This is a genomic window from Amycolatopsis panacis, from assembly GCF_003600245.1.
GTDB lineage: Bacteria > Actinomycetota > Actinomycetes > Mycobacteriales > Pseudonocardiaceae > Amycolatopsis > Amycolatopsis sulphurea.
On the sequence record NZ_QZFV01000067.1, the window covers coordinates 1 to 57,001 of the forward strand.

Here is a 57,001-nt window from a genome sequence, read left to right on the forward strand (position 1 = left end):
AAGTCGGAACTCGTTGCTGCGGTTGACAATTGGGTGAAGTTCTACAACAGTGTGCGGCGGCACTCCTCGATCGGGATGCTCAGTCCCGACACCTTCGAGCAGTCACTCCGCATGGCTGCCTGAAACCCCATAAGCCCCTGTCCACCGTTCGGGGTGAACCTCACTCGTGTGTCTCGCCAAGCGACTGGGCACCTTCGCCGGTGGTGAGTTGCTGATAGATGTCGGCAGCACTCAAGACCTCGCCGGCCATCACTGTCCCCCACGAATATTTCCGATGACCATCACAGCCACCTCTTGAGCGGACACACACGGCTCTTTCGAGCCGATTCGAGACTTCTGCTGCCGGACCGCAATGTCGATCACCTGCGTGTCGCTGATGCCCACAGCCATGTTGCACTCGCCCGGGCTTCGCTCTGCCGACACGTCGTACGCGACGGCCGGGTATCCGCCGACCGGTGCGAGCGGCTGGAAATACTTGTACGACGTTCCCTTCGACGCGTAGACCGACGTCAACCCCTGCGGGGCGACGTTGGTGACGATCACGCCGACCCGCGCGTAGCCGTGCGCCGATCCGCCATCCCAGTTGCAGGCTGGCCCCGCGGGCGAATGGAGATCGGGGTCGCCCGGCAAAGGGCCGCCGAACAATCCGTTCGCCTGATCGTCGGTCAGAGAGGAGCAGGGGTTCTTCGCGACCTGGGCGGTGTCGATCGGGTTTTGCACCTTCGGGACACCTGGCCCAGGAACCTGACCGGCGTCGCTGCTGACGCTGGTCGCCGGCACGCTGTCAGCCGGTGCGGATGTGCTCGGGGTTGCATTCCCGGGCGTGGGGGACGAGCAGCCAGCCAGTGCGAACAGTGCGAACAGTGCGACACCGGCCAGCGCGACGACGCGCTTCACAGACTTCCCCCGGTGTTCTTTACCTCGGTCGCGTGGGTGTCTTCCGCGGTCGCGTACTTGCCGAGTGCTGTACGAAACTTGTCCGATTGGTTCCGGCAGTAGTCCGCGCGGGCCTTGAGCGACTTAACCAGTGCATCGCCGGAGTTGCGGAACACGCCCGCGTTGTCGCGGCTGGCGATGTCCTGACCCGGTGGCCGGGTACGAGCGATGACCTGTGCGTATTCGACGTCGCGGTCGAACTCGACAGCCAGCTCCTCGAACTCTTTCGCGATGTGCTTCAGAGTCTGCTTGTCGAACGAGTAGCCGCCGCCGGTCACGGCTTGTCCGAAGCTCGTCACCCAGTCGGTGCCGTATGTCCCGCCGTGTTTCGTGTCAGCCATGCAGTACGCCTCCCCGCGTAAGCCAGTGCCGGGATATCCCGTGTCAGGCACGCCGAGTGCCCGGGTAGTCACTCTAGCCAGGACGGATTCCGGCTATTCACGGTTCCGTCCCATCCCCGGGGAAGATCACACTCACCAGGGCCTCCATCCTGCGGGATCGAGTTCCAGGCAAAGGCCGCGCCAGTGCTTGGAGGGGAGCTGCTCGGCCTCGGGGAGTCGGGGGAGGGGTTTCTTGGCTGGCTTCTTGGGGATCGCCGTCGTCATCGCGCGGACTGCCTTCTCATGTGCGGATTCCCGAAGGGTGACGCTAGCCGGGGCCGGACAGGGCAGACGAAGCCGAGCGTGGGAACACCGTTTCCGGCTATCCGGCCTGCGACGGTGATTGATCCGCCCCGGTCTTCCCGGAGGTGTATAACACCCTATACGGTCCGGGGATGTACCACGTACCATCCGGCCACACACCACACCACATCACCACCAAAACCCGCTAAGACAACCGAGGCCCCACCTGGCGCAATGCCAGTGGGGCCTCGGTGAGCTATGACCGGGTCGGCTCAGATCAGACCGAGCTTGCGCACCGCGTCGCGTTCCTCGGCCAGTTCGGCGACGGAGGCGTCGATGCGGGGGCGGGAGAACTCGTCGATCTCCAGGCCCTGCACGATCTCGTACCTGCCGTCCTTGGCGGTGACCGGGAAGGACGAGATGAGGCCTTCCGGCACGCCGTAGGAGCCGTCGGAGACGACGCCGGCGGAGGTCCAGTCGCCCTCGGGGGTGCCGTTGACCCAGGTGTGCACGTGGTCGATGGCGGCCGAGGCCGCCGACGCCGCGGAGGAGAGGCCGCGGGCCTCGATGATCGCGGCGCCGCGCTTGGCGACGGTCGGGATGAAGGTGTCCGCGAGCCAAGCCTGGTCGTTGATGGTCTCGGCGACGTTCTTGCCGCCGACCTCGGCGTGCTGTACCGAGGGGTACTGGGTGGCGGAGTGGTTGCCCCAGATCGCGACCTTCTTCAGGTCGGTCACGGCCACGCCGAGCTTCTTGGCCAGCTGGGCCAGTGCGCGGTTGTGGTCGAGGCGGGTCATCGCGGTGAAGCGCTCGGCCGGCACGTCGGGGGCGTGCGACTGGGCGATCAGGGCGTTGGTGTTGGCCGGGTTGCCGACCACCAGGACGCGGATGTCGTCGGCCGCGCCGGCGTTGATGGCCTCGCCCTGGGGCTTGAAGATGCCGCCGTTGGCCTCGAGCAGGTCGCCGCGCTCCATGCCCTTGCTGCGGGGGCGGGCGCCGACCAGCAGGCCGATGTTGGTGCCGGCGAAGGCCTGCTTCGGGTCGTCGAAGATGTCGATGCCGGCCAGAAGCCCGAACGCGCCGTCGTCGAGTTCCATCGCGGTGCCCTCAGCCGCCTTGACCGCCTGGGGGATTTCCAGGAGGCGCAGTTTCACCGGGGTGTCGGCGCCGAGCAGCTGACCGGAGGCGATCCGGAACAGCAGCGCGTAACCGATCTGGCCGGCCGCGCCGGTGACGGTGACGTTGACAGGGGCTTGGGTCATAGCGGGTTCTCCAGCTCGAGACGACATTGGCTAGTACTTGGATGCTAGCCTCCCCGGCCCCTGGCGTCCGGGTGCGTCCAGTCACTCTCCGGCCGCGCGGTGGACGGGCGGGTCGGTGGCTTCGACGCCGAAGACGCGGCCGAGGGCGATGAGGCCTTCGTCGAGGTGGCTGAGGCTGGAGAGCACGGCGCGGGTCTCGGCGTCGTCGATGCGGTCGGAGACCGGGGTGCCGTCGTCGCGGACGAGGGTGGGGCCGGGGGTGCCGGGGTGGGTGAGGGCTTCGTGGATGCGGTCGATGTTGGCGCCGATGCGGCCGGTGAAGCGGTCGAGACGTTCGGTGTCGGGGCCGGTGAGCTGGCCGGGCTGGGTGCGGGCGGCGACGTGGCGGGCGCGGAAGGCGATGCCTTCGAGGGTGGTCAGGACGTGCCAGCCGTAGTCGCGGCGGGCGCTGCGCAGGTTGATGGGGTGGGTGAGGGGTTCGATGGTGGTGCGGACCTGTTCGACGGCGCGGTCGAGGTCGCGGGACAGTTCGATGATGTTGAGGTTTTCGCGGCCGGACATGACTTCGGCGGCGGAGGTGAGGAATTCGCGGAGTTCGTCGAGGGTGGTGGCGATGTCGTCGAGCATGACGGCGCGGGTGCGGACGGGGACCACGACGACGGCGGCGAGCAGGCCGCAGGCGGCGCCGGCGGCGGTTTCGGCGACGCGGATCCAGAGGACTTCGATGCTGAAGGTGCCGAGCAGGCGGTAGAGCAGGCCGAGCATGGCGGTGACGAAGAAGGACATCAGGAACTGGGAGACGCGGGAGGTGTAGACCATGCCGAACACGCAGGCCGCGGTGAGGGCGAGGATGGCGGGGGTGTTGCCGCTGACCAGGAAGGCGAGTGCGACGCCGCCGACGATGCCGAGGAGGGTGCCGCCGGTGCGGCGGAGGCCTTTGACGAAGCGGGCGCCGGTGCTGGAGGTGCCGACGAACACGACGAAGACGGTGAGGACGGCCCAGTACCAGCGTTGGGGGGAGATGAGCTGGCCGGCGAGGACGGCGAGGCCGCCGCCGAGGACGGCTTGGATGGCGCTGCGGGTCTGGTTGTCGTAGGTGAGGATTCTGGTGGGTTCGGGGTCTTGTCCGGGGGTGGGGGTTTCGGTGGCGTGGGTGGCGACGCGCTGGGCGCGGTCGTCGGCGACGGCGAGTTCGGCGAGTGCTTTGCGGACGCCGTCGCCGGGGCGGGCGTGGTCGTCGATGCGGCTGCCTTCGACGAGCATGCGGCTGTATTCGCCGGTTTGGCTGATGAGGGGGAGTTCGCGGGGGTCGCGTTCCATCAGGGAGCGGAAGCGGGCGAGGCGGGTGACGAGGTCTTCGGTGACTTCGGCGGGCAGGGGGTGGGTGGCGGTGCGGCGGGCGGTGATGGTGAGCCAGCCGACGGCGAGTTCGACTTCGATGGCGCGGCGGCGGAGCTGGTCGGCTTCGTGGGGGCCGATGACGTCGGGGGCGTTGTCCTCGATGAGGAGGACGGTTTCGTGGAGGCGGGCGAGTGCGGTGCGGATCTGGCGGTCGGTGCGGTCGCTGCGGCCGTGGGTGAGGGTGGCTTCGGTGGCGCGGACGGCGGCGGCGACGCGGGTGCGGAAGGCGCGGCGGATGCGGACGAGTTCGGTTTCGGCGTTGTGGCGCAGGAGGAGGAAGCGGACGACGGCGTTGGCGGCGAGGCCGGTGAGCAGGGCGATGATCAGCTGGGGGAGCTGGGTGGGGTGGGTTTGCAGGAACATCGGGAAGAAGAAGAGGAAGAACGCGATGGAGCCGAGTGCGGTGCCGCGGGGGCCGAATCGCTGGACGTAGACCGCGACGAAGATGAGCAGGACGAAGAGGATGGTGTCGAGGGGGTGGTGGAGGGTGCTGAGGCAGGCGGCGGTGATGGTGGCGGCGCCGAGGGGTGCGGCGAGGGCGAGGGTGGTGGCTTGGCCGCGGGTGGTGGTGTCGTTGATGGTGAAGGCGCTGAGCATGGCGGCGATGGCGGCGACGAGGGAGGTGGTCAGGGGGTAGTGCAGGGGGATGAGGGCGGCGATGGCGAGGACGATGCCGAGGACGGCGGAGGTGGCCAGGCGGAGGCGGGAGAGGCCGGGGTCGGCTGCGGCGAGGCGGTCGGTGAAGGTGGTGAGGGTGGTGCGGAGGTGGGCGGTCATCGGGCGAGGAGCTCCCATTGGGCGAGGGTGAGGGCTTGGCGTCCGCTGGTGGCGGTGATGCGGAGCCGGTAGTGGCGGCAGGCGGTGGGGGTGGGGAGGGTGAAGGGGCGGGTTTGGCGGGGCCAGGGGAAGTGTTCGCCGGTGCGGGTGTCGAGGGTTTGCCAGTGGTGGCGGTCGTTGCGGCCTTCGAGGGTCCAGGCGGTGGGGTGGCTGCCGTGGTGGCCGGAGGTGAGGGTGTAGAGGACGACTTCGCGGGGGTGGCCGGCGACGGTGAATTCTAGGGTGGGTGTTCGGGTGCGGAAGGTTGCTTCGGTGCGGCTGGTGTTGTCGGTGAGGGCGTATGTTCGGCCGTGGGGGCTGTAGGCGGTGCCGGTGAGGTCGGTGAGTGGGGTTGGCAGGGTGGGGGTGGCTGGTTCGGTTGCCCAGGTGCCGGGGTGGGTGCGGAGGTCGAATTCGAGTACGGCGCCGTTGGTGAGGGTGGTGTGGTTGAGGGTGGCTGTGGCGTGGGGTTGGCCGTTGATGGTGAGGCCGTGTACGTACGGGGTGTCGGTGCCGGCGTGGGGTGCGCGGATCACCAGGTCTTTTCCGTTGTCGAGGTGCAGGGTGGCGGTGCGGAACAGTGGTGCGCACGCGATGTAGTGCGGGCTGCCGATGGTGAGGGGGTAGAGGCCGAGGGCGGTGAAGACGTACCAGGCGGACATTTCGCCGTTGTCTTCGTCTCCGGGGTAGCCCTGGCCGAGTTCGCTGCCGAGGTAGAGGCGGCGGAGGACTTCGCGGACGGTGCGTTGCAGTTTGGCGGGTGCGCCGGCGTAGGCGTAGATGAAGGGGATGTGGTGGGAGGGCTGGTTGGAGTGGCCGTATTGGCCCATGCGGACGTCGCGGGCTTCGGTCATTTCGTGGATGCGGCCGCCGTGTCCGGTCTCGGGGGTGCGGAAGAATTCGTCGAGTTTCGCTTCGAGGCGGTGGGGGCCGTCGTGGAGGGCGGTGAGGCCGGGGGCGTCGTGTGGTGCGGAGAAGGCGGTGTTCCAGGCGTTGGTCTCGACGAAGTCGTCTCCCCAAGCTTCGGGGTCGTAGCCCTCGGCGGGGTAGTGCGGTGCGCCGTCGGGGGTGCGGCCTTGGAAGAAGCCGATGCGCGGGTCGAAGTGGTGTACGTAGTGCTGGGCGCGTTGGCGGAGGTAGGTGGCGTTGTCGGCGTAGCGGCGTGCGCGGTCTCCGGTGGCTTCGTGGGCGAGGGCGTCGGAGAGGTTGGCGAGAGCGTAGTCGTTCAGGCAGCCTTCGAGTGCCCAGGAGAGTCCTTCTCGGACGGTGGTGGGGGTGTAGCCGAGGAAGGGCGAACGGTCGAGTCCTTTGCGTCCGACGCTGCGTCGGGGTGGGGCGACGGTGGCGTTCTTGAGTGCGGCCTCGTACGCGGCTTCGATGTCGAAGTTTCGGACGCCTTTGAGGTGCGCGTCGGCGAAGGCGGCGTCGGAGCTGGTGCCGGTCATGAGGTCGGCGTAGCCGGGGGAGGACCAGCGTGCGATCCAGCCGCCTTCGCGGTATTGCTGGACGAAGCCGTCGATCATCCGGCCGCATTGTTGTGGTGCGAGGAGTGCGTACGCGGGCCAGGTGGTGCGGTAGGTGTCCCAGAAGCCGTTGTTGACGTACAGCTCGCCGTCGACGACTTTCGCGCCGGTTCGTCGTCGTGTGCTGGGGCGGAGGCTGCGTACGACGGGGCTGGCGTGGCGTGTGCCGCGTGGGGTGTTCTCGTGGGCGCGGTTGGGGTAGAGGAACAGTCGGTAGAGGCAGGAGTAGAAGGTGGTGAGTTCGTCTTCTGAGGCGCCTTCGAGTTCGACGCGGTTGAGGACGTCCTGCCATTGGTCGCGGGCGCGTGTGCGTACGTCGTCGAAGGTGGTGCCGGCGGGGATTTCGAGTTCGAGGTTCCGTTTCGCCTGGGCGAGGCTGATCAGGGAGGTTGCGATCCTTAGCGTCACTTCGGGTTCGGCGAATTCCAGGTAGCCGGTTACGGTCCGCCAGAACGGGCGGCGGATTCGGGCACCGCCGGTGGGTTGCTGGTCGGCTTCGGCGTACACGTACATGCGGCGGGCGCCGGCGGAGAGACGGCTGCGGATCCAGGTGTGGCCGGTGACCACGCCGGTATCCGGGTGTACGCGGAGGCCGCCGCGGTTGCGGGCGTTGTCGAACAGCACCCAGCCGCGGTTGCCGGGAAAGGTGAAGCGGACCAGTGCGGCGTGGTCGGACGGGGCGAGGTCGGCGGTGATTCCGGTGCGGAATCGCACGCCGTAGTGGTAGGGGCGGTCGGTTTCGTCGTCGTGGGTGAACGGGAGCGCGCGGCGGGCGGGGCGGGGTTCGACGGGGCCGGTGCCGGGCATCAGGTGGAAGGTGTGCCGGTCGCCCATCCATGGGCTGGGCTGGTGGCTGACGCCGAGGGCCTGCAGCCGCGGCTGGTTCGTCTCGTCGTTGTGGCGGTGGTAGGAGTAGAACCAGTTCAGTGCTCGGGCGTCGGTGATCGGGGTCCAGAAGTTGAACCCGTGCGGGACCGCCGTCGCCGGGAAGGTGTTGCCGCGGGAGAACGTGCTGCTCGAATGGGTGCCGCGGGTGGTGCGTACGTGGTCGACGGGCTCCTTGGGCGTGTACGGATGGTCTGCGAGGCGGACGTCGTCGAGCCAGCCGGTTACGTCGCCGTCGCCGGGTGGGTCGACGAGCAGAACGATCCGCCGCACCCGCCGTCCTGCGTACGCACCGAGCGGGCGCCGTACAAGGTTCCACTGGTCGACGTACAGCGTCTTCGCTTCGCCCTGCGCGGTGGCGGAGAACCCGGCGCTGCTTCCGTCGTCGAACTCGACGTCGAGAGCCACGTACGTGCTGCGGTAGCTGGGGATCGGCCCGTCGGAAGCCGGGAAGACCACATACGTCAGTGCACTGTGGACAGTCACCGGGACGTCCACCTCGAACAGAACGGTCCGTGGGTGCGCCGAGTAGCGCAACGCCCGCAGGCCGGTGAACCCGACGCCGGTCTTCGCGGTGGGTGAGTGTGACGGCCCGTGATCCACACACGCTCCGTGATCGACCGGTTGCGGATCACCCGCCTCGAACGAGGAGAAGAACCCGGTGGTGATCACCTGTCCCACGGTAATCGCTGCGCGAGTGTGACACCCACCGTCTCGTGGGCCAGTGGGCCGCGCTGAACTCCATCAAGGTCAGAAACTGGCGACGGGATCGCCGAAGAGGTCCTTGTCCGGCGTCACACCCAGTCCGGGGCCTTCCGGCAAGGTGATGTGACCGCCCTCGACGCGGGGGCCGGCCTTCGGGTCGTAGTGGCCCTCGATGAGGGGAGCCGCGATCCAGGCGCCTTCATTCAGGTCGGGCCGGATCGTGGCGCCCAGGTGGACGCAGGCGGCGGCGATCACGTCCCCGCCGTAGGCGTCGTCGCTGGTGTGCGGCAGGTTCCGTGCGTCGCAGAGATCCCGGAAGGCGCGCATCCGCATCAGCCCGCCGAGGCGTGTCACCTTCATGCCGAAGCCGTCCACCAGCCCGGTCCCGGCCGCGGTGATCACCGTGTTCAGGCTCACCCCGCTTTCGTCCAGATAGATCGGCTGTCGGACCAGCGGGCGAATCCGGGCCAGTTCCTCGATGGTGTCGCAAGGCTGTTCGAGGACGAAGGGAATGTCGGCACATTCGCGGCTGAGGCGCAGGACATCTCGCGTGGTCCAGCCGCGGTTGCCGTCGGCCGCGAGACGCATGCCCGAGCCACGGATCACTTCCCAGACCTTGCGCAGCGTCTCGATGTCAAGCTGGACGGGGCGGCCGCCGAGCTTGACCTGCAGGCGTGGGTAGCCTTCGGCTTTCCGTTCCTTCGCGATCCGCGCGACGTCGTCCGGGTCGCCGACGCCGGTGGAGTAATAGGTCGGTACCCGTTCCACCGCGCCGCCTCCCAGCAGGTCGGCGACGCGCACGCCGAGACGTTTGCCGATGAGGTCGTGGGCAGCGATGTCGATGGCGGCCTTGGCATAGTTGTGCCCGTTGAGCAGGCTGTCCATCCTGCGATGCAGCGCCAGGGGCCAGAGTTCCGCGCCGATCAGCCCGGGAGCCATCGCGGTCAGGGCCGTCCGGGCGCCGGCGGCGTGGGCCTCGGCATAGGTCCCGCCGAGGGGGCAGGTCTCGCCCCAGCCCTCGGTGCCGTCCTCGGCGACGACACGCACCAGCGTTGAATCCAACGACCAGACCGTCGCGCTGGAGACGACGAAAGGCGGGTTCTTCACCGGCAGGTCATGGGCGTAGATGTGGATCGCGCGGATCTTCACTTCGAGGCTTCCGATCTGATCGTAGGGAGCGTGCCCGATGATGCGTGAAGGGCGGCCCCCGCGCACAGGGACCGCCCTTCACCCGCTCACCCGCGGATCAGAACCTCGCGCACTGCCCGGCGGAAGGGCCGTGAACAGTGTTGCCGAGGGCATGATCCGTCGGGGCGGGCGAGTTGCCGGTGCAGGCCAGCGGTCCGCGGACGGTACTGCGGGTGAGCACCGGACCGGCGTTGCCGGTGAGAGTGACCGGGCCGGAGATGTCGGTCAGCTCGACCGACGTCGTTCCGGTCGTCCCGGTGATCGCGACCGGGCCGTTCACCTTCGTACGGTTGAGCACGACCTGCGCCGCGCCGGTCGCGGAGACGGGGCCGTGGATCGCACCACCGCGCACCACCAGGGACGCGCCGCGTGACACTGTGACCGGGCCGGAGACGGTGGCGCCGTTGAGGCACACGACTCCGCTCGACACGGTCAGCGGGCCGTGTTGCGCGCCGGTCAGCGTCTTCGTGCACGACGCGTCCGGCCGGCCCAGCAGCTCCAGCTCCGACAGCGACGCGGTGCCGCCGGTGGTCTCGGTGACTTCGAGCCGGTAGTAGGCGTAGTGCGCCGGGTTTTTCACCTGGAACGCCCTGGTCTGCTGCCGCCACGGGAAGCTCTGGCCGGTCTGCTGATCGGCGACCGCCCAGGTCTTGCCGTCGTAGGAGCCCTTGAGCACCCAGCTTTTCGGATCGCCCGCGCCGGTGCCGGAGGTCAGCGTGTAGTCGGTGACCGCCTCGTCGGTGGACTTCAGCTGGTACTGCATCGTGCCGGTCACCTTCGCCTGGGTGCGGGAGGTGTTGTCCGCCAGCGCCGACACGTCGGAACCGTCCGAAGTAGACAGTGCGCCGGGGGTGGTCTCGTCGTGCAGGGGAGAGGGCACCGCGTCGCCGGTGGTGATCGACTTCGGGGTGTCGTCCGGGCCGGTGCCCCACTTCGACGGGTTCGGGCCCATGTCGAAGTCGAGCGTCCCGCCGTGGGCGAGGGCGTCCTGCGGCAGCGAGGTGGAGGTCCAGTCCTTGCCGTTGACCTTCAAGCCCTGGACGTAGACGTTCTTCGCGGAGTTCTTCGGCGCGTTGATCACCAGGTCCCCGCCGGGCAGGTGCACGGTCGCCTTCGTGAACAGCGGCGAGCCGATCGCGTAGTTCGGGCTGCCCATCTGCAACGGGTAGAAGCCCAGCGCCCCGAAGACGTACCACGCGGACATCTCGCCGTTGTCCTCGTCACCCGCGTAGCCCTGACCCAGCTCGCTGCCGGTGTAGAGCCGCGACAGTGCTTCCCGCACCTTGGCCTGCGTCTTCGACGGCTGGCCCGCGTAGTCGTACATGTAGAGCAGGTGGTGCGAGGGCTGGTTGGAGTGACCGTACTGGCCCATCCGCACGTCCCGTGCCTCCTGCATCTCGTGGATCACGCCGCCGTAGCCGCCAGGGAAGGTCGCGGTCTCCGGCTCGGCGAAGAACCGGTCCAGCTTCGCGGCCAGCTTGTCCTTGCCGCCGTAGAGGTTCGCCAGACCCTGCCCGTCCTGCGGCACGGTGAACGCCATGTTCCAGCCGTCGGTCTCGGTGTAGTCCCCGCCCCAGGCCCGCGGGTCGTACTGGTCCTTCGGCTTGGTGAACTTGCCCGCGGCGTCCTTGCCCTGGAAGAACCCGGTACTCGGGTCGAACAGGTGCACGTACTGCTGCGCGCGGCTGGTGAAATACCGGTAGTTCTCCAGGTACTCGGCCTTGCGCGGATCGTTCGCGGGTGCCTGGTCGTAGAGCTTCTTCGACAGATTCGCGATGCCGAAGTCATTCACGTAGCCCTCGATCGCCCAGGAGAAGCCCTCACCGGTCGAGTTCGGCGTGTAGCCGAGGAAAATCGACTGGTCCAGTCCCTTGCGGCCGACCGCGGAGTTCGGCGGCGCCACGGTCGCGTTCTTCAACGCCGCGTCGTAGGCCGATTTCACGTCGAAGTTCGACACGCCCTTGAGGTAGGCATCGGAGAACGCGACGTCGGAACTCGTGCCGGTCATCAGGTCCGCGTAGCCGGGGGAGGACCACCGCGCGATCCACCCGCTGTCGCGGTACTGCTGCACGAAACCGTCCGCCATCTTGCCCGCCATGTCCGGTGTCAGCAGCGAATACGCCGGCCAGGTCGTGCGATAGGTGTCCCAGAAGCCGTTGTTCACATAGATCTGGCCGTCGACGACCTTCGCCCCGGTCTGTGTCGCCGTGTCCTGCCCGGCCTTGGCCGCCACCGGGCTCGCGTACCGGTACTTCGGCGCCTGCGCGGTGCCGGTGTTCTCGGCACCCTCGTTCGGGTACAGGAACAGTCGATACAGGTTGGAGTACAAGGTTTCCAGCTGGTCCTTGGACGCGCCCTGCACCTCGATCACGCCGAGCTGCTTGTCCCAGGCCTGCTGCGCCGCGCCGCGCACCGCATCGAACGTCGTGGTCGGGGCGATCTCCTGCGCGAGGTTCTTCTTCGCCTGATCCACGCTGATCAGCGAGGTCGCGACCCGCATCGTCACGGTCTTGTCCGCGCTCGCGTCGAACCGCAGGTACCCGGTGACGTTGTCGCGGCCCTGCCCGGTCAGCTTGCCGCCGGCGCGGACCGGCTTGTCGAACGTGGCGTAGACGAACATCCGCCCAGCGCCCGCGGACAGCCCGCTCTTGACGTCGGAGTACCCGCTCAACGTGCCGTTCGCCGCGTCGAGAGTGAGCCCGCCGGCGTTGGTCACGTTGTCGAAGATCAGGCTGGAATCGGTGCCCGGGAACGAGAATCGCATCATCGCCGCGTGGTCGGCGGGCGCGATCTCGGTCTTGATCCCGTTCTGGAAGGTGACCCCGTAGTAGTGCGCCCGCGCGACCTCGCTGTCGTGGGTGAACGTCAGCGCGCGCTTGCTCCGGTCCGCGTCCGGCACGCCCGCCGCGGCCGAGGGCATCACCTGGAAGGTCTGCCGGTCACCCATCCACGGGCTCGGCTCGTGGCTCACCGCGAACGCCTGCAGCGACGGCAGATTGTCCGCGTTGTTCTGCGAGTGGTAGTTGTACAGCCAGCTCGCCGAACCGGCGTCGGTCACCGGGGTCCAGAAGTTGAACCCGTGCGGCACCGCGGTCGCCGGGAAGTTGTTGCCCCGGGAGAACGTCCCGTTCGCCATCGTGCCACGGGTGGTCAGCACGTTGTCGCTGGGCCGGGTACCGGCGGGCGGCACCGGCGTGGCGGAGATCTTCACGTCGTCCAGCCAGCCGCCGAACGTGGCCGGACCGCTCGGGTTGTCGTAGCCGAGCACGACCCGGGAGATGGTCTTGCCCGCCGCCACCCGGCCGATCGCCGCGCGCACCAGATTCCACTGATTGGCGTACAGCACCTTGCTTGCGCCCTGGCCCTGCGGGCTCAACCCGAACCCGTACTGGTCGGTCGCACCCAGATCACGCAGGTGCGTGCCATCGGTGAAGTCCAGATCCAGCGCCACGTTCGTGCTCGGGTACTTCAGATCACCCTCGACGAACTGCGGCTGCACCTTGTAGGACAGCTCGGTCGATGCGGTTACCGGGATCTGCACGTCGAACAGCTTGTTGTACGAGTAGCCGTGCCCCGCCGCCTGGGTGCCCGCGTAATGAAAAGCCTGCTTGCCGGTGAACCCGACACCGTTCTTGTTCGTGTACCCGCCAGACGGGCCGGAATCGGTGAAGCTGCGCATGTACGGCACCTTCGCCGGGGTCGCCCCGCCCAGCTCCAGTTCGGACAGCTGCACTGCGTTGTCACCGTGGTTACGGGTGATGTCGAGCCGGTAGAAGCGATAGCCCGCGCTCGGGGCGGCGAGCCGGTATTCCTTGCGCTGGAACCGGTCGTCGAACGTCTGGCCGGTCTGCTTGTCCAGCTGGGCCCAGTGCGTTCCGTCGGCGCTGCCCTGCAGCGTCCAGTCCTGCGGGTCGCGGCCGGCGAAGTCGTTGGCCGAGGTGAGCGCGTAATGCGTGATCGTGCCCGGCGCGGTCAGCGACACCTGCGCCCAGGCCGCCGGCGCGGGAGCGAGCCACTTCGTCGCGGTCTTGCCGTCGACCAGATTGGCCGCGACCTCACCGGCACCGGCATTCTCGCTGCTCGCGCTGATCACCGTGTCGCCCGTGACCCCCGCGGCGCGAGGCTTCCCGGCCGCGCCGGTGTCCACGCTGTCCTGCGCGGGCTGCGGATCACCGGGCTCGAACGAAGAACTGAAATCCGGTGGCGCGGCCTCCGCCGCCACGGCCGGACCGGCCGCGGGCAGCGCGGCCAGCCCCGCCGCCACCACAGCCGCGGCCAGCGCGGCAGACAAGGATCTCGCACTTCGGGGCATCGTTGCTCCCCCTTCGTCGGAACGGGCGCGCCTGCTTCGGGGGCTCCGGCGCCCCGGAAGCGAAACCCGTCGTGACATCGATGTCAAGATCAGTCGCGGATCTTGGCTCGAAACGGACAACCCCGGACGCGCCCGGCTGCTGCACCCGGATGTGCGACCCGGCGTGCTCACCCATCCGCGAGTGCCGGCGGCCCGCGCAGGTATAACGGAATCCATGTCGCACGATCCCGACGAGGACGCCCGCGCACGGGCCGGGCAGGCACTCGCCGCCGGTGACCCGACCGGCTGGTTCGAACCGCTGTACGCCGATGTCGAGGCCGGAGCCGCGGTGCTCCCGTGGGCGCGGACCGAGGCGGCGCCGGACCTCGCCACCTGGGTGGCCACCCATCCGGGCGGCGGCGCGCGGGCGCTGGTCGTTGGCTGCGGAATGGGCTATGACGCGGAGCTGCTGGGCGAAGCCGGCTACCAGACCTCGGCCTTCGACGTCTCGCCGAGCGCGATCAAAGCGGTGCTGAACCGGTTCCCCGACACCGTCGTCTCCTACCGCACCGCCGACCTGCTGGAACCACCCGCCGAGTACTTCCACGCGTTCGACCTCGTCTTCGAATACCTCACCGTGCAGTCGATGCCGCGGGAGGTCCGCGCGGCCGCGATCGCCTCGATCGGCGGATTCGTCGCCCCGGGCGGACGGCTGCTGGTCGGCACTACCAACGCCGAACAGGTCGACCTCCCCACCGGACCGCCGTGGCTGCTCGACCGCGCCGAACTCGACTCGTTCGCCCGCGACGGACTCGCCCTGGACTCCGTGACCCCGATCCAGGACGGCCGGCTCTGGTGGGCGGAATTCACCCGCTAGCCCACCCGCTCACGCGCGCTTCAAAGCCGTGAAGGGACCCTTCACGGACGTAGAGGCTGTGAAGGTGCCCTTCACAGCCCTAGCACCGGCCTAGGCGGATTCCAGGAACCGCTTCAGGACCCGCAGTCCGAACCGCAGTCCGTCCACCGGCACGCGCTCGTCCACGCCGTGCGCCATCGCGCGGTACGGGAACCCCTCCGGCAGCGCCAGGGGAGCGAAGCCGTAACACGCGATTCCCAGCCGGGAGAACGCCTTCGCGTCCGTTCCGCCGCCGAGGCAGTACGGCACCACGACCGCGTCCGGGTCCTCGGCGCGCAGCGCGGCCGCCATCGCGTCCAACCACGGCGAGTCCACCGGCGCCTGCACCGGAGGCTGATGCGTGATGAACTCCCGCGTCACGCCCGGACCGAGCAGCGCGTCCAGCACCGCGAACACCTCGTCCTCCGCGCCGGGCAGCAGCCGCACGTCGACCTGCGCCGTGGCCGTCGACGGGATCACGTTCACCTTGTAGCCGGCGTTGAGCACCGTCGGCGTGGTGCTGGTGCGGATCGTCGGCAGCACCAGCGAACCCGCCACGCCGAGCCGCGCGACCGTCGCCTCCACCGCCGCACCGGAGGACAGGTCCACCGGCACGCCGAGCGCGGCGCCGGTGCGCTCCACGAAGGCCTGCACGGCCGGGGTCAGCCGCACCGGCCAGCGATGCGACGCGATCCGGTGCAACGCCTCGACCATCCGGACGACCGCGTTGTCGTCGTTGGGCCGGGACCCGTGCCCGGCCCGCCCGCGCGCGGTCAGCCGCAGGTGCGCGGTGCCCCGCTCGGCCGTGCCGACCGGGTAGAGCCGCACCGTCCGTCCGTCGGCGGCGGGCACCGGACAGGAATAGCCGCCGGACTCGCTGATCGCCGCCGCGCAGCCCTCGAACACCGACGGATGTCGCTCCACCAGCCAATGCGCGCCGAAGTCGCCGCGGTCCTCCTCGTCCGCGACGAACGCCAGCACCAGGTCACGGCGCGGCCGCAGCCCTTCGGCCACCGCGGCCAGCACCATCGCGCAGAAATCCTTCATGTCCACCGCGCCGCGGCCCCACAGGAACCCGTCGCGCACTTCGCCGGAGAACGGCGGCACCGACCAATCCGCCGCGCCCGCGGGCACCACGTCCAGGTGCCCCTGCACCAGCAGCGCCGGCAGCGCCGGATCGGTGCCCGGGATCCGGGCGAGCACATTCGCCCGGCGTGGCGCGGACTCCACGATCCGCGCGGAAACCCCGTACCGGCCAAGGAAATCCGCCACGTACTCGGCCGCTTCGCGTTCCCCCGCGGCATCCCCGCCGCCGTGGTTGGTGGTGTCGAACCGGATCAGGTCTGCACACACCCCGACGACGTCGGCCGGTGCTCTCTCAGCCATAGATGCCCTGCACCGCCCCCGCGGCGATCGCGGTGACCACCTTGAACGCCTTCATCGCCTCGGTCATGCTCGGCGCCTCGAACCCGACCCGGCGCACCCCGATCTGTTCCACCGTCGGGATCACCGCGGTCGCCTGCGCCAGATGACTCGCGTCGAACTCCACCTCGATCCGGTGCCGTCCCGGGTTCCGCTCGCCCTGCCCGGCCCGCGCCATCGCCTGCCGCGCGCCCGTCGTCAGCAGTTCGGCGGTCCGCGCCGGCGGCAGGCAGATCGCCGCGTACCGGCTCACGCATTCCTTCACCGCGACCAGTTCCGCCTCCGGCGCGTACTCGCGGGCGTCTTCGCAGGTGTGATCGTCGCCGCTGACCAGCACCACCGGCACGCCGTACTCGCCGGCCAGCGCCGCGTTCAGCCTGCCCTCGCTGGCCGGCACGTCGTCCAGCCACACGCCGGTGATCTGGTTCTCCAGATAGGTGTGCGACAGCACGCCGTCGAACCCGGCACCGGCGTGATAACCGAGGAACACGGCACCGTCCACACCGGAATCCACGCCCTGCATCATCGACAGCGGCTTGTGCCGGCCGGTCAGCATCCGCGCCCGCGGATCGAGGTCCTCCAGCAGCAGGTTCCGCTGCGACGAATGCGCCTCGTTGACCAGCACGTCCTCCGCGCCGGCCGCGAACAGCCCGGCCAGCACCGCGTTCACATCGCCGGTGAACAAGGTCCGCAGCCGCTGCCACTGGGAGGTCCCCGGAACGACATCGTCGGTCCAGGTGACCCCGGTCGCGCCTTCCATATCGGCCGAGATCAGGATCCGCATGGCGCGCACTCTAGTGATCCCGTCCCCGCGCATAACGATCGGACACGCACCGGTGCGGTCACATATTGCGGGGTTACCGCGGTATGTGGTTACTTTTCGTCCTCAGGGGCGGCCGGGGCCGGACGACAGGGGGATCTGCCAGTGCGGAGGCATGTGCGGCGCGTTTTCACCATCGCGGCGGCCGGCACGCTGGCGGTGCTGCCGACGGCCGGGATCGCCACCGCCCAGCAACCCGCCCAGGAGCCCGCGCAGCCGAAAGTGCTGCGGGTCGCGCTGACCACCGGGATCGACCACCTGAACCCGTTCACCGCGTCACTGGCCGCCTCCACCCAGGTCGGCCGGTTCATCTACGAATTCCTCACCATCCCCTCCGCGGAGAAGGCCACCGCCGCGCCCGCCCTCGCGGAATCCTGGCGGATCTCCCCGGACAAGCTGACCTGGACGTTCAAGATCCGCCAGGGCGCGAAATGGTCCGACGGGCAGCCCATCACCGCGAAAGACCCCGCGTTCACCTTCAACCGGATGCTCACCGACGAAACCGCCCGCACCGCCAACGGCAACTACGTCGCGAACTTCGCCTCGGTCACCGCGCCGGACGACGCCACGCTGGTGATCAGGACCAAGACCGTGCAGGCCACCCTGGACCTGCTCGACGTGCCGATCGTGCCCGAGCACGTCTGGGCGCCGATCAAGGACCTCACCGCCCCCGAGACCGACACCGTGCCCGTGGCCGGCGTGGACGACGGGCCGTACCGGCTGACCGAATACAAGCAGAACGAGTACCTCAAGTTCGCCGCCAACAAGGACTACTGGCGTGGCGCGCCGAAGGTCGACGAGCTGCAGCTGCTCGTGTTCAAGGACGTCGAATCCGCGGTTAACGCGCTCAAACAGGGTGAAGTCGACGTGCTCAACCGGCTCACCCCGACCCAGTTCGACGCGCTCAAGGACCGGCCGGACATCGCCGCCAACCAGGCACCCGGCCGCCGCTACAACGAGATCACCCTGAACTTCGGCGTGCAGAACGCCCAGAACCAGCCGATCGGCAACGGCAACCCCGTGCTCAAGGACCTCCGCCTGCGCCAGGCCATCGCGCAGGCGATCGACCCGAAGACCGTCGTGGACAAGGTGATGGGCGGCTACGGCCAGCTCGGCGGCGGCGTGATCCCGCCGATTTACCAGGCCTACCACTGGGATCCGCCGCCTGAGCAGGCCCGCGGCTTCGACCTCGCCAAGGCCAACGCGGCCCTCGACGCGGCCGGCTACCGCAAAGGCGGCGACGGCCTGCGCACCGAGCCCGGCGGCGCCCGCCTCGAACTGCGCCTGACCGGGCATGCCAACCGCGGATTCGACCAGCGCGTCGCCCAATACGTCAGCGGCTGGCTGCACGACATCGGCATCTCGGTCAAACAGGAACTCGTCTCCGACGAGGAACTCAACGATCGCACCAACGCCGGCAACTACGACCTCGCGATCTCCGGCTACGCGACCAACCCCGACCCGGACTACGCGCTGTCCCTGCACACCTGCGCCGCCCGCCCGAACGCGCAAGGCAAAGGCGGCACCACCGACACGTTCTTCTGCGACCCCCAATACGACCAGCTCTACGCCCAGCAGCTCACCGAAACCGACCCGGCGGCCCGCGCCGGCTACGTCAAACAGGCGCAGGCCCGGCTCTACAGCCAGGCGGTCAACGTCGTGCTGGACTACGACAACGCCCTTGAGGCCTACCGCTCCGACCGGTTCTCCTCCTTCGGGAAGCAGCCCCAGCCCGACGGCCCGATCCTGGAGCAGACCGGCTACTGGGGCGTCTACGGCGCGGCCCCGGCCGTGGCCCGCAGCGGCGACAGCGCCTCCAACACCGGGCTCTGGATCGTGCTCGGCGTCGTGGCCGCCGCCGCGCTCTTCGTCAGCGGCTACACACTCGGCCGCCGCCGCGCCATCCCGATGGACGACCGGGAATAGCCATGCCCGATCTCTCACGACACCCCGGCGACAAGGCTGTGAAGGGTCCCTTCACAGCCTCGGAGTCCGTGAAGGGTCCCTTCACGGACTCCCGGCGGGACGGGCAGCGCGGCGGGACGGGCACGGCGCGGTTCGTGGTGGTCAAGGCCGCCGAGGCGGCGGCGAGCATCGTGCTGGTGATCGTGCTCGGCTTCTTCCTGTTCCGGCTGCTGCCCGGCGACCCGATCGCGTTCATGGCCCGCGACCGGCCCACCGACCCCGGCCAGATCGCCGAACTACGTGACCGGCTCGGCCTGGACAAACCGATCCTCGCCCAGTTCGGGAACTACTTCCTCGGCCTGTTCCAGGGCGACTTCGGCGAGTCCTACATCGAACGCCGCCCCGTGCTGGACATGATCGGCGAACGGCTGTGGCCCACCGTGCTGCTCGTCGGCAGCGCGACCGTGCTCGCCGTCGCGATCGGGCTGTGGCTCGGCATCCGCGCGGCCTGGCGGCGCGACAGCCTCTTCGACCGCGCGCAGACCGGGATCGCGCTCACCCTCTGGTCGGTCCCGCAGTTCTGGCTCGGCCTGCTGCTGCTCGTGGCCACCGGCGGCCTGTTCCCCAGCCGCGGCATGCACTCCCCGGACGCCGCGCCCGGGTTCCTCCCGCAGACCCTCGACGTGCTGCACCACCTGATCCTGCCGTGCCTGACCCTGCTCGCCGTGTTCTACGCGCAGTACATGCTGGTGATGCGGTCCTCGCTGCTCGGCGAAATGAACGCCGACTACCTCGTCACCGCCCGTGCGAAAGGCCTGCGCGAGGACCTCGTGCGCCGCCGCCACGCGGTGCCGAACGCGTTGCTGCCCACCGTGACCCTGGTGTTCATGCAGTTCGGCATGGTGGTCTCCGGCGCGGTCACGGTGGAGGCGGTGTTCAGCTGGCCGGGCCTCGGCCAGCTCACCTATGACGCCCTGCACGGACCCGATCTGCCCGTGCTGCAAGGTGTTTTCGTGGTCCTCGCCGGCGCCGTGGTGCTGATGAACCTGCTCGCGGAACTGCTCTACCGCGTGCTCGACCCGAGGGTGCGTACCACATGACCGCCGGAGTCGCCGCGGAAAACCCCCGCGCCATCGCCTGGAGCCGCCGCCGCGCCGGGATCGCCCGCACCTGGCACGAATTCGCCACCCGCAAAGCCGCCCTCACCGGCCTCTGCCTGCTCACCCTGACCGTCGCGCTCGCCCTGCTGCTCCCGGTGTTCAGCGACGCCGGGGGTCTCGACGTCACCCGCGCCACCGGCCGCCCGCTCAGCCCACCGGACGGGCAGTACTGGCTGGGCACCGACATCGACGGCCGCTCGGTCCTGCTGATGACCGTGTGGGGCACCCGGATCTCGCTGCTCGTCGGGTTCGCCGCGACCGTGCTCAGTGTCTTCATCGGCACCCTGATCGGGATCACCGCCGCGCACTTCGGCGGCTGGGTGTCGGCGATCCTGCTGCGGTTCACCGACTTCTTCCTGGTCCTGCCCTCACTGGTGCTCGCCATCGCCCTGTCGGCGGTCCTGCCGCGAGGAGTGTGGACGATCGTGCTCGCCATCGGCGTCACCGCCTGGCCCAGCACCGCACGCCTGGTCCGCGCCCAGACCCTCACCATCGAAAGCCGCCCCTACATCGAACGAGCACGCGCCCTCGGCGGCGGCCACCGGCACGTGATCGGCCGGCACGTGCTGCCCGGCGTGCTGCCGCTGGTCCTGGCCAACACCACCCTCGTGGTCGGCAACTCGGTGATCGCCGACGCCACTCTGTCCTTCCTCGGCGTCGGCGACCCCAACGCGATCTCCTGGGGCGGGATGCTGCAGACCGCGCTCAACAACGGCGCCGTCACCCGCGGCGCCTGGTGGAACCTGCTGCCGCCGGGCATCGCGATCGTGCTCGTCGTGCTGATGTTCACCCTCGTCGGCCGGGGCCTGGAAACAGTGCTCAACCCCCGGCTCAAAGGAGGGAAATGACCCCGCTGCTGGAACTCAAGGACGTCAGCGTCACCTACCGCACCGGCCATGCCGAGGTCCCCGCGGCCCGCTGCGTCGGTCTCCGGCTCGACGCGGGCGGCACGCTCGGCATCGCGGGGGAGTCCGGCTCCGGCAAATCCACCGTCGCGATGAGCGTGCTCCGCCTGCTGCCCCGCACCGCCCGCGTCACCGGCGAAATCCTGCTCGACGGCGAAGACGTCCGGACCATGCGCTGGGGACGGCTGCGCGCGGTCCGCTGGGCCGAAGCGTCAGTGGTGTTCCAGGGCGCGATGCACGCGCTCAACCCGGTCCGCCGCGTCGGCGACCAGATCGCCGAGCCCATCCGTCTGCACCCGCCCGGGGGAGCGCAGCCCACCGAAGCACAGCTCCAAGCCCGCGTCGCCGAACTGCTCGACCAGGTCGGCCTGCCCGCCGGCCGCGCGAGCGCCTACCCCCACGAACTGTCCGGCGGCCAGAAACAACGCGTGATGATCGCGATGGCACTGGCCTGCGAACCCCGGCTGATCATCGCGGACGAGCCCACCACCGCGCTCGACGTCGTGGTGCAGGCGCAAGTGCTGTCGGTCCTGTCGAAACTCGTGGCCGAACGCGGCATCGGCCTGATCATGATCAGCCACGACCTGTCCGTGCTCGCCTCCACCTGCGAACGCATCGCGGTGATGTACGACGGCGAAGTCGTCGAGGAACGCCCCAGCGCCGACCTCATGGCCGCGCCCCGCCACGAACACAGCCGCGCGCTGGCCGCCGCGTTCCCCACCGTCGGCGACCCCGTCTCCCGCTTCGCCCCGGCGACCGCCACCCCACTGCCACCCGAACCGGACAACCGCGCCGCCGGGCCGCCCCTGCTCGCCGCGGAGAACCTGCACGTGAGCTTCCGCGACCGCACCGGCACCCGGATCCACGCCGTCAACGGAGTCGACCTCGCCGTCCACCGCGACGAGATCGTCGCCCTCGTCGGGCAATCCGGCTCCGGCAAGACCACGCTCGCCCGCACCCTGCTCGGCCTGCAACGCCCCGACTCCGGCACCGTCCGCTACGCCGGCGAGCCCGTACCGTCCGGCGGCAGCGCCCTGCGCGCCTACCGGCGACAGGTCCAGCTCGTCCTGCAGGACCCGGCCAGCGCCCTCAACCCCGCACACACCGTGTACGAAGCGGTCGCCGAAGGACCCCGCATCCACGGCCTGCCCCACGAACGCACGATCGTGCTCGACGCCCTCGAAGCCGCCGAACTACGGCCGCCGGGCACCTACCTCGACCGGCTCCCGCACGAACTGTCCGGCGGCCAGCGCCAACGCGTGGTCATCGCCGGTGCGCTCGCCCTCCAACCCGCCGTCCTGGTCGCCGACGAACCCGTCGCCTCCCTCGACGCGTCCGTACGCGGCGAGATCCTCGCCCTGCTGCTGCGGCTGCGCCGCCGGCTCGGCCTCGCCGCCCTGGTCATCACCCACGACCTCGGCCTCGCCTGGAACATCGCCGACCGGGTCGCGGTGATGTACCACGGCGAACTCGTCGAGACCGGCACCGTCGAGCAGATCCTGCTGGACCCCCGGCACGAGTACACCGCATCACTGCTCGCGGCCCTGCCCGGCGGGACCGCGCCACGAGGCGGCGGCCACTCCGCCGCAGGGGACCTCCGACCGGGGGTGAACACCTGACCGAAGAGCCATTTCCGGCCCGCCCCGTGCGGGCCGTTCTTCTTCACCGGGTAATCTCCAGGATCGAAATGGCCACCACGACCGACACCGCGCAGCCGACCGCGGGCACCCCCGACCGGGGCTTCCTCACGATCTCGCGTTTCCCGTACCGGACCATCGCGATGGGCACCGTGGGAAGCACCCTCCTCATGCTCGCGGCACTCGGCGCCGGTGGCATCCTCATCCGCGACCCCGTGCTCGGCCACGGCCCCCTGTCGTGGATCCGCTACGGCCACGGCCGGGCGCTCGCCAACGCCCTGCTCTACACCGGCTTCGCGCTCGTCGTCTGGGCCTGGGTGCGGCTCGGCCGCTACGCACTCGCCGGGCGCATCGGCAGCCGCCCGATCCTGATCGCCGCGCTCTGCTGGATGGCGCCGCTGCTGGTGTCGCCGCCGCTGTTCACCCGCGACGTGTTCTCCTACCTCGCCCAGGGTGCCCAGCTGCTCCACGGGCTCGACCCGTACGCCAACGGCCCCGCCGAGCTCAGCGTCCTGCCCAACGTCGTGCAGAACGTGCACCCCCTGTGGCAGACCACCCCCGCCCCGTACGGGCCGCTGTTCCTGCTGATCTCCAAGGGCATCGTGTCGATCACCCAGGACGACATGATCGCCGGGGTCGTCCTCACCCGCGTGGTCCTGCTCGTCGGCCTCGGCATGACGCTGTGGGCGCTGCCCCGCCTGGTCGCCCGCCTCGGCGGCAAGCTCCCCGTCGCCCTCTGGGTCGCGGTGGCCAGCCCGATGATGGTGATCCACCTCTTCGGCGGCCCGCACAACGACCTGATGATGCTCGGCTTCCTCGCCATCGGCGTCCTTGCCGCACTGGAACGCCGGCACGTCATCGCGGTCGTGCTGGTCACCGTCGGCATGCTGATCAAACCGACCGCCGCGGTCGCGCTGCCGTTCCTGGTCTGGATGTGGGCCGCGGACCTCCCCGGCCCGTCGAAGGTGCGGAACTTCCTCAAGGCGGGCGCCGCCTCGGTCGCCCTGTTCCTCGGGGTGTTCGTCGCCGGCACCTGGATCTCGCTCGGCTCGCTCAACCTCGGCTGGTGGTCCGGCCTGAGCGCCCCCCAGCTGATCGCGAACTGGCTCAACTTCCCGACCGGCATCGGCGAGGCCGTCTACACCCTCATCCACCTGGTCGCGAACGTGCCCCCGTCGCCGTTCGTCACGATCGCCCGCGCGATCGCCATGGTCGGGCTCGTCGCGTTCGGCCTCCGGCAATGGTGGCTCTCGCGCAACGGCGGCAAGGAGGCCGTGTACCGCGCGGCGATCACCCTGCTGGCCGTCGCGATCCTCATGCCCCCCACCCTGCCCTGGTACCTCACCTGGGGCTTCGTGCTGATCTCGGCGTTCCCCTGGCAACGGCGCAACCTCTCCGCCGTGGTCGCGGTCTCGGTGTTCGTCACCCTCGTCTACTACCCGACCGGGGAACAGGCCCTCTACGACTGGACGTTCATCGCGGTCGTCGTCGTGGCCAGCCTGTACGCCGCGGCGTCCCTGCTCCGCCCGGACCCGCTCGGCCTGATCTCCGCATGGCGCAAGCCCCGGGAGGAGTTCCTCCCGGAGCCCGCACCCACCGGCCGCGGCTGACCGTCGTCAGGAACTCGCGACGACGGGCGCCAGCACCGCGGACCGTTCCCGCAACCTCGCCTGCACCGGCGGCGCCGCCATCAGCGCCGCCGCGACACCGGACTCGGCGGCCAGCGCAGCGGTCACCCCTGCCGCCTCACCGGTGACGAAACAGGTCGCCGTGATCCGCAGAGTCCCGTTGGCCTCATGCGAAGACGACAGGCACCGCCCGGCCACCAGCAGGTTCGGCACCGCCGGAACCTGCAGCGCCCGCAACGGAATCGCATACCCGGTACCGACCGCGTCGGTGTGCGACAGCCCCGGCGCGGTCGCCGAATGCACGTCCACCGGAAACGCGCCACGCCCGATCGCATCCGGAAACTCCGCGCCGCCATGCACATCGGCGCCGGTCATCGTGTACGCACCGAGGACCCGCCGCGACTCGCGGACCCCGACCCGGTCCGCGACCGCAGTCAGGAAACACCGCGCGAAACCCGGCACCATCGCCCGCAACCACTCCACGACCTCCAGCACCTGCCGCGCGAGCCGCGCATGCGCACTGCCCAGCCACGCGTCGTCACCGGCCGTCGGCGTGCGGGTCACGTTGAACACCACCTCACCCCGCCGCGGCCATGCCGCCAGATGCAATTCAGTGCGGTGCAAGGAAAGCAGCCCACGCGCACGGCCCTGCGCGAGCAAACCGCCCAGCCCCCACACGTTCAGGTGCTCCGCGGAATCCTCCGCGAGCACACTGCCCGGCCGCACCTCCTCCGGATGCGCGCGCAGATAAGCCAGCAGACCCGCACCATCGACCCCACCGACCTTGAACGACAACGACGCGGGCTGCGTCTCCGCGGTGTCGGGCTGCATCGGCGCACCCGCCAGCGCAGCCACCGCCGCGTCACCCGTCGCATCGACCACCACCGAGGACGGCACCCTCCGCAACCCCTGCGGCGTCTGCACTTCCAGCTCGGCAATGCCCGCCCCGTCCTGGCGCAACCCACACGGCGTGGACTGCAGCCACACCGAAACCCCCGCCTCCGCCAGCATGATCGACTGCAGCAACGCCAGCGACGCATGATCCACCGGCGTCCGGGTCGCGGTGTAGCCGACGTCGTCACGCACATGCCCCGGCGAAGCACCGGCCGCGACCAGCCGATCCACCAGCCGCTGCCCGAAACCACCGGTCACCTGCGCACCACCGACGTCGTGAAACCCCGCCGAATGCTCAAGCCACTGCCAGGCCAAGGTCCCGCCCACCGAACCGGACGCCTCGACCAGCACCGTGCGCGCACCCTCCTCCGCGGCCGAGATCGCCGCCGCCACCCCGGCCGAACCACCGCCGGCCACCACCACATCCGGCCTCATACCGGCAACCTCCGTCGCACCAGGAATCCGTAGGAGACCACACTGACCAGCAACAACAGCGCGGCCACCACCAGCGCGGGCACGAACCCGCCCAGCCGGTCCACGATCATCCCGGTCGCGATCGGCGCGAAAGCACCACCGAGGAAACCACCGAAATTCTGGATACTCCCGATCGAACCGACCATCCTGGACGTCTCCGCGACATCGGAAGCCAGCGCCCAATAGGACGCCGTGGTCAGGCTGTAGGTGAACATCCCGGCCGTCAGCAGCGTGACCGCCATCGCCGCGCTGGTGCTCAACGCGGTGGCCCCCAACGCGATCGCGGTCAGCAGCGACCCGCCCGCGATCGTCCGGCGCCGGGCGTCCATCGGGCGCATCCCTCGCCGCACCAGCATGTCGGAGAACCGGCCACCCAGCACCACCGCGACCCCACCGGCCAGATACGGCAGCGCGGAGAGCAACCCGGCCGCGCTGATCGAGAAATGCTGCGCCGACTCCAGATAACTCGGCAGCCAGGTGATGTAGAACCAGAACACGTACTGCAGGCAGAACCCGCCGATGATCATCGCCCAGATGGTCGGATACCGGAACAACCGGACCCACTGCCGGCCCACCCCCGGCGCCCCCTCCGCCACGGCCGGGGCGTTGCTCTGGTTCTGCTCGATGTAGTCCAGCTCCTCGCGGGTGACCCGCCGGTGCCGCGACGGCTTCTCATACGCCAGCCACCAGCACAGCACCCCGATCAGCCCCAGCGCACCGACCAGGACGAACATCAGCTCCCAGTCCACCGCGATCAGCAACGCCGTGGTGATCGGCGGCGCGATCGCCAGCCCGACCTGCGTCGCGGCGATGTACACACTGGTCGCCCGCGCCTTCTCGTGATCCGGGAACCACTGGTCGGTCGCCTTCAACGCGCCCGGGAACAGCGGCGCCTCGGCCATCCCGAGCACCACCCGCAACCCCAGGAACGACGCGACACTGCGGGCCAGCCCGGTGGCTGCCCCGGCGATCGACCACAGCACCGCGGCCACGGTCATGATCACCTTCGGCCCGAACCGGTCGATCGCCCAGCCCGCGGGCAGGTTCATGATCGCGTACGGCCACACGAACGCCGAGAGCACCAGTCCCATCTGCGTGGCACTGAACCCGAGGTCCTCCCGGATCACCGGGGCGGCCACCGAGAGGTTCCCGCGATCGAGATAGCTCGTGATGGTCAGCACGGTCAGCGCGCTGATCACCGCCCACCGGACATTGCGGCCTCGCGGCCGGGCGGGCACCGCCGCACGCTGCGCGGACGTCGTGCCGTCCGCTCTGCCATCCACTGTCATCCGGCACCTCGCTGTGCTCTGAAGGGGACCACCAGGAAATGTCACCGGTTACATCTGGCGAGCAGTCTGAGCGGGCCGGCTCGGTCTGTCAACCGCCGGGACGCCATAATCGTCGGCAGCGGAGGAGGCACGGATGGTGAGCATCAGGGACGTCGCGAAAGCTGCCGGCGTCTCCACGGCGACGGTCGCGCGGGTCCTCAACGGCGGCACGCCGGTCAGCCCGGACCGCACTGAACGCGTGCTGCGCGCGGTGCGGGAGCTGGACTACGTGAGCAACGGCGTCGCCGCGAGCCTTTCGCGCGGCCGCACCGGCCTGCTCGGCCTGCTCGTCTCCGACATCGCCAACCCCTTCACCGCGCAGGTCGCCCGCGGCCTGGAGGACGTGGCCGTCCGGCACGGCTACCAGGTGCTCATCGCCAGCTCCGATTTCGATTCCGCCCGGGAGGCGCAGGTCCTCGCCTCGTTCGCGCGCCGCACTGTCGACGCGGTGGCGCTGCTTTCGTCCAGTGGTGCGGGGGAGGGGGTCTCACGGCTGATCCGCAACCGCATCCCGACCGTCTTCGTCGACCGCCGCCCGCCCGACCTCGACGAGATTCCGCTGGTACGCACGGACAGTCTCAGTGCGGCGAGGGAGGCCGTGCGCCACCTGATCGACCTCGGCCACACCGACCTGGGCATGATCTCCGGCCCGGCCGGGATGCCGACCGCGGCGCAGCGGCTGGCCGGATTCCGCGAAGCGTGCGAAACGGCGGGCCTGACCGTGCGTCCTGAGTGCGTGCGCGAGGGTTTCCTGGGCACGCAGGGCGGTCTGGCCGCGATGCGTGAGGTGCTGGACCTGGCGGTGCGGCCCACTGCGGTCTTCTCGTTCAACAACGTGCTGGCCATCGGTGCGCTGCAAGCGGTCCGCGAGCGCGGCGTGCGCATCCCGGCGGACCTGTCGCTGGTCACTTTCGACGACACGGACCTGTTCCCGTTCGTCGACCCGCCCATCACCGCCATCGAGCAGCCTGCCTACGACATCGGCTCCGAGGCGGGAAAACTGCTCTTCGCCCGGCTCGAGGGGGACGAGACCGGCGGCGCCGACGTCGTGCTGCCGACCCGGTTCCACATCCGCGGCTCCTGTGACCGCCCCGGCCGCTGAGGCGGGCGCACCCTCTTGACAGACCGGCCGTGGTCGCTCAGGGTAGAAATGTCACCGGTTACATCTGCTGGTTCACGCCACTCGGCCCCGGGTGCGCTCCGCACCGTTTCCCTTATCCGGAAAGGACTTCCGATGAGCCTCGATCTGCACGGCATCATCCCGCCGCTGGTCAGCCCGTTCACCGAGGACGAGGAGCCGGACCTGGCGGCCCTGCGCGCGGAGGTCCGCTACCACGTCGACCTCGGCGTGCACGGGCTGTGTGTCACCGGCAGCACCGGCGACGGCCAGATGCTCTCGCTGGAGGACTCCGTCGCGATCGCCGAGACCGCGGTGCAGGAGACCGCGGGCCGGGTGCCGGTGATCGCCGGGATCATCCGCGACAGCACCAAGGAGGTCATCCGCTATGGCAAGGCGATCGCCGCCACCGGGGTGGACGCCCTCCAGGTCACGCCGGTGCACTACCTGTTCCAGCCGGACGAGGACACCACCGTCGGGTACTACCGCCGCATCGCCGGCGAAACCGGCCTGCCGATCGTGATCTACAACGTCATCCCGTACGCGCTCATCCCGGCCACCACCGTGGCGCGCGTGCTGGACGAGGTGCCGAACGTGATCGGCGTGAAGCAGTCCGGCGGCAACATCCACCAGCTCGCCGACCTGCTGCACTTCGCCCCCAAGGGCGGCAAGGTCTTCACCGCGGTGGACGACCTGCTCTACCCGAGTTACCTCCTCGGCGCGCAGGGCGCGATCAGCGCGACGCTCACCGTCGTGCCCGAGCTGTGCCTGGCACAGTGGGACGCCGTGCAGAGGGGCGACCATGCGGCGGCGCTGGAACTGCACAACAAGCAGCTGCCGGTGTGGCGCGCGATCGACGGTCCGAACATGACCGTCCGGATCAAGGCGGCGCTCGCGTTGCAGGGCCGCAACGGCGGACACGGGCTCTCCCCGCTGACCCCGGTGTCCGACGCCGAGCGCGACGCGTTGCGGACCGCGCTGCTGGCCGCCGACGTCAAGCTCGCCTGACCGCGGCAGGTCCCGGGATGCGCGGCGGCGACTTCGCCGACGCGCATCCCGAGGCGTCGCAGCGCCCCTTCGATAGCGCAGCAACCCGCTAGGAGCCGCTCGATGAGCTACTTCGCGAACTCGCCCGACGACCTCGTCGACGGTGCGCTCGCCGGTTTCGCCCGTGCGCACGCCGGGGTCGTCGCCCACACCGCCGACCCCGGCTACATCGCCGCGGCAGCCCCGGCGCCGGGCCGCAGGGTCGCGCTCGTTTCCGGCGGTGGTTCCGGGCACGAGCCGATGCACGGGGGGTTCGTCGGGCGGGGCATGCTCGACGCCGCGTGCCCGGGGCGGATCTTCGCGTCCCCGCACAACCGGCAGGTCTACGAAGCCTCCCTCGCGGTCGCGAAACCCGGTGGCGTGCTGCACATCGTGAAGAACTACACCGGCGACCGGATCAACTTCGGCATCGCCGCCGAACGCCTGGAGCACGACGGCGTCCCGTGCGCGCGGGTGCTTGTGGACGACGACGTGGCCACCGACTCGGAGGACATCGCCGTTGGCCGTCGTGGCACCGGTGCCACCGTGATCGTCGAGAAGTTGCTCGGTGCCGCGGCCGACGAGGGCCGGTCGCTGATCGAGCTGGAGGGCTTGGGGAAGCGGATCGTCGACGCGAGCCGCAGCATCGCGGTCGCCGCCGCTGCGCAGACCTCCCCGAGCACCGGCAGTCCGGCGTTCGAGTTGCCCGCTGGTGCAGTCGAGTACGGCGTCGGCATCCACGGCGAGCGCTCGGGCCGGATCCGGGAGAATGTGAAGATCGACGAGTTGGTCGCAGACCTGGCCGAAACGCTGGTTTCCGCGCTGTCGCTGGAATCCGGCGCGAGGGTGCTCGCACTGGTCAACGGCCTGGGCTCGGTCACGCCACTGGAGTTGTACGGCATCTACGACCGCTTCGCGCGGGCGCTGTCCGCGCGCGGCATCGTGCTGCAGCGGCAGCGGATCGGTGCACTGGTGACCGCGCTGGACATGCGCGGCTTCTCCCTGTCCCTCACCCGCACCGACGACGAACTGACCGCCCTGTGGGACGCCCCGGCCCACACCGCCGCCTGGATCAACGAGGAGCGCGCATGAGCACGACGTCCGAGTGGATTCTCGGGTTCGCCGACCGGGCGTTGGCCGCCGAAGCGCGCCTGACCTCCTACGACCAGGCGGCCGGTGACGGTGACTTCGGTGGCAACATCGCCGGTGCGGTCAAACTCGTCCAGACAGAACTCGCCGGGCTGCCCACGGCCGCATCGGCCGGTGACGTCCTGTCTGCCACCGCCGCAGTGTTCCTCGACCGGGTCGGCGGCACGAGTGGCCCGTTGTTCGGGCTGCTGTTCCAAGCGCTGGCCAAGAGCACCGGCACCGAGCTGACCGCGGACGCGCTCGTGGAAGGCATCGCCGCGGGTCTCGCGGCGATTCAGCGCGTCGGAGAAGCCGAAGTCGGCGACAAGACACTGGTCGACGCGTTGTCCCCGGCCGCGGACGCGGTGCGCGCGCTGGGGCCGGGCGCTTCGCTGCCCGAGGCGTTGAAGGCCGCCGCGGCCGCCGCGGAGAAGGGCGCGCGCAGCACAGAAGGCATTCGCGCCCGTCGTGGCCGGGCGAGCTACGTCGGAGATCACGCCGTCGGTGTGCCCGACCCCGGCGCCGTGACGATCGCGCTGCTCTTCGACACGGCGGGCTGAGCAGCTTCGCGACCCGGGTGGCTGCACAGTGAACTTGCTGCCCTGTGCAGCTAATCGCACGTCAGGAGCCAGCCCAGCCACGCCAGGTATGGACCTCCGTCGCGACGACCGCGTGTTCCGGCGGATGCTCCGCGTACTGCGGATACTTCGCCACCAGCCAGCCAACGAACGGTTCCCGCTCCGCGTCCGGGACCACGTGTGCCACCCCGTCCGCGCGGACCCACCACAGCCGCGACCAGTCCTCGTCGTACTCGTCGGCCAGAAAGCACACCGCCGGGTTCTCCGCGATGTTCGCCAGCCGCCGCAATGCCGTGCTGCTCTTGGGTTTGTGGTCGACGGCGAAGACGATCGTGTCCTCCCGCACCGCGAAGGTCACCGGAACCAGATGCGGCACCCCGCCGGCGTCGGCGGTGGCGAGCCTCGCCACGCGGGCCGCGGCGAGGCGGGTACGGGCTTCCTCCGGGGACAGGCGCATGCGATCACGCCAGCGCGGGGGAGTCGAGGGTGAGCGTGCCGAACTCGGTGTCCAGCGAGGCGGGCACGCCCAGCGGCATCGTCGGCGACGACGCGACGTGCCCGAACCCGAAGCCGCTCAGCACCGGCACCCCCAGCGGCGACAGGCGTTCAACCAGCAGCGCCCGGATCTCCGCCGGATCCCCGCACGCGGCCCACGAACCCAGCACGATCCCGCGTACACCGGCGAACCAGCCCGAACGCAGCAGCTGGGTGAGCATCCGATCGATCCGGTACACGCTCTCGGTCACGTCCTCCAGCAACACGATCCCCTCCCGCGCCGACCCCTGCTCGGCGGTGCCGATCCCCGCGGCCAGCAGCGACAGGTTCCCACCCACCAGAACCCCCGACGCCCGCCCCGGCACCAGCACGTCCGCCTCGGCAGCGCGCAGCACCCGCGTGTGCTCCGGCTCGAACAACGTCCGCCGCAGATGCTCCGACGCGACCTCGTCGAACAACACGCTCGCCGGCATCGGAGAGAGCACCGTGGCCAGCCCCCACCGCGCGTGCACCGCGCGATGCAACGCCGTCACGTCGCTCGAACCGGCCAGGATCTTCGGCTCCACCGCCGCCAGCGCCGGCCAGTCCACGAGATCGACCATCCGCTGCGCGCCGTAACCGCCGCGCGCGGCGAGCACACAGCGCACCTCCGGATCCAGCCACGCCGCAGTGAATTCCGCCGCCCGCGCTTCGTCCGGGGCGGCCAGATACGCCGGGACGCCGCCGTCGGTCCGCACCCCGGCGCCGACCCGCAGCTTCACTCCCCAGCTCCGCAGCACCGGCACCGCGGCGTCCAGCAGATCCTGCGGTACGGGTCCTGACGGCGCCACGAGCGCCACGGTGCCCCCGGCACGCAGCCGGGCAGATCTCATCGGGCCAGCTCCAGCACCGGCACTCCCGGCGGGACGAACCCGAACACCTGCCCGTAGAAGGACAACTCGCCCTCCAGCGCGGCGATGATCGACTCTTCCTTGCGGAACCCGTGCTGCTCACCCTCGAACCGCAGGTACGCGTGCGGAATCCCGCGCCCGGCCAGCCCGGCCACGAACCGGTCCGCCTGCTCCGGCGGGCAGATCTCGTCCTCGGCGCCCTGCAGAAACAGCACCGGCCCGGCCAGCTCGCCGGCGTTCGTGATCGGCGAACGCTCCCGGTACCGCTGCGCGGCCTCCGGATACCGGCCGATCAGCCCCACCAGGTACTGCGACTCGAAATCGTGGGTTTCCCCGCCCTCGGCGGTCCACCCGGTCAAGTCCAGGATCGGGAACTGCACCGTCGCCGCGGCGTAGGTGCGGGTCGTCGTGATCGACGCGGCCGAAGTGAACCCGCCCGCACTGCCGCCACGCACCCCCAGCCGTGCTGGATCGGCCAGCCCCTCGGCCACCAGCGCCTCCGCGACCGCGACGCAGTCCTGGACGTCCACCACGCCCCACTGCTCCCGCAGCCGCTCCCGGAACGCCCGCCCGTATCCGGTCGACCCGCCGTAGTTCACCGCCACCACACCGATGCCGCGGCTGGTGAAGTAACTGATGTCCAGGCTCAGCGCGCCGGCCGAGGCACCGGTCGGCCCGCCGTGCACATGGACCAGCCACGGCGGCAGCTCACCCTCGGGCGCGGCGAACTCCGGGTTGGAAGGCGGGAACAGATACGCCGGTATCTCCGACCCGTCCGCCGCGGTGAACACCCGCTCCCGCACCTCGGGCAGGTACGCCGCCATTGCCGCCAGCTCGTCAGGCTGCGGGGTCAGCGCGACCGTCTTCCCGGTGGCCGGATCCACCTGCACCACGGCACTTTCCCGCTGGGGACCCGCAGCGATCCCGGCGACTCCGCCCGGCACCGCGACCAGCCCGGACGACGACCACACGGTCAGGCCGGTGTCCACCGGCGTCACCGAACCGGCGTGCTCGTCCAGCACCGCCAGCGCTCCCGCGGCGAGCACTGCGAACTGCCCGCCGCCCAGCGGCGTGAACCAGCTCATGCCGAGCTTCCACAACGGACCGCCCAGCTCCTGCCGCACCGGCGCCAGATGCGTCGTGGTCCCGTCGAGCCCGACCCGGTGCAGGTTCCACCAGCCGTCCGGATCCGCCAGCACCAGCAGCTGGTCCGGCGACTCCCACTCCAGCTGGCACACCGCGATCTCCGGGCCGCCGGCCAGCACCCGCGCCGCACCGAACGTGCCGTCCTCGGCGACCGGGGCCACGAACAGCTCGGTGCCGTCCCAGGGCATCGCCGGGTGATCCCACGCCAGCCACGCCGCGTGCGTCCCGTCCGGGGACAGCTGCGGCGCGGTGAAGAACCGGTGCCCTTCGACCAGCACCCGCTCACCACTGCCGTCGAGCCGGATCGCGACGAGTTCCCGCGCGATGTCCGTGCGACGCGGCCCCGTGCTGCGTTCCCGCACGGCCCACGCCTCACCGTCGAGACCGGGCCGGAGGTCGCCGTAACGGACACCCTGCGGGGTGGCGGGCTCCGGCGTCAGCGGCGACACCTCGCCCTCGGCCAGCGCGTACACCCGCTGGTCGGCCCAGTGCGTGAAAACGACCACCGAGCCCACCGCCAGCCACGGCCGCCCGCCGTACTCGTGCACCCGGTTGCGCACATTCCACGGCGCGGGCAGCACATCCTCGGTGCCGCCACCCGGCAACGCCCGCACGAGCGCCACCCGGCCGCTCTCGGCAGGCCGCGTCTCGGCCCACCAGAGCGCGTCGCCGACCGCGGCGAGCCATTGGGCACCACGGCCGGCCGCAGCGGCGGCAGCAGCGGAAACGGGCGAGGTCCAGGTTCCGGGTGACAAGATCACAGGCACCCGATGAGCCTAGCTGCGATCCGCTCCGTGCCCGGATCCGCACGGTGCGCGGCGGAGGCACCTCCTGCGCTGCGCCAACCAGGGGCGGCGGATGCCGATCATGCCACGGTGGCCTAGGGTCGAAGGCGTTATGTCACGCGTAATCCACGTCTTCCGCAAGCCCGACCGGTTCGTGGCCGGCACGGTCGGCGAGCCCGGCGATCGCACGTTCTACCTCCAGGCGTCGGAGGACGTCCGGACGATCAGCGTCACGATCGAGAAGCAGCAGGTCGTCGTCCTCGCCGAGCGGCTCGGCGCGCTGCTGGAGGAGGTCGCCAGCCGGTTCGGCGCCGACGTGCCCGAGCACGTGCCCGACGACCTGGTCGACACCGAGCCGCTGGGGGTGCCGGTCGAGGAGGAGTTCCGCGTGGGCACCATGGGCCTGGGCTGGGACGCCGACTCCGGCGCGGTGGTCGTGGAACTGCTCGCCATCACCGAGGGCGAGGTCGACGAGACGGTGGTGCTCGACGACACCGAGGAGGGCCCGGACGCGGTCCGCGTGTTCCTCACCCCGGTCGCCGCGCGCGCCTTCGCCGAACGCGCCGACCGGGTGGTCAACGCCGGCCGCAAACCCTGCCCGCTGTGCGGGGAACCGCTCGACCCGGCCGGGCACATCTGCCCGCGCCAGAACGGGTACCGCCGCGACGTCGACGTCACCGAGGACTGAGGGGAGCGGCCGTGGCGAGCAGCCCGCCCGGGCCCGGCGAGCCCGGCGCCGCCGAGTTCGTCACCCACGGCCGGATCGACGTCGAGGGCAGGCTGGTCGACGCCTCCAACGTGACCCTGTTCTGCGCCATCGAACTCGACGGCGTGACCGGCCGCGTGGTGTACAAACCGGTGTCGGGGGAGCGGCCGCTGTGGGACTTCCCCGACGGCACCCTCGCCGGTCGCGAGGTGGCCACCGCGATGATCTCCAGCGCCAGCGGTCTCGGCTCGATCCCGCCCACCGTGCTGCGCGACGGCCCGTTCGGCCCCGGCATGGTGCAGCTGTGGGTGGAAACCACCGAGCAGGAGGTGGTCGACGTCTGCGCCCCGGACGAGGTGCCCGAAGGCTGGCGCACCGTGCTGCACGCACACGACCGATTCGGCGAACCCGCCGTCCTCGCCCACGCCGACCACCCGAGCCTGCGCGAACTGGCCGCGCTGGACGTGGTGGTCAACAACACCGACCGCAAGGGCGGGCACCTGCTGGCCGCCGCCGACGGCCGGGTCTACGGCGTGGACCACGGCATCTGCCTGCACACCGACCCCAAACTCCGCACCGTCCTGTGGGGCTGGGTCGGCGAACCGCTGCCCGCCGAGGTGGTGGAGAAGCTGGGCAAGCTCCGGGCCGAACTGGAGGGACGGCTGGGCGCCGCCCTGGGCGAACACCTGACCACGTTCGAGATCCGCGCCCTCACCGAACGCACCGACCTGCTGCTGGCCGAAGCCGTCTACCCCGAACCCGGCGACGACTGGCGCGCGATCCCCTGGCCGCTGTTCTGATGGCCGACCTTCTCGACGCCGCGGCCCGTGCCCGACTCGTCGACCGGTTCGGCCCGGCCGTGCAGGCCTGGTGCGACGCCCTCCCTGATCTGGTCGCACGGCTGTGCCGCCAATGGGGACTGACCGTGCACGACACTCGTCCCGGCAACAGCGGCCGCACCCTGTTGTGCCACAACGACGCGGGCGCCGTGCGGGTGCTGAAACTCTGCCCGGACCACGAGGTGGCGACAGCGGAAGCCGCCGCCCTGGGAGTGTGGGCCGGGCTGCCCCGCGTCGTGCAAGTCCTGCACACCGATCTCGACCACGGCGCGGTCCTGCTCGAAGGCCTGGCACCGGGCACCACACTTACCAGCCGCTGCGCGGACGTGCCCTGGCCGGAGATCTCCGACCTGCTCGCGCAACTGCACAGCGTCCCCGCCACCGGCCCGTTCCCCACCCAGCTCGAACGCGTGCGAGCGATGTTCGCCCTCGCCGAACGGCGCCTGTGCGGTTCCACCGCCGAACCGCACCTACCGCTCCGGCTCCTGCACACCGGCCTCGCCCGCGCCGGGGAACTCGCCGTCAGCGGCCCGATCGCATTGGTCCATGGCGACCTGCACCCGGGCAACGTGCTCGACGCCGGCCCGGCGCGCGGGATCGTCGCGATCGACCCGCGCCCGTGCGCCGGCGACCCGGCGTTCGACGCCGTCGACTGGGCAGTGCTCCCACTGGCCGCGGGCGGCACCCTCGACGACGGACTGGACCGCCTGCCCGGCGAGGACCGCGACCGGGTGCGCGCGTGGTGCATGGCGCTGGCCCCGCTGCTCGCGATGGGGCGGCTGCGCCGGGACGGGCTGACCCCGTTCACCGAGGCGGTCCTCGCCATGGCGGGCTGAACCGGCCACCACCCGCATGCCCGGCGTGGCGCGGCGACGCGGCCCCGCCCGCCGCACTAGCGTGGTCGGCCGTGCGCTCACATTCGTACGACGACGTGCTGTCCCGCCCGCGCAAGCGGAAGGTGCCCGAGGTGCCCGCCGACCCCGGCCTGGTGGTCGAGGACCCGGTCAGCGGCTACTGCGGCGCGGTGGTCAAGATCGAATACGGCAACGTCGTGCTCGAAGACGCGAAGGGACGCCACCGGGTGTTCCCGCTCGCCCCGGCCGCGTTTCTGCTGGAGGGCAAGCCGGTCACGCTCGTGCCCGTGAAAAAGAAGCCCGGCGCCCGGCAGGTGTCCGCGTCCGGGTCGGTCCGGGTGCAGGGCCTGCAGGCCAGGGTCGCGCGCGATTCGCGGATCTGGGTCGAAGGCAAGCATGACGCCGAGCTGGTCGAACGCGTATGGGGTCACGACCTGCGGGTCGAAGGCGTGGTCGTGGAACCGCTGGACGGGGTGGACGTGCTCGCCGAGCGGATCGCCGAGTTCGGCACCGGCCCCGGCCGTCGCCTCGGCGTGCTGGTCGACCACTTGGTCCCGGGCAGCAAGGAGTCCCGGCTGGTCGCCCAAGTCCGTGACGAGCAGGTGCTGGTCACCGGCCACCCGTACGTGGACGTGTGGGAGGCGGTGAGACCGGCTGCGGTCGGGATCCGGGCCTGGCCGAAGATCCCGCACGGGGTCGAGTGGAAGGCCGGTATCTGCGAGGCGCTGGGCTGGGGCGAGACCTACGAGGGCTGGCAACGGGTGCTGGCCGGCGTGCGCAGTTTCCGCGATCTGGAGACGCCGCTGATCGGTGCGGTGGAACGGCTCATCGACTTCGTCACCGAACCGGCCGAATAGTGCCGGGATTGTCCGCTTTTGTGAGGTCACGCGTCGGTCACGGCGGGTCACTTGCCCGGTGCGAACCGGCCCGATCTGGAAATATGAGGCCATGGCAGCGGCTCTGATCTGGCTGATCGTCGGCATCGTGCTGATGATCGCCGAAGTGCTTTCCGGCGATTTCGTGCTGGTCATGCTCGGGGCTGCCGCGTTGCTCACCGCCGGGGTCGACGCGCTCACTGGCAACCCGGTCATCGACGTGCTGGTGTTCGCGGCCAGCTCGGTCGGGCTGATCGCGCTGGCCCGCCCGGCGCTCAAGCGGCGCTTCCTGGCCGGGTCGGGCGTCCCCACTGGCACCGACGCGCTGATCGGCGCGCACGCCGTCGTGGTGTCCACAGTGGACTACGAGACCGGGCAGGTCAAGATCGGCGGCGAGGTGTGGTCTGCGCGGGCGGTGCACGAACAGCTGCCACCGATGGCACCCGGCACCAAGGTGACCGTGGTGGAGATCGCCGGGGCCACCGCCGTGGTGGACGTGATGTCCTGAATGATCCGGGAAAACGGTACTAGGTAAGGGGAAACGCTCTTGTCGACAATAGCGATCGTCGTGGTCGCGCTACTCGCCCTGTTCGTCATCATCACGGTGGTCAAGGCGATCATGGTGGTGCCGCAGGCCCAGTCGGCGGTGATCGAGCGGCTCGGCCGGTTCCGCACGGTCGCCTCGCCCGGGCTGACGTTCCTGGTGCCGTTCCTGGACAAGGTCCGCGCGCGGATCGACCTGCGCGAGCAGGTCGTGTCGTTTCCGCCGCAGCCGGTGATCACCGAGGACAACCTGACGGTGAACATCGACACCGTCGTGTACTTCCAGGTCACCGACTCGCGCGCGGCAGTGTACGAGATCTCCAACTACATCATCGGCGTCGAGCAGCTCACCACCACCACCCTGCGCAACGTGGTCGGCGGCATGAGCCTGGAAGAGACCCTGACCTCCCGCGACGCGATCAACAGCCAGCTGCGCGGGGTGCTGGACGAGGCCACCGGCCGCTGGGGCATCCGGGTCGCCCGGGTCGAGCTGAAGGCGATCGAGCCGCCCCCCTCCATCCAGGACTCGATGGAGAAGCAGATGCGCGCCGACCGCGAGAAGCGCGCGATGATCCTCACCGCGGAAGGCCAGCGGGAGTCCTCCATCAAGACCGCGGAAGGGCAGAAGCAGAGCCAGATTCTCGCCGCGGAAGGTCAGAAGCAGGCCGCGATCCTCGCCGCCGAGGCGGAACGGCAGTCGCGGATCCTGCGCGCCCAGGGTGAACGGGCCGCCCGGTACCTGCAGGCCCAGGGCCAGGCGAAGGCCATCGAGAAGGTGTTCGCGGCGATCAAGGCCGGCCGGCCGACCCCGGAGGTGCTGGCCTATCAGTACCTGCAGACCCTGCCGCAGATGGCGCAGGGCGACGCGAACAAGGTCTGGATGATCCCCAGCGACTACGGCAAGGCGCTGGAAGGGTTCGCCCGCGCACTGGGCGCCCCCGGCGACGACGGCGTGTTCCGCTACGAGCCGCCGAAGGACGACACCCCGGAGCGGCCGGACCTGGAGGACGACGAGGTCGCCGCCTGGTTCGACACCTCCAGCGACCCCAAGGTCGCCGAAGCGGTCGCGGCCGCGGAAGCCGTGGCCCGCAAGGAGGTCGAAGGGCCGCTCGGCGTACCGGCCGTGGAGCACCCGCGTCGCGCGCTCGGCGGCGCGGCCAAGCCGGCCGCCGAGCCGGAGGACGCACCCGCGCCGCCCCCCGCGCCGGCCCGGCCCGTCGCGCCGCCGCCGGTGGAACAGCGGCAGGCGCCCCCGCCGCAGCTCCCGCAGCCACAGCCGCCCGCCGCGCCGCCGGGTGGCCCGTACCAGGGTCCGCCGCAGCAGTTCGGTGGCCCGCAACAACAACAGCAACAGCAACAGCAGCAGCCGCCGGGGAGCGGTCCGTTCCCGCAGCAGGGCCCGTTCGGCGGCCCGCAGGGCGGCCCGCCGCCCCAGCACTGATCTTCACCCGAAACGGTGGCCGCCCCGGGATTCCCGGGGCGGCCACCGTCGTGTTCACGCACCCCTGCCACGGGCTCAGCTGACCAGCAGCGGGTACGTCCGCGCCCGCATCGTCTCCTCGTATCGCGCGACCGCGGTGACGATGTCCGGCCCTTCCACCAGGGCCGAGGTCAGCGTCGCCGCGTCGTAGAGCGCGCTGTTCGCGCCGTCGCCGAGCATCGGTGGCATGGCGTGGATCGCGTCACCGAGCACGGTGACGAGGCCGGGTTCCCACGGGTCCGCGCGGTCTTCGGCATGATCGACTCGGGGACCACCTGGTCCACCAGGTGGCGCAGGCCCGGATGCCAGTCCCGGACCGCGTGCCGCATGACGTCGTGCAGCGTCGCGGCCGGCCGGGTGAAGAAGTCCAGGTCGGTCACGTCGGCGGGCTGCGGACCTGATGGACCGGATCGCGGAACGATCTCGCTCACCAGGAAACGGAGCCGGTGCACCGCTGATCACGGTGGGGCGGTGCGGTTCTAGACTGCGGGCATGACCAACCGCTTAGTCTGTCTCGGCGATTCCTTCACCGAAGGGGTCGGCGACGACGACCCGGCCGCGCCGAACAAGGTACGCGGCTGGGCCGACCGGGTCGCAGCGGTGCTGGCCGCGCGCACGCCGGAGTTCCGCTGCGCCAATCTCGCCGTGCGAGGGAAGCTGCTCGCCCAGGTGCTCGACGAGCAGCTCGAAGCGGCGCTGGCGATGAAGCCGGACCTGGTCACCCTCTACGCAGGCGGCAACGACCTGATGCGGCCCAAGGTCGACATCGACGCGCTCACCGGCACGTACGAGCGGGCGGTGTCGCGGCTGCGGGCCACCGGCGCACAGGTGGTGCTGTTCACCGGCGTCGACGGGGTGGGGGACGCCCTGTTCCGCAAGATCCGCGGCCGCGTCGCGATCTACAACGAGCACGTCCGTGGGATCGTGGCCCGGCACGAAACGCTGCTCGTGGACCTGTGGTCGATGAAGCAGCTGCGCGACCGGCGGATGTGGGCGCCCGACCGCCTGCACCTGAACTCCTTGGGGCACAACGAGGTCGCTATCGAGACACTGAACACGCTCGGCGTCGCGCACGACCTGGCGCCGACAGTGCTGGGACCGCGTCCGCGTCTGTCCACGCGGGAGCAGCGTGCGGAGAATCTGCGCTGGAGCCGCGAACACGCGTTGCCGTGGATCGGACGACGGCTGCGTGGCGAGTCGTCCGGCGACACCTTGAGCGCGAAGCGGCCTTCGCTGGTGCCGTTCGAGGAGTCCGCGGTCAGGTCGTGAGCTGCCGCGCGCGGTGATCGGCGACGTTCACACGGGTGCCGCACCGAGTGGAACAGAACCGGCGCCTGCCATTGCGCGAAGTGTCGACGAACGCGACACCGCACTCCTCACGTGCGCAGACACCGAGACGCCCCGGCTCCTCGCACACGAGGTGCGCGAGGCCCCCGGCGGTGTAGGCGTGCATGCGCTCGACCACCCCCGCGTCTTCGCTCGCGTAGTGCAGATGCGGCGCTTTCCCGTCATGACGAGCGATGTAGGGACGGCAGGCGGCGACGGTGAGCAGATCGTTCACGAGGTCGACGCGCTCGCCCTCCGGCGCTGCGAAGATCGCGTGCAACCTGCGCCCCCACGCGAGAATCTCGGCCGCTTCGCCAGCTTCGATCCGGCTCAAGGCCATACCGTGCGCGATCGCGGTGGCGAGGACTTCCGAGGCATCCGCGCCGCCGCGTTCGGCGAGCGTCGCCACCGCCGCGGCCACCTGCGCGCCCGAGCCGCCGTAAGGGTTGAAATGCACTGAACCATTACAGCACTATCGGGGCATGAACGAAAACCGCTGCCCTCGCTGCGGCTGGCCACTCGCCGAACTGCCCGCCTCCGCGGTCTTCCCGGCCTCGCCGGGCAGCCGCGCCGATTACGTGCGCTGCCTGTGCGGCAGCTGGCTCACCCGCCTCGCCGGCGTGGTCGTCGGCGCCACCCGGTCCGGCTGAGGTCAGGCCAACTACGGCCGGCCACGGCGGAGGTGGGCGAAAGCCGCGTCGAGCGCGGCAACCGGGTCCGGCTCGACTGTTCGGCCTGCGCGGCGCACCGCGCATCGAACCCGTGCGGGGGATCCTGGCGGACACGGCGTTGGCGGCCAGCGCCGAACTCACCGGGGTCACGCCATTCGGACTCTGATCACCAGTGCGCGGGCCGGGCCAGCCGCGCGGGCAGACGGGTGCGATCGTCGCCACGGGCGGTGTTGATCTGGGCCTGGGTGAGGAAGAGACCGCCGGTGAAATCGGCACCACGGACGTCGGCGTCCCGCAGGTCGGCGCCGAGCAGATCGGCCTGCCGCAGATCCGCGCCCTGGAAATCGGCCGCGATCAGGTAGGCGCCTCGCAGGTTCGTTCCACGCAGGTCGGCGCCGGCCAGCCGTGCGCCCATCAGGTCGGCGCCACGCCGGTCCTTCTTCCTGCCCCGGACTTGCGCGCGGACGAGTTCACTGGTCCGGGTGAGCAACGCCCCGGTCCTCGCCCGTTCCCCGGCCACGTCGGTCGCAAGCAACTCGTCAGGCCCGGCTTCGGTGCGCACTGTAACCCCAGCGATCGCCGCGTCGAGTTCGGCGTGGATTTCCCGGCTTGCCGGCAGGGCGCGGGCTTCGGTCAGGTACCACAGGAGTTCGTGCAGCTGCCGCATCATCGGCAACGCGGCGAACATCGCGGCCCGGACCTCCGGTGCGGTGCGCCAGTCCCGCCCCGCGAACGTCACCTGGGAGACCTGCTGTCCGGCGCCAAAGCAATCGTAGCCTGTGCAGCCCGCGAAACCCTTGGTGCGTAACCGGTCGTGGATGCCGCAGCGGAAGTCGGCCTGCAGATTGGGGCACGGATCGCCCGCGGCCTTGTCGATGGCGAAGTCGGCGGAGCGGGTGAACGTCAGCGCCACGCAGCACAGCCCGAAACAGCTCGCGCAGTCGGCGGTGAGCGCGGGGTCGTCGGGCACTGCTTCTCCTTCACTGTCTTTCGGCGCTGTCTCTTGGTTGCTGTCTTTTCGTCAGTGTCTTTGCGTGCCGGTCCTTTCCGTCGCCAGGTTTCTCCCGCTCGGGCCGACTCGCGGGTCGAGCATCTTTCCAGCGTAGCCGTGGCTGTTCTGCTGCTAGCCTCGCCGGGTGGTGATCATGTCCGGCCCCGGCTCAGCCCTCGCGACGGTGGAGCCCGGCGCCGTTTCCGCCGAACTCGACCAGTGGCCCGGCGCCGGGGATCCGGCCGCTTTGCTCGCCGGGATCGCGGACTGGCTCAGCGGATACGGCAACCCGCTGACCCGCCGGACGTACGGCGAAGGCCTCGGCCTGCCGGTCACCGCCGACACAATCCGCGCCTGGCAACGCCCCGGCGACACCACCGCAGCGTGGAACGACGCACTCGCGGCCTACGCCGCCGCGCTACGCGTTTCACTCACCCCCGCACCGCAGCCTGCGCGGCGCGCCGGACCGCCACCCGCCGCGCCGGGCAGGCTGCGGCACCTGCACTGGTTCCGCTGGTGCGCTGCCCGCCTGCTCGACCCCGGCCACGCCACCACCGGCGACGTCAAGAACTGGCTCGACGCCCTCACCGACGCAGGCGCCGCACCCGCGACCCGGGACCGCATGCTCGCCACGGTGAAGACTCTCTACAGCCACCTCGCCGACTGCGGCCTGGCCGCTGCCAACCCCGCCGCACTCAGCCGGCGACGGCTGGGCCTCACCGCCGCGACGCAAAGCACGTCGGCCACCGTCACGCTCACCGCGCGCCAGGTCGCCGCCCTGCACGCCGCTGCTGCCGCCCCCCGCCGCGGCGCGAGCCCCGTCGACACAGCCCGGGCTGCCGCCGTCGTCACGCTGTTCACGCTGGGGCTGCGTGTGAGCGAACTGTGCGCCCTCGACGAACGCGACCTCCACGTAACCCGGGGCCGCCGTGCACTGCGAGTCCACGGCAAAGGCGGCAAGTCCCGCGTCGTCTACCTCAGCCGCCCCGCCGAAGACGCCCTCGCCACCTACCAGACACGCGCCGGCACCCCATCGGCCACCGTCGCCCGCCGCGGTACCACCGCGAGCGGCGAGGACCGCCCACTCCTGCGTACCCGCACCGGCCGCCGCTTCCAACGCCAGGCGATCTGGCAGCTGCTCCGCCGCGTCGCCGCCGGCAGCGGTGCCGACCTCGCCACCGTCGCCGACTCGCTGCACCCGCACGCCCTGCGCCACTTCTACGTCACCACAGCCGTGGAAGCCGGCGCCAACCTCGACCACGTCCAAGCCGACGTCGGCCACAGCAGCATCGACACCACCCGCGGCGTCTACGACCACGCCGCCCGGGACCCGGCCCGCAGTGCCGTCGACCTCGTCGCGGAGACGTGGCACCCGGAATGATCGGATGCTTCGGGGCGGCCGGGCGCTTGGGTGGCTCGGCGCGTTGGAGTGATCTGGTACCCGAGGTGGGGTGGCACCTGGGTGATGCGGCATCCCGATCGCGGGTGGCCGGGGCGATGTGGTGGCCCGCAGTGACGCGCGTCGGTAGCGCGCCGAGCGCGTCAGACGACACATCAAGATGTGACGTGGGGACGTCCGGTCTGTTCTGCGGCCGAAGTGCCGCGTCACAACAGTCGAGTTCCCTGGTGGTGATCAGGCTGCCGCGCGTGTGTGAGCTGCGGAAACGATTATACCTTGGGGTTAGATACGGCGTGTATACCTCGTAGGTATAGTTGCCTCGTCCGCTGTACGAGTGGATCCCTCGCCCAGGGATGGGTGCGGCCCGGTCGGCTGTGGGGAGCGGCCGGACCCAGGGGGCTGTTGTGCTGAAGAGAGGGTGTATGTCGGTTACCCATACCTTGTTGGGGCTGCTCGAAGCGGCGCCGCGGCATGGTTATGACCTGAAGAAGGTTTACGACGAGCAGTTCGGGCACGATCGGCCGTTGGCTTATGGCCAGGTGTATTCGACCCTGGCGCGATTGTTGCGCAACGGCCTGGTCGAGGTCTCCGGTGTCGAGCAGGGGGAAGGGCCGGACCGCAAGCGGTACACGATCACCGATGCCGGGGTGACCGATGTGGCGCAGTGGTTGTCCACCCCGGAAAGTCCGCAGCCGTATCTGCAGAACACGCTGTACACCAAGGTGGTGCTGGCGCTGCTGTCCGGACGTAGCGCCGTCGAGGTGCTCGACATCCAGCGGGGCGAGCATGTGGCCGCCATGCGCACGTTCACCCAACGCAAGATCCACGGCAATCTGGCCGATCACCTGATCTGCGATCACGCACTGTTTCATCTGGAGGCTGACCTGCGGTGGCTGGAACTCACCGCGGCCAGGCTCGACGAGCTCGCGACGGCGGTGCGGTCGTGAACCAACCGTTGATCGTGGCGAGCGATGTGCACAAGTCGTTCGGGAGCACTACCGCGCTGCGCGGAGCGAGTGTCGAGGTCACCGCCGGTGAGGTACTGGCCGTCATGGGGCCGTCCGGATCGGGCAAGTCCACCCTGCTGCACTGTCTGGCCGGGATCATCGCCCCGGATTCGGGGAGCATCCAGTACGGCGGGCTCGACCTGGTCGCGATGAGCGACAAGCAGCGCAGTGCGTTGCGGCGTACCGAGTTCGGGTTCGTGTTCCAGTTCGGGCAGTTGGTACCGGAGTTGACCTGTCTGGAGAACGTGGCGTTGCCGCTCCGTTTGGCCGGAACCGCCCGCAAGACCGCCGAGGCCAAGGCGATGGAGTGGCTGGAGCGGCTGGAGGTCGAGGGTGTGGCGGCCAAGCGCCCGGGGGATGCCTCGGGCGGACAGGGGCAGCGGGTCGCGGTCGCACGAGCCTTGGTAACCGGGCCGAAGGTGGTGTTCGCCGATGAACCAACCGGAGCACTGGATTCGCTGAATGGGGAAAAGGTGATGCGGATGCTCACCGAGGCTGCCCGGGAGACCAATGCGGCGGTGGTGCTGGTGACCCATGAGCCACGGGTGGCGGCGTATTCCGATCGCGAGGTCGTAGTCCGCGATGGCGTCGCGACCGTGCGGGGCCTGGCGGCATGATCCGGGATTTCGCGTTGGGGCTCCGGCTGGCTATCGGGGGCGGCCGGATCTCCGGGCAGGCGCTGCTGCGCCTGGCGATGACCACGTTCGGCATCGCGTTGGCCGTCGCGGTGCTGCTGCCCGCCGCGTCGTTCGGCAACCTGATGGGCCAGCGAGAGGATCGCAAGGCCGCGAGCCACGAGGTCGAGAGCGCGCTGCCGGGAATCACGCCATTGCTGGTCATGCACTCCGGGATGGAGTTCCACGGCCAGTACATCAATACACGGGTTCTCGCCCCCACCGGCAGCACGGCACCCGTTCCACCAGGGCTCTCCCGAATACCTGCTGCCGGCGAACTGGTGGTGTCCCCAGCGGTGCAGGAGATCCTGGATTCGCCAGTGGGTGCGGCGTTGCGGGCCCGGTTTCCGGGCACGGTCGTCGGCACGATCAGCAAGGCCGGGGTGAAAGACCCCGGTGACCTGACGTTGTTCGCCGGGGCACGCCCCGATGAACTCCCCACCGACAAGCGGGTCAGCAAGGTCTACAGCTTCGGTGAGCCGAGCCGCGAATTCGAGGCAGGAGCCACCAAGCTGTTGTTCCTCGCACCGGCTTCGGTGATGTTGCTGTTGCCCCTGCTGGTGTTCGTGACCACGGCGTCACGGATGGGTGCGGCGCAGCGGGACCGGCGACTGGCCGCGTTGCGGCTGATCGGCCTGGACGGGCGGCAGGTTCGCCGGGTCGCGGCGGGCGAGTCCCTGGTCGGCGCGGTCGCGGGCCTGCTGGTCGGTGTCGGCTTGTTCCTGGTGCTGCGCAGCCAGATCGGCAAACTGGACCTGTTCGGCCTACGGGTCTACGGCGAGGATTTTGTGCCCGCGTGGCCGTGGGTCGCACTGATCGTGGTGCTGATACCCACGCTGGCGATCGGAGCGGCCCTGTTCGGGTTGCGCCGTACGGTCGTCGACCCCCTTGGCGTGGTGCGCATCGGCAAAGCCCCACGGCGACGGATGTGGTGGCGCTGGACGATCCTCGCCCTCGGCGGGCTCCTGATGATCACCATTATGTTCGCGGAGAAGCGATCGGCAAGCACCCTGACCTTGGTCGCGGTCACCGCGGGTAGCGCGCTGTCGCTGATCGGGGTGGCCACCCTCTTGCCCTGGGCGGTCGAACGGCTGGTCCGTGGCATCCGCGGAGGGTCACCGTCGTGGCAGTTGGCGATCCGACGCCTGCAGCTGGACAGCGGCACCGCCAGCCGCGTGGTATCCGGTCTGGTGGTCGTCCTGGCCGGCGCAGTCCTGATCCAAGCCTTGGTGGCTTCCCTCGGCGCCAGTGACTCCAGCAAAACCGGCCTGTCCACACTCGGTACCGCGTCGGTGCAGGTATCGACCGGACAGGGCATGGCCGAGGACGCGGTACAACGGATCAAGGCCGCGCCGGGTATCACCGCGGTGCAGACCCTCAACAGCGCGTATGCCAGGACGGCGACCGGATCGGCTGGCACACCCGTGCAGATCGGCGACTGTGCGGCGCTGGCGCTGCGCGCGAAACTGCCCTCCTGCGCCGACGGAGCCGCGTTCTATGTGGACCCCGACCCGCAGGACGGCTACGGGGCGGAGCTGACGGCACCGACCGGTGTGCTGCGGTTGTCCGACTCCCACCAGGACGGCAAATCCGCCGAGGGTACACAGTGGACAGTACCGGATTCGCTGCAGCACATCCCCGCGGCGAACGCTGTGCAGTACACGAGCGGTCTTCTGCTGCTGACCCCGGGGGCTTTGGCCGGTATCCAGCTCTCGGCTGCCTCGCCCACGTTCTACGTCTCCGGACAGGGCACTCCGGACGAGGTGTCCGATCGGGCCGGGGCGGCAGTGCGCCCGTTGGGATGGCAGACCAGTGTCATTACTATCGGCATGCAGGCCTTCCAGGCCGACACTGATCGTACCGCTAGCCAGATCCGCAGCGCCCTGCTGTTCGTATCGGTGTTCGTGTTGTCCATCGCCGCGCTCAGTCTGCTGCTGCTGTCGGTGGAGCAGATCACCGAACGGCGCCGTCCGCTGGCCGCACTGTCCGCATCCGGAGTGCCGGTCTCGGTGCTGGCAAAGGGATCGCTATGGCAGACCGCGATCCCGGTCGGGGTCGGGGTGGTACTGGCGGTGGCCACCGGGATCGGCGTGACCACCCCGATCCTGCGGCTCGCCGGCCTGCCCTACACCTTCGATGTGGGTGCCATCGCCATCCTCATCGGGGCGGCCGTGCTGGCGGTAGTGGCGGTAACCGCGGCGACCTTGCCACTGCTGCGGTCGGTCACCCGCCTCGACGGCCTCCGCGCGGAATAGCCACCCGTCTCGGTACCCCGCGCAGCGTGGCGTGGGGTACCGAGACGGATACGGCCGACCAGCATCCAGCCCGCCACCGAAAGCGGGCTGGATGTCGCTATCCCATATCCTGCCGGGCCTGCTCGAAGCACAACCACGACACGGCTAGGACCCGAACAAGAGCCACGTCAACCGGTTCGGCCGAACCGGCCCCCCTACCCTGCGGGCACATCGACACCACTCTGGCGCGCCTGTACCCGCAGGCCGTGGCCGTGGCCGCCGAGCACACTGGCACAGGGGCAAGACCGCCAGTTCCAGCTTATGACCTGGGGATTCAGGGCTCAGCGCCACTTTTCGTTCCCCCGTGTCCAACAGGCCGGCTGGCACAGGTCGCCGACCTCACCCGAAATGACACCTGTCCCAGCGGCTACGACTGCTGCATCACTGGAGTGAGCCACCCTCAGCTGCAGCGAGTGACGATGGCTGCGGCTCGTGATTCGTGCGGTGGCACTGCGACGATCGACGGCCACGGTGGCCTCCTGGTCATGCACGCCGAGAATGCGGCGATTGCCACCTTAGGCACCTCCCGACCGTGCTCGGCACCGATCCGTACCGTCCTGCTGATCCGTCCGCCGGGAGGTACGACGGGGGAGTGACATGGCCCTCCGCCGAGCGCTCGGCGGAGAGGCAACAACTTTTGTGGCCCGCCGTTGGTGGAGCCCCTCGGCGGCAACGGACTGGCCCGCAGCGCCTTTCGGTCGCGCCGGGCAACCGAAGGCCCGAAAGCCTGGCGGCTGCCCGGCGATCGAGGGGTCTGTTCGTCCCTTGCCGTCCCCTCCTCTCTGCCTCGGCTGCCCTCGAACCCGGGCCGGCTGCATGTCCGGATCTTCAGCGGCCGGGTTTCCGCACCCCACCATCGTCACTCTAGATGACAATCAATATCACGTTACGTAATCATTCGGACCTTGATTTAACTGCGCTACAGAATCTCTGTTCTGTAGCACAGGTGATCTAAAGTTAAATTAACTACAACCACGGTTACTGGATACATAACTGACAAGGTACCCTAGATCGTATGGTTGACCAGGAGATTCGTCCCGGCGTCGAGCAGGCGGGCGTGGCTCGGTGTGGGTTTCGGCGATGCCGGCAGGCGTTGCCGCCGCCGGGGCCGCGGGGAGGGCGTCCGTACGAGTTCTGTCCGGAGCGGACGTGGCCGGGTGGGAAGAGCTGCAAGCAGCTCGCGGGCGCGGAGTCGGCGCTGCGCGAGGCACTGGGCGAGGACGGGGTTCCGACGGCGGCGCTGAGAGACGCCGGCGAGGCGTTCGGCAACGCGGCGGCAGCGGCGGCGGAGCCGCTGCGAACGCTCAGCAACGCCCTCGACACGATCACGGCGCGGCTGCGAGAGGAGGTCACGACGGCGGTAGCGCGAGCGGAGGCTGCGGAGCAGGCGGCGCGCGAAGCCGACCGGCAGCGCGACGAAGCGTCAGCGAAGGCCGAGACAGCGGAAGCGGCAGCGCGTGACGCGGTAGCGGAGGCGCGCGCAGCGGAGGAGGCTCGCGAAGCTGCCGAAGCGACAGCGGAGGGAGCGGTTGCGGCGCGGGCGGAGGCGCAGCTGGAGCAGGCGCGCGCGGAGGCGACTGCGCAGGCGGTCGCCGAGCGGGCGGCGAAGGCGGCTGAGGAAGCGGGGGCGTACCGCGAACGCGTGGATGAGCTGCGCGAACGTGTCGCAGAGTTGACGGCGGACGTGGCGGCGCGCGCGGAGGAGCTTTCCGGGCGCACGGCGGAGCGCGACGCAGCACGGACCGCGCTGCAGGAGGTTCAGGAACAGAGCAAGTCCGTGGAACGGCTGCTGACCGCCCAGAATGTGGAGCTCACTACGGAGCTGGAGGCGGTCGGCACCCGGCTGCGCGAGAGTGACGCCCGCAATCAGCACCTGCTCGCCGAACACCACGTGCGCGATGCCGAACTCCGGTCCCGGATCGGCGAAGTCCGGACCGAGTTGGTCAGTGCGCGGGGTCAGGTGGACACGGTGAGCGCGCAGCTCGCCCAGTCGACGGCGGACCGTGACCACGTCACAGGCCTGCTGTCCCGCGTACGCCGGCGCGCGCTCGCTGCCGCGGCGGAGCCTTCCACCCCGCTGCGCGACGACTTGTTGGCGATCCTCCTCGACGATGGCGACGTACCCGCATAGATGGAGCAGCCGACTGTGGCACGTACGCGGTCAGGCTTCGATGAACGGGTCTCCGCAGAGCGTGCAGGTGATCGGGCCGAGCTCGAGGCTTGAGCGGGCTGCTCGGATGCGACGCGGGGGTTCGCACCGGCAGATCGCGGCGACGTAGTTCGGGCCACCCCGGTGTGCGCCCCGGCCGTCAACGGGGGCGACGACCACGGGAGGCAAGGCGGGTGCGTCGGGGTCCTCGATGTCCGGTGGTGGAGCGGTGGCGCGGCCGGCGACTTCCTGTTCGGTGTGCCGCCAGACGGTCAGGGCGGCTTCGAGGGTGGAGAGTTCCGCACGGTAGGTGGCTACGGTTTCCGGTAAAGCGGTCGTCGCGGACCAGCCGATTCGGTCGGCTTGCTCGGCACGGAGACCGACTTCCGCGGCGAGGGCGGCGAAACGCTTGTTGTGGTAGCGGCCGTCGCTGACGTCGACGATGTCGCGGGTGGCCGCGATGCCGTGCGCGGCTTCGTGCAGCGTGGTGGAGAGGATTTCGGCGGGACTACGGCGCAGGCCTTCCGCACCGAGAAAGAACTCGGCGCGCGGGTCGACACCGTCGCCGACGTGCCAGCGTGCGCGGGCGAAGTGTCCGTGGATCTCGGCGGTGGTTCCCATGGTGCCGGAGGCCAGGACGAGGATGGCGTCCGGCACGTCCGCGTACCGGTGGCGAATCGCTGTCCAGAGCTGTTCCATCGCGTGCATCACGCGGGTCGTCGGGCCGAGCCGGGGGTTCTGCATGCGCTGATCTTCCCGCTTAAGCGGGAAGATCAGCTACCGGGGCCGGGCGAACATCAGGGTTCAGTATCCGCCGCTCGGGCCGTCGCAACAGACACGACCGGCTCAGCGAACGAGGACTGGCTGTACCAAAACGGATCGACCGGGTTGCCGTCCCCAGGAGACGGACGACCCACTCGACCGTGACCTGCTGGTCGATGGCGCGCACAGCACGCAGCCGGGGCGGCGGCGTGATCGCCGGAAGCGAACGCCGCACGCCGTGAGCGAACGCGGGCTCCGTGCCGCGCTGACCGGTTCTACCGTCGGCAACGACAGGCGACGAGCAGGAGGCGGTCATGACGGGCACCACGGCATCCCGGATGCAGAGCACGGGGCAGAACGGCGACGACTCGGTGTACGACCGGCTGCTACGGGACCGGATTGTGTTCCTGGGTACCGAGGTGACCGAGGAGGTCGCGAACCGGATCATCGCCCAGCTGCTGTTGCTCGCCGCGGACGATCCGGATCGTGACATCACCTTCTATGTGAACTCGCCGGGTGGCTCGGTCACGGCGGGGATGGCCATCCACGACACGATGCAGCTGGTGCGGCCGGACGTGGCGACCTGGGGGCTGGGGTTCGTCGCGTCGATGGGGCAGGTGCTGCTGTCGTCCGGCACGCCGGGGAAGCGGTACCTGCTGCCGAGTACTCGGGTGGTGATGCACCAGCCCTCGGCGGGCATCGGCGGCGTGGCGACCGACATCAAGATCCAGGCCGAGGTGTTCGGGCGGATGAAGCAGCGGATCGCGGAGCTTACGGCGCGGCAGACCGGGCAGCCGGTGGAGCGGATCATCGCGGACGCGGACCGTGACCGCTGGTTCGACGCCGAGGAGGCCCTGGCCTACGGGTTCGTGGACCATGTGGTGTCGCCGGACCTGGCTCGCTGAGCCCGGGTCCGTCGGAAGTCCTTGGCACGCCGGGGAATCCGGTGCCGAGCGGTCACCCGGCACCCTGCGGCACCGGTCGGGGCCGGCCCGCGGTTCGCTCGGCACTCTCCTGCCCAGCCCGACGCAACGATCACGCTGAGAGGTTTTTACTCCGCGACGGCGGGTGCGGCACAATCAGGAACCATGACCGCCACTGCCCGTGACATCCCCGGTCTGGTCGTCGACGATTCGGCGAACCGGCCTCCTTACCAGCCCCGGGTCACGTTCGAGCGTTCCGCCGCGGCGGTCCGCGAGGCGCTGAGGGCCCTCAACGCGGACGATCTCGCGGAATTCGAGCGCGACTTCCACCGTACAATGGCGGAGGCAGAGGACAGCTTCGACCTGACGCCCGTGCACGAGGTCGTCGGATTCTGGCACGGCCGGGCGCTGCGGCACCTCAACCCGGAGATCGGCGAGTACACCGCCGGCGTCATCGAGCGCCTGGGCGCCGGCGACGAGTCCGATCTCGCGGGGGAACGCTGATGAGCTACGAGGTCCGCTACACGACCCGCGCCGCCGAGCAGTAGGAAACCCCTGCCCCGGAAGGACAGCAGGCGCAGGCCGGGCTGGAAAGAAGCAGTGACCCGTGGAGCGCGGGCCGCGCGGACAAGGGCAGCGGTTCGTGGCGGGCGGGTTTCGGGCGTTTCGGCGACGCCCAGTACGTGATCGGCGAGCGTGACGTGGTGCGGGTGACCATGCTGTTCATCACCTGGGCCGGATTACGTCGAGCACAACCGCTCAGCCCGAGGGCATGAGTTCCACGACCGTGCGTGTCCCCGCGGGATGGCGCGGGCCCGGTTGCAGTCCGGCGCGGGCGGCGAGGTCGTGCAGCTGGGCGAGTGAGCGTTCGCGGCCGCCGACGTAGCAGAGCATGCGGAGGTCTCCTTCGGTGCTGCCGCCATCGGCGGAGTGGTCGATGACGAACACCGTCCCGGTTTCGGTGGCGGCTTCGGCGCAGCGGCGCAGGATCCGTACGGCGTGGTCATCGTCCCAGTCGGGGAGTACGCCCGACAGCAGGTAGCCGCGTGCGCCGGTGGGGAGTGGGTCGAAGAAGCTGCCAGCACGACTGGATGCGCGCCCGTCGAGGCCTGCGGCGCTGATCGCCTCGGCGGCGCGTGCGGCTGGGCCGGCCAGGTCGAGCACGGTGCCATGGAGGTGTGGGTGGGCACGCAGGATTGCCAGCAGCAGGGTGCCGTCACCGCCGCCGACGTCGACGATGTGGTCGAGCTGTCCCCACGGGTAGCCGGTGGCGATCGATGGCGCGTCCGCGGCGAGGCGGGTGGACATCAAGGCGTCGAACGAGGCCGAACGGTCCGGATCGGCGGACAGGTCGGCCCAGTAGGACCGGCCGAATCGGTGGGGGAAGGCGGGTGCCCCGGTGCACACCGTGTGCAGGAGTTCGACGAAGCACAGATCGGCGCGGCCGACCGCGCCGTCGAGGTCGAGCCAGGCGCGCATGCCGTCCGGGTGGTCTTCGCGCAGCTGTTCTCCCTGCGGGGTGAGGGCGTAGCCGGATTCGGCGGGGGAGAGCACTCCAGCGGTCACGAGGTGGGCCAGCACCCTGCCGAGTGCGTCGGGATCGGCGTGCACGGCGGCGGCCAGCGCATCGGGACTGGTGGTGCCGGCGGCGATGTGGTCGGCCAGCCGCAGGGTCGCGGCGACCCGGATTGCCATCGGGGTCACCAGGTCGGCGGCTGCCCACAGGCCGCCGCCCCAGCCGGTGTTCTCGCCGGTCATGGCGTTCACTCAGTCCACGAGGCGGAAGTACAGGTCGGTTTCCCAGCGCGTGGCATCCGGTTCGGTGCGCGGGTCGGTGCGGTACACCTCAAGCCGCCCGGCCCAGTGTTCGCCGTCGGCGTCCTCGGTGCGGTCCCAGCGCACGCCCTCGCGTTCACCCCATTCGAGGACGGCGGCCGTCGCCGCGGCGAGCCCATCCGGTGCGCCATGGTGGGTTTCGACCACATACTCGCCGCCGGGAACGACGCCGGTGAAGTACTCGCCGCCCAGCTCGACCGGCGCCGCGACGGGGACCCCGGCTTCCACGGTGAGGCTGCGCATGCCGGGCCCGAGCACGAGGTAGCGGAAGAACGGCGCGTCCGCCGGCGGGGTGCCGCGGGCGGCGAGTTCGCCGACGATGGCCGCGATCCGGTGCGCGACCTCGCGCAGCCCGTCCATGCCGACCGTGGTGCGGTAACCGACATAGTGCTGTTCGGGTCGTGCTACGACGGTGGGCATGACTCCTCCTCAAGGTCGGGGACGGTTCCCGATGATGCCTCAGCCCACCGACAGTTTCCGGCCTCCTCGCCCAGCCGGGCGATCCCGTCGAGGATCCGGGCGAGCCCGAAACGGAAGTGGTGCGCGGGATCCGACGCCCCGCCGTGGACCTGCCCGGCCGCCGTGCCCACCCGTGCGGCGCGCGGGAACCGTGACGGATCCGCGGCCGGGATCGCGGCGAGCACGGGCGCGCAGCGGGTCCACCATTCGAGGTCGGTCAGCCCGCTGCGCCGGGCGGTACGGGCGGCTTCCAGCGATCCGCGGGCGGCGCCGGCGACGAGGCCGTTGACGAGGCTGACCACGGCGTCGAGCTGGACGTCGTCGAGTCGTAGCTCGTCGAGGGCGGACAGCTCGCGTTCGTATTTGGCGAAGCTGTGCGGGCCGAGCGCGGGCCGCCCGCCGGGAACTTCCAACAGCCACGGGTGCCGGTGGTAGAGCCGCCAGAGGTCTTCGGCGACCGCGGTTAGCGCGGCGCGCCAGCCCTGCGGCAGCTCGGTGCCCAGCTCCCCGTACGCGCGGTCGACCATCAGCTCGACCAGCTCCGCCCGGCCTGGTACGTAGGTGTACAGCGACATCGGCGCGACGCCGAGCGCGTCGGCGACGTGGCGCATGGTGACCGAGGCCAGCCCGTCCGCGTCCGCCAGCCGGATCGCCGCGGTGACCACGTCGACGGCGGTGAACTTGGGTTTCGGCCCGCGCTTGGACGGGCCGGACACGTCCCACAGCAGCTCGATCACGCGCCGCGGGTCGTCCTCGTGCGCGGGGTCCATGGCTTCTCCTCGTACGTCGTACAGAGTTTTCCGGTAGACTAGCGTGCCGACGCTGAAGGGGGAGAGCATTGAACGCAGTGATCATGGAACCGGGCGAGGTCGTGTTCTGGCGTCCGGACGGGGGCACGCCCGACGGGCCGGGACGGCTCGGCACGGTGGATGTCGTGTTGCCCGAGGGTTTGCGCACGGTGCCCGCGCGGCGCCTGCCGATCGCCGAGGCGGTGACGTTGCTCCCGGAGGGTCCTTCCGGCGAGTTCTGGGCGCTGGCCGCGGAAGCGGGTGCCCGCCTGGCCGAGGCCGGCTGGACCGGTCCGCTGGATCCGGCAGAGGAGCAGTGGCTGCGTCGCCTCGCCGACGCGATGCCGCCGCACGCGCACGCCGGGCCGGTCCCCGGTTGTCCGGACCTGCTGCCCGACCGATACCCGACGCTGCTGCGGTTCCTCGGCGACCTGGCCGGCCTGGAGCCGGAAGTACGGGTGTCGCTGCGGATCGAGGCGCTCGACCCCGCCGGAGGGAGCTTCCGCGGGATCGTCCAGGTGCACGGCGGGGCAGAGCCGCTGGTCGACGCCGCGCAGCTGTGGGAGTCCGACGAGCAGGACACCCGGCACGAGGTCCTGCTGGCGCTGCGGCACGCGGCGGACGTGTGGCCCCCGCTCGCACCCCTGCTGTCCGCGGCGGTGCCCTCCTCGATCCCGCTGGACGACGGCGAACTCACCGAATTGCTCACCGGCGCGCTCGACCCGGCCGGGATGACGGTGCACTGGCCTGCGGAACTGACCGGGCTCACCGCCCGCGCGGTCGTCCGCCCTGGCATCGCGCCGGGCGACGTACGGTCGTTCTTCGGCGGAGACCAGGTGCTGGAGTTCGACTGGCAATTCGCACTCGGCGACGGCGAACTGACCAAGGCCGAGCTGGACACGCTCGCCGAGGCCCAACGCCCGGTGGTGCGGCTGCGCGACCAGTGGGTCGTGCTCGACCGCAAGACCGCCGACCGCGCCCGGGACCGCGTGCTCAAACCACTCACCGGGATCGAAGCGCTCGGCGTCGCGCTGACCGGCCACACCGAGGTCGACGGCGACGAGATCGAAGTCCGCACGGACGGCTGGCTCGACGAGCTGCGCACCCGGCTCTCGGCCGCTCCGGAACCGGTCCCGCAACCGGCCGGGCTCGCCGCCCACCTGCGGGATTACCAGCTGCGCGGGCTGCACTGGCTGGACACGATCACCGGCATCGGCCTCGGCGGCTGTCTCGCCGACGACATGGGGCTCGGCAAGACGATCACGCTGATCGCGTTGCATCTGCACCGCGATGCCGGGCCGACGCTGGTGGTCTGTCCGACATCGCTGCTGGGCACGTGGGAGAGCGAGATCCGCCGGTTCGCGCCGGGCACGCCCGTCCGCCGGTTCCACGGCAGTTCCCGTTCCCTCGACGGCGTCGACGGCGGTTTCGTGCTCACCACCTACGGCACGCTGCGGGCCGATCCGGCGCCGCTGACCGCGGTGGACTGGGATCTGCTCGTCGCCGACGAAGCCCAGCACGTGAAGAACCACCGTTCGGACACCGCGAAGGCCCTGCGCACGGTCCGGTCCGCGGCGCGGGTCGCGCTCACCGGCACGCCGGTGGAGAACACGCTCACCGAGCTGTGGGCGATCCTCGACTGGAGCACGCCCGGCCTGCTCGGCCCGCTCACGGAGTTCCGCGAGCGCTGGGGCAAGCCGGTCGAGTCCAGCGATGCCGCGACGGCGGAGCGACTGGCCCGGCTGCTGCGGCCGTTTCTGTTGCGCCGCCGCAAAACCGACCCGGGAATCGCACCGGAGCTGCCGGCCAAGACGGAGACCGACCGGCCGGTGTCGCTGACCACCGAACAGATCGCGCTCTACGAGGCCACGGTGCGCGAGCTGATGGCGCAGGTCGCCGCGAGCGACGGCATGGCCCGCCGCGGCCGGGTGGTGAAACTTCTGACCGCGCTCAAACAGATCTGCAACCATCCGGCGCAGTACCTGGCCGAACCGGAGGACAGTCCACTGTCCGGGCGCTCCGGGAAACTCGAACTGCTCGACGAACTGCTGGACACCATCCTCGCCGAAGACGGCGCCGTGCTGGTGTTCACGCAGTACGTGGTGATGGCGCGGCTGCTGCAGCGGCACCTCACCGGCCGCGGGATCCCGTCCGAGCTGCTGCACGGCGGCACCCCGGTCGCCCTGCGCGAGGAGCAGGTCCGCCGCTTCCAGCGCGGCGAGGTTCCGGTGTTCCTGCTGTCGCTGAAAGCCGCCGGGACCGGGCTGACCCTCACCCGCGCCGACCACGTCGTGCACTACGACCGCTGGTGGAACCCGGCAGTGGAGGACCAGGCCACCGACCGGGCGTACCGGATTGGCCAGACCCGGCCCGTCCAGGTGCACCGGCTCGTCGCCGAAGGCACCGTGGAGGACCGGATCGCGGTGATGCTGCGGGAAAAGCGCGCACTCGCCGAGTCAGTGCTCGGCGGCGGGGAAGCCGCGCTCACCGAACTCACCGACGCCGAACTGACCGAACTCGTCACTCTCCGGAGGGACGCATGACCGACCGCGTGCGCGGCTT

At 70.3% G+C, this 57,001-nt stretch carries 49 protein-coding genes (1 of these 49 cut by a window edge); 28 read left to right on the top strand and 21 right to left on the bottom strand.

Annotated features, from left to right (window positions below):
• A partial coding sequence (locus D5S19_RS34085; protein WP_147397357.1) for an integrase core domain-containing protein occupies positions 1 to 123 on the top strand: 123 nt, incomplete at its 5' end.
• Positions 124 to 249: 126 nt separating this feature from the next.
• Here D5S19_RS34085 and D5S19_RS08765 read toward each other — a convergent pair.
• The 7 genes from D5S19_RS08765 to D5S19_RS08795 all read right to left on the bottom strand — a co-directional run bounded on the left by D5S19_RS08765 (position 250) and on the right by D5S19_RS08795 (position 13,651).
• On the bottom strand, positions 250 to 897 hold the full coding sequence (locus D5S19_RS08765; RefSeq protein ID WP_233573783.1) for a DUF3558 domain-containing protein: 648 nt from the start codon (positions 895 to 897) through the stop codon (positions 250 to 252).
• The gene (locus D5S19_RS08770) at positions 894 to 1,277 is read right to left on the bottom strand and encodes a hypothetical protein (RefSeq protein ID WP_120022858.1); all 384 of its coding nucleotides are present in this window, start codon (positions 1,275 to 1,277) and stop codon (positions 894 to 896) included. The genes D5S19_RS08765 and D5S19_RS08770 overlap by 4 nt, the downstream gene beginning before the upstream one ends.
• Before the next feature lie 554 nt (positions 1,278 to 1,831).
• Positions 1,832 to 2,821 carry a malate dehydrogenase gene (locus D5S19_RS08775; protein ID WP_120022859.1) on the bottom strand — a complete coding sequence of 330 codons (990 nt, stop codon included), beginning with the start codon at positions 2,819 to 2,821 and terminating at the stop codon, positions 1,832 to 1,834.
• A gap of 81 nt (positions 2,822 to 2,902) precedes the next feature.
• Entirely contained in the window at positions 2,903 to 4,999 is a 2,097-nt protein-coding gene (locus tag D5S19_RS08780) for an FUSC family protein (RefSeq protein WP_120022860.1), read from the bottom strand.
• Positions 4,996 to 8,118 (bottom strand): GH92 family glycosyl hydrolase, encoded by a 3,123-nt coding sequence (locus D5S19_RS08785; RefSeq protein WP_120022922.1) that lies wholly within the window; start codon positions 8,116 to 8,118, stop codon positions 4,996 to 4,998. The genes D5S19_RS08780 and D5S19_RS08785 overlap by 4 nt, the downstream gene beginning before the upstream one ends.
• A gap of 78 nt (positions 8,119 to 8,196) precedes the next feature.
• Positions 8,197 to 9,300 carry a mandelate racemase/muconate lactonizing enzyme family protein gene (locus D5S19_RS08790; protein ID WP_120022923.1) on the bottom strand — a complete coding sequence of 368 codons (1,104 nt, stop codon included), beginning with the start codon at positions 9,298 to 9,300 and terminating at the stop codon, positions 8,197 to 8,199.
• A gap of 97 nt (positions 9,301 to 9,397) precedes the next feature.
• Positions 9,398 to 13,651 (bottom strand): GH92 family glycosyl hydrolase, encoded by a 4,254-nt coding sequence (locus D5S19_RS08795; RefSeq protein WP_120022861.1) that lies wholly within the window; start codon positions 13,649 to 13,651, stop codon positions 9,398 to 9,400.
• 214 nt (positions 13,652 to 13,865) lie between these two features.
• On the opposite strand from D5S19_RS08795, the gene D5S19_RS08800 reads away from it, so the two are divergent.
• On the top strand, positions 13,866 to 14,507 hold the full coding sequence (locus D5S19_RS08800; protein WP_120022862.1) for a class I SAM-dependent methyltransferase: 642 nt from the start codon (positions 13,866 to 13,868) through the stop codon (positions 14,505 to 14,507).
• Positions 14,508 to 14,597: 90 nt separating this feature from the next.
• On the opposite strand, the gene D5S19_RS08805 is transcribed toward D5S19_RS08800, so the two are convergent.
• On the bottom strand, positions 14,598 to 15,911 hold the full coding sequence (locus D5S19_RS08805) for a M20/M25/M40 family metallo-hydrolase (protein WP_120022863.1): 1,314 nt from the start codon (positions 15,909 to 15,911) through the stop codon (positions 14,598 to 14,600).
• The gene (locus tag D5S19_RS08810; protein ID WP_120022864.1) at positions 15,904 to 16,731 is read right to left on the bottom strand and encodes a M55 family metallopeptidase; all 828 of its coding nucleotides are present in this window, start codon (positions 16,729 to 16,731) and stop codon (positions 15,904 to 15,906) included. The genes D5S19_RS08805 and D5S19_RS08810 overlap by 8 nt, the downstream gene beginning before the upstream one ends.
• A gap of 153 nt (positions 16,732 to 16,884) precedes the next feature.
• On the opposite strand from D5S19_RS08810, the gene D5S19_RS08815 reads away from it, so the two are divergent.
• The 5 genes from D5S19_RS08815 (at position 16,885) to mptB (ending at position 23,984) form a co-directional block, all read left to right on the top strand.
• On the top strand, positions 16,885 to 18,693 hold the full coding sequence (locus D5S19_RS08815; RefSeq protein ID WP_120022865.1) for an ABC transporter substrate-binding protein: 1,809 nt from the start codon (positions 16,885 to 16,887) through the stop codon (positions 18,691 to 18,693).
• A gap of 68 nt (positions 18,694 to 18,761) precedes the next feature.
• Positions 18,762 to 19,772, top strand: a complete 1,011-nt coding sequence (locus tag D5S19_RS08820) for an ABC transporter permease (RefSeq protein ID WP_120022924.1) — start codon at positions 18,762 to 18,764, stop codon at positions 19,770 to 19,772.
• Complete coding sequence (locus tag D5S19_RS08825) at positions 19,769 to 20,680, top strand: ABC transporter permease (RefSeq protein ID WP_120022866.1); 912 nt, start codon at positions 19,769 to 19,771, stop codon at positions 20,678 to 20,680. The genes D5S19_RS08820 and D5S19_RS08825 overlap by 4 nt, the downstream gene beginning before the upstream one ends.
• Positions 20,677 to 22,356, top strand: a complete 1,680-nt coding sequence (gene nikE, locus D5S19_RS08830; RefSeq protein ID WP_120022867.1) for a nickel ABC transporter ATP-binding protein NikE — start codon at positions 20,677 to 20,679, stop codon at positions 22,354 to 22,356. The genes D5S19_RS08825 and nikE overlap by 4 nt, the downstream gene beginning before the upstream one ends.
• Before the next feature lie 26 nt (positions 22,357 to 22,382).
• The gene (gene mptB / locus D5S19_RS08835) at positions 22,383 to 23,984 is read left to right on the top strand and encodes a polyprenol phosphomannose-dependent alpha 1,6 mannosyltransferase MptB (RefSeq protein ID WP_267901090.1); all 1,602 of its coding nucleotides are present in this window, start codon (positions 22,383 to 22,385) and stop codon (positions 23,982 to 23,984) included.
• Between the two features lie 6 nt (positions 23,985 to 23,990).
• On the opposite strand, the gene D5S19_RS08840 is transcribed toward mptB, so the two are convergent.
• Together D5S19_RS08840 and D5S19_RS08845 are read right to left on the bottom strand one after the other, a co-directional pair.
• Complete coding sequence (locus D5S19_RS08840) at positions 23,991 to 25,331, bottom strand: FAD-dependent oxidoreductase (protein ID WP_120022869.1); 1,341 nt, start codon at positions 25,329 to 25,331, stop codon at positions 23,991 to 23,993.
• On the bottom strand, positions 25,328 to 26,659 hold the full coding sequence (locus tag D5S19_RS08845) for an MFS transporter (RefSeq protein ID WP_120022870.1): 1,332 nt from the start codon (positions 26,657 to 26,659) through the stop codon (positions 25,328 to 25,330). Before D5S19_RS08845 ends, D5S19_RS08840 begins: the two co-directional genes overlap by 4 nt.
• Before the next feature lie 133 nt (positions 26,660 to 26,792).
• On the opposite strand from D5S19_RS08845, the gene D5S19_RS08850 reads away from it, so the two are divergent.
• From D5S19_RS08850 to dhaL, 4 genes are all read left to right on the top strand, one after another.
• Positions 26,793 to 27,800, top strand: coding sequence for a LacI family DNA-binding transcriptional regulator (locus D5S19_RS08850; protein ID WP_120022871.1), 1,008 nt, complete (start codon positions 26,793 to 26,795; stop codon positions 27,798 to 27,800).
• 132 nt (positions 27,801 to 27,932) lie between these two features.
• A complete protein-coding gene (locus tag D5S19_RS08855) occupies positions 27,933 to 28,823 on the top strand; it encodes a dihydrodipicolinate synthase family protein (protein WP_120022872.1) in 891 nt (296 codons plus the stop codon).
• Between the two features lie 102 nt (positions 28,824 to 28,925).
• Positions 28,926 to 29,933: a dihydroxyacetone kinase subunit DhaK gene (locus D5S19_RS08860; protein ID WP_120022873.1), complete on the top strand. Its 1,008-nt coding sequence runs from the start codon at positions 28,926 to 28,928 to the stop codon at positions 29,931 to 29,933.
• Entirely contained in the window at positions 29,930 to 30,529 is a 600-nt protein-coding gene (gene dhaL / locus D5S19_RS08865; protein ID WP_120022874.1) for a dihydroxyacetone kinase subunit DhaL, read from the top strand. The genes D5S19_RS08860 and dhaL overlap by 4 nt, the downstream gene beginning before the upstream one ends.
• Positions 30,530 to 30,590: 61 nt before the next feature.
• Here the strand turns inward: dhaL and D5S19_RS08870 are convergent, their stop codons facing one another.
• Genes D5S19_RS08870 through D5S19_RS08880 form a run of 3 tightly spaced genes read right to left on the bottom strand, consistent with a single transcriptional unit; the run spans position 30,591 to position 33,845 of the window.
• Positions 30,591 to 31,004, bottom strand: coding sequence for a TIGR03668 family PPOX class F420-dependent oxidoreductase (locus D5S19_RS08870; protein WP_199730408.1), 414 nt, complete (start codon positions 31,002 to 31,004; stop codon positions 30,591 to 30,593).
• Positions 31,005 to 31,008: 4 nt separating this feature from the next.
• Positions 31,009 to 31,914 (bottom strand): S66 peptidase family protein, encoded by a 906-nt coding sequence (locus D5S19_RS08875; protein WP_120022875.1) that lies wholly within the window; start codon positions 31,912 to 31,914, stop codon positions 31,009 to 31,011.
• Complete coding sequence (locus tag D5S19_RS08880; protein WP_120022876.1) at positions 31,911 to 33,845, bottom strand: S9 family peptidase; 1,935 nt, start codon at positions 33,843 to 33,845, stop codon at positions 31,911 to 31,913. Before D5S19_RS08880 ends, D5S19_RS08875 begins: the two co-directional genes overlap by 4 nt.
• 130 nt (positions 33,846 to 33,975) lie before the next feature.
• Between D5S19_RS08880 and D5S19_RS08885 the strand changes: the two genes are divergently transcribed.
• From D5S19_RS08885 to D5S19_RS08910, 6 genes are all read left to right on the top strand, one after another.
• On the top strand, positions 33,976 to 34,551 hold the full coding sequence (locus tag D5S19_RS08885; protein ID WP_098510069.1) for a DUF3090 domain-containing protein: 576 nt from the start codon (positions 33,976 to 33,978) through the stop codon (positions 34,549 to 34,551).
• Positions 34,552 to 34,562: 11 nt separating this feature from the next.
• Positions 34,563 to 35,369, top strand: a complete 807-nt coding sequence (locus D5S19_RS08890; protein ID WP_120022877.1) for an SCO1664 family protein — start codon at positions 34,563 to 34,565, stop codon at positions 35,367 to 35,369.
• Positions 35,369 to 36,244, top strand: coding sequence for an aminoglycoside phosphotransferase family protein (locus D5S19_RS08895; protein WP_120022878.1), 876 nt, complete (start codon positions 35,369 to 35,371; stop codon positions 36,242 to 36,244). The genes D5S19_RS08890 and D5S19_RS08895 overlap by 1 nt, the downstream gene beginning before the upstream one ends.
• A gap of 71 nt (positions 36,245 to 36,315) precedes the next feature.
• On the top strand, positions 36,316 to 37,119 hold the full coding sequence (locus D5S19_RS08900; RefSeq protein ID WP_120022879.1) for a DUF3097 domain-containing protein: 804 nt from the start codon (positions 36,316 to 36,318) through the stop codon (positions 37,117 to 37,119).
• Between the two features lie 91 nt (positions 37,120 to 37,210).
• Positions 37,211 to 37,645 carry an NfeD family protein gene (locus D5S19_RS08905; RefSeq protein WP_120022880.1) on the top strand — a complete coding sequence of 145 codons (435 nt, stop codon included), beginning with the start codon at positions 37,211 to 37,213 and terminating at the stop codon, positions 37,643 to 37,645.
• Positions 37,646 to 37,756: 111 nt separating this feature from the next.
• Positions 37,757 to 39,121, top strand: a complete 1,365-nt coding sequence (locus D5S19_RS08910) for an SPFH domain-containing protein (protein ID WP_407641736.1) — start codon at positions 37,757 to 37,759, stop codon at positions 39,119 to 39,121.
• A 75-nt stretch (positions 39,122 to 39,196) separates the two neighbouring features.
• Here the strand turns inward: D5S19_RS08910 and D5S19_RS32940 are convergent, their stop codons facing one another.
• Positions 39,197 to 39,373: an FAD-dependent oxidoreductase gene (locus D5S19_RS32940; protein ID WP_233573784.1), complete on the bottom strand. Its 177-nt coding sequence runs from the start codon at positions 39,371 to 39,373 to the stop codon at positions 39,197 to 39,199.
• A 279-nt stretch (positions 39,374 to 39,652) separates the two neighbouring features.
• Here D5S19_RS32940 and D5S19_RS08920 point away from each other — a divergent pair, with 279 nt between their 5' ends.
• Positions 39,653 to 40,429 carry an SGNH/GDSL hydrolase family protein gene (locus D5S19_RS08920; RefSeq protein WP_120022881.1) on the top strand — a complete coding sequence of 259 codons (777 nt, stop codon included), beginning with the start codon at positions 39,653 to 39,655 and terminating at the stop codon, positions 40,427 to 40,429.
• Here the strand turns inward: D5S19_RS08920 and D5S19_RS08925 are convergent.
• The gene (locus tag D5S19_RS08925) at positions 40,419 to 40,943 is read right to left on the bottom strand and encodes a CGNR zinc finger domain-containing protein (protein WP_120022882.1); all 525 of its coding nucleotides are present in this window, start codon (positions 40,941 to 40,943) and stop codon (positions 40,419 to 40,421) included. The two genes, D5S19_RS08920 and D5S19_RS08925, sit on opposite strands and share 11 nt — an antisense overlap.
• A 25-nt stretch (positions 40,944 to 40,968) precedes the next feature.
• Here D5S19_RS08925 and D5S19_RS32395 point away from each other — a divergent pair, with 25 nt between their 5' ends.
• Entirely contained in the window at positions 40,969 to 41,136 is a 168-nt protein-coding gene (locus D5S19_RS32395; RefSeq protein ID WP_199730410.1) for a hypothetical protein, read from the top strand.
• A 187-nt stretch (positions 41,137 to 41,323) separates the two neighbouring features.
• Here the strand turns inward: D5S19_RS32395 and D5S19_RS08935 are convergent, their stop codons facing one another.
• On the bottom strand, positions 41,324 to 42,127 hold the full coding sequence (locus D5S19_RS08935) for a pentapeptide repeat-containing protein (protein WP_120022883.1): 804 nt from the start codon (positions 42,125 to 42,127) through the stop codon (positions 41,324 to 41,326).
• Positions 42,128 to 42,302: 175 nt separating this feature from the next.
• Here D5S19_RS08935 and D5S19_RS08940 point away from each other — a divergent pair, with 175 nt between their 5' ends.
• The 5 genes from D5S19_RS08940 to D5S19_RS08960 all read left to right on the top strand — a co-directional run bounded on the left by D5S19_RS08940 (position 42,303) and on the right by D5S19_RS08960 (position 49,653).
• Positions 42,303 to 43,529: a tyrosine-type recombinase/integrase gene (locus tag D5S19_RS08940; protein WP_120022927.1), complete on the top strand. Its 1,227-nt coding sequence runs from the start codon at positions 42,303 to 42,305 to the stop codon at positions 43,527 to 43,529.
• Positions 43,530 to 43,969: 440 nt separating this feature from the next.
• A complete protein-coding gene (locus tag D5S19_RS08945; protein WP_120022884.1) occupies positions 43,970 to 44,494 on the top strand; it encodes a PadR family transcriptional regulator in 525 nt (174 codons plus the stop codon).
• Positions 44,491 to 45,171, top strand: a complete 681-nt coding sequence (locus D5S19_RS08950; protein WP_120022885.1) for an ABC transporter ATP-binding protein — start codon at positions 44,491 to 44,493, stop codon at positions 45,169 to 45,171. Before D5S19_RS08945 ends, D5S19_RS08950 begins: the two co-directional genes overlap by 4 nt.
• Positions 45,168 to 47,483: an FtsX-like permease family protein gene (locus tag D5S19_RS08955; RefSeq protein WP_120022886.1), complete on the top strand. Its 2,316-nt coding sequence runs from the start codon at positions 45,168 to 45,170 to the stop codon at positions 47,481 to 47,483. The genes D5S19_RS08950 and D5S19_RS08955 overlap by 4 nt, the downstream gene beginning before the upstream one ends.
• A 1,054-nt stretch (positions 47,484 to 48,537) precedes the next feature.
• Positions 48,538 to 49,653, top strand: a complete 1,116-nt coding sequence (locus D5S19_RS08960) for a response regulator receiver protein (RefSeq protein ID WP_120022887.1) — start codon at positions 48,538 to 48,540, stop codon at positions 49,651 to 49,653.
• 30 nt (positions 49,654 to 49,683) lie between these two features.
• Here D5S19_RS08960 and D5S19_RS08965 read toward each other — a convergent pair whose 3' ends face one another.
• Entirely contained in the window at positions 49,684 to 50,415 is a 732-nt protein-coding gene (locus tag D5S19_RS08965) for a hypothetical protein (RefSeq protein WP_233573785.1), read from the bottom strand.
• A 332-nt stretch (positions 50,416 to 50,747) separates the two neighbouring features.
• Between D5S19_RS08965 and D5S19_RS08970 the strand changes: the two genes are divergently transcribed.
• Both D5S19_RS08970 and D5S19_RS08975 read left to right on the top strand, forming a co-directional pair.
• Positions 50,748 to 51,338 carry a ClpP family protease gene (locus D5S19_RS08970; RefSeq protein ID WP_120022888.1) on the top strand — a complete coding sequence of 197 codons (591 nt, stop codon included), beginning with the start codon at positions 50,748 to 50,750 and terminating at the stop codon, positions 51,336 to 51,338.
• A 183-nt stretch (positions 51,339 to 51,521) separates the two neighbouring features.
• The gene (locus D5S19_RS08975; RefSeq protein WP_120022889.1) at positions 51,522 to 51,860 is read left to right on the top strand and encodes a DUF6247 family protein; all 339 of its coding nucleotides are present in this window, start codon (positions 51,522 to 51,524) and stop codon (positions 51,858 to 51,860) included.
• Positions 51,861 to 52,115: 255 nt separating this feature from the next.
• On the opposite strand, the gene D5S19_RS08980 is transcribed toward D5S19_RS08975, so the two are convergent.
• From D5S19_RS08980 to D5S19_RS08990, 3 genes are read right to left on the bottom strand one after another with little or no spacing between them, the layout of a single operon-like run.
• Positions 52,116 to 53,114, bottom strand: coding sequence for a methyltransferase (locus D5S19_RS08980; RefSeq protein WP_120022929.1), 999 nt, complete (start codon positions 53,112 to 53,114; stop codon positions 52,116 to 52,118).
• 9 nt (positions 53,115 to 53,123) lie between these two features.
• Entirely contained in the window at positions 53,124 to 53,612 is a 489-nt protein-coding gene (locus tag D5S19_RS08985; RefSeq protein WP_120022890.1) for a GyrI-like domain-containing protein, read from the bottom strand.
• Positions 53,597 to 54,421: a TetR/AcrR family transcriptional regulator gene (locus D5S19_RS08990; RefSeq protein ID WP_120022891.1), complete on the bottom strand. Its 825-nt coding sequence runs from the start codon at positions 54,419 to 54,421 to the stop codon at positions 53,597 to 53,599. The genes D5S19_RS08985 and D5S19_RS08990 overlap by 16 nt, the downstream gene beginning before the upstream one ends.
• 83 nt (positions 54,422 to 54,504) lie before the next feature.
• Here D5S19_RS08990 and D5S19_RS08995 point away from each other — a divergent pair, with 83 nt between their 5' ends.
• Positions 54,505 to 56,982, top strand: a complete 2,478-nt coding sequence (locus tag D5S19_RS08995; protein ID WP_120022930.1) for a DEAD/DEAH box helicase — start codon at positions 54,505 to 54,507, stop codon at positions 56,980 to 56,982.
• On the top strand, positions 56,979 to 57,001 hold the beginning of the coding sequence (locus D5S19_RS09000; protein WP_120022892.1) for an SWIM zinc finger family protein. Its footprint extends 619 nt past the window's final position; 23 of the gene's 642 nt are visible here — the first part of the coding sequence; it begins with the start codon at positions 56,979 to 56,981; the stop codon falls past the right edge of the window. The genes D5S19_RS08995 and D5S19_RS09000 overlap by 4 nt, the downstream gene beginning before the upstream one ends.

What these genes read in the sequence shown, in the direction of transcription:
- D5S19_RS08855 (WP_120022872.1), top strand. Translation starts at nt 27,933, where the DNA reads ATGAGCCTCGATCTGCACGGCATCATCCCGCCGCTGGTCAGCCCGTTC.
- D5S19_RS08825 (WP_120022866.1), top strand. Translation starts at nt 19,769, where the DNA reads ATGACCGCCGGAGTCGCCGCGGAAAACCCCCGCGCCATCGCCTGGAGC.
- D5S19_RS08795 (WP_120022861.1), bottom strand. Translation starts at nt 13,651, where the DNA reads ATGCCCCGAAGTGCGAGATCCTTGTCTGCCGCGCTGGCCGCGGCTGTG.
- dhaL (WP_120022874.1), top strand. Translation starts at nt 29,930, where the DNA reads ATGAGCACGACGTCCGAGTGGATTCTCGGGTTCGCCGACCGGGCGTTG.
- D5S19_RS08975 (WP_120022889.1), top strand. Translation starts at nt 51,522, where the DNA reads ATGACCGCCACTGCCCGTGACATCCCCGGTCTGGTCGTCGACGATTCG.
- D5S19_RS08920 (WP_120022881.1), top strand. Translation starts at nt 39,653, where the DNA reads ATGACCAACCGCTTAGTCTGTCTCGGCGATTCCTTCACCGAAGGGGTC.
- nikE (WP_120022867.1), top strand. Translation starts at nt 20,677, where the DNA reads ATGACCCCGCTGCTGGAACTCAAGGACGTCAGCGTCACCTACCGCACC.
- D5S19_RS08960 (WP_120022887.1), top strand. Translation starts at nt 48,538, where the DNA reads ATGGTTGACCAGGAGATTCGTCCCGGCGTCGAGCAGGCGGGCGTGGCT.
- D5S19_RS08840 (WP_120022869.1), bottom strand. Translation starts at nt 25,331, where the DNA reads ATGAGGCCGGATGTGGTGGTGGCCGGCGGTGGTTCGGCCGGGGTGGCG.
- D5S19_RS08810 (WP_120022864.1), bottom strand. Translation starts at nt 16,731, where the DNA reads ATGCGGATCCTGATCTCGGCCGATATGGAAGGCGCGACCGGGGTCACC.
- D5S19_RS08800 (WP_120022862.1), top strand. Translation starts at nt 13,866, where the DNA reads ATGTCGCACGATCCCGACGAGGACGCCCGCGCACGGGCCGGGCAGGCA.
- D5S19_RS08780 (WP_120022860.1), bottom strand. Translation starts at nt 4,999, where the DNA reads ATGACCGCCCACCTCCGCACCACCCTCACCACCTTCACCGACCGCCTC.
- D5S19_RS08910 (WP_407641736.1), top strand. Translation starts at nt 37,757, where the DNA reads ATGGTGGTGCCGCAGGCCCAGTCGGCGGTGATCGAGCGGCTCGGCCGG.
- D5S19_RS08775 (WP_120022859.1), bottom strand. Translation starts at nt 2,821, where the DNA reads ATGACCCAAGCCCCTGTCAACGTCACCGTCACCGGCGCGGCCGGCCAG.
- D5S19_RS08970 (WP_120022888.1), top strand. Translation starts at nt 50,748, where the DNA reads ATGACGGGCACCACGGCATCCCGGATGCAGAGCACGGGGCAGAACGGC.
- D5S19_RS08885 (WP_098510069.1), top strand. Translation starts at nt 33,976, where the DNA reads ATGTCACGCGTAATCCACGTCTTCCGCAAGCCCGACCGGTTCGTGGCC.
- D5S19_RS08980 (WP_120022929.1), bottom strand. Translation starts at nt 53,114, where the DNA reads ATGACCGGCGAGAACACCGGCTGGGGCGGCGGCCTGTGGGCAGCCGCC.
- D5S19_RS08985 (WP_120022890.1), bottom strand. Translation starts at nt 53,612, where the DNA reads ATGCCCACCGTCGTAGCACGACCCGAACAGCACTATGTCGGTTACCGC.
- D5S19_RS08870 (WP_199730408.1), bottom strand. Translation starts at nt 31,004, where the DNA reads ATGCGCCTGTCCCCGGAGGAAGCCCGTACCCGCCTCGCCGCGGCCCGC.
- D5S19_RS08875 (WP_120022875.1), bottom strand. Translation starts at nt 31,914, where the DNA reads ATGAGATCTGCCCGGCTGCGTGCCGGGGGCACCGTGGCGCTCGTGGCG.
- D5S19_RS08945 (WP_120022884.1), top strand. Translation starts at nt 43,970, where the DNA reads ATGTCGGTTACCCATACCTTGTTGGGGCTGCTCGAAGCGGCGCCGCGG.
- D5S19_RS08990 (WP_120022891.1), bottom strand. Translation starts at nt 54,421, where the DNA reads ATGGACCCCGCGCACGAGGACGACCCGCGGCGCGTGATCGAGCTGCTG.
- D5S19_RS08965 (WP_233573785.1), bottom strand. Translation starts at nt 50,415, where the DNA reads ATGCAGAACCCCCGGCTCGGCCCGACGACCCGCGTGATGCACGCGATG.
- D5S19_RS08895 (WP_120022878.1), top strand. Translation starts at nt 35,369, where the DNA reads ATGGCCGACCTTCTCGACGCCGCGGCCCGTGCCCGACTCGTCGACCGG.
- D5S19_RS08770 (WP_120022858.1), bottom strand. Translation starts at nt 1,277, where the DNA reads ATGGCTGACACGAAACACGGCGGGACATACGGCACCGACTGGGTGACG.
- D5S19_RS08850 (WP_120022871.1), top strand. Translation starts at nt 26,793, where the DNA reads ATGGTGAGCATCAGGGACGTCGCGAAAGCTGCCGGCGTCTCCACGGCG.
- D5S19_RS08805 (WP_120022863.1), bottom strand. Translation starts at nt 15,911, where the DNA reads ATGGCTGAGAGAGCACCGGCCGACGTCGTCGGGGTGTGTGCAGACCTG.
- D5S19_RS08905 (WP_120022880.1), top strand. Translation starts at nt 37,211, where the DNA reads ATGGCAGCGGCTCTGATCTGGCTGATCGTCGGCATCGTGCTGATGATC.
- D5S19_RS32395 (WP_199730410.1), top strand. Translation starts at nt 40,969, where the DNA reads ATGAACGAAAACCGCTGCCCTCGCTGCGGCTGGCCACTCGCCGAACTG.
- D5S19_RS08955 (WP_120022886.1), top strand. Translation starts at nt 45,168, where the DNA reads ATGATCCGGGATTTCGCGTTGGGGCTCCGGCTGGCTATCGGGGGCGGC.
- D5S19_RS08845 (WP_120022870.1), bottom strand. Translation starts at nt 26,659, where the DNA reads ATGACAGTGGATGGCAGAGCGGACGGCACGACGTCCGCGCAGCGTGCG.
- D5S19_RS08940 (WP_120022927.1), top strand. Translation starts at nt 42,303, where the DNA reads ATGTCCGGCCCCGGCTCAGCCCTCGCGACGGTGGAGCCCGGCGCCGTT.
- D5S19_RS08995 (WP_120022930.1), top strand. Translation starts at nt 54,505, where the DNA reads ATGGAACCGGGCGAGGTCGTGTTCTGGCGTCCGGACGGGGGCACGCCC.
- D5S19_RS08860 (WP_120022873.1), top strand. Translation starts at nt 28,926, where the DNA reads ATGAGCTACTTCGCGAACTCGCCCGACGACCTCGTCGACGGTGCGCTC.